72 protein-coding genes and 2 other annotated features (1 of these 74 cut by a window edge) are annotated in these 56,071 nt (G+C 39.8%); of the genes, 2 read left to right on the forward strand and 70 right to left on the reverse strand.

The features are described from left to right. Positions 1–11: 11 nt before the first annotated feature. Complete coding sequence (locus BKO01S_RS19750; RefSeq protein WP_066058462.1) at positions 12–632, reverse strand: KinB-signaling pathway activation protein; 621 nt, start codon at positions 630–632, stop codon at positions 12–14. A gap of 143 nt (positions 633–775) precedes the next feature. Between BKO01S_RS19750 and gerD the strand changes: the two genes are divergently transcribed. Then, complete coding sequence (gerD, locus tag BKO01S_RS19755; RefSeq protein ID WP_066058465.1) at positions 776–1,369, forward strand: spore germination lipoprotein GerD; 594 nt, start codon at positions 776–778, stop codon at positions 1,367–1,369. A gap of 56 nt (positions 1,370–1,425) precedes the next feature. On the opposite strand, the gene salA is transcribed toward gerD, so the two are convergent. From salA to BKO01S_RS19770, 3 genes are all read right to left on the reverse strand, one after another. Beyond that, positions 1,426–2,478, reverse strand: coding sequence for an iron-sulfur carrier protein/transcriptional regulator SalA (gene salA, locus BKO01S_RS19760; protein ID WP_066058468.1), 1,053 nt, complete (start codon positions 2,476–2,478; stop codon positions 1,426–1,428). Positions 2,479–2,597: 119 nt separating this feature from the next. Further along, a complete protein-coding gene (gene cwlD / locus BKO01S_RS19765) occupies positions 2,598–3,320 on the reverse strand; it encodes an N-acetylmuramoyl-L-alanine amidase CwlD (RefSeq protein WP_066058471.1) in 723 nt (240 codons plus the stop codon). Positions 3,321–3,397: 77 nt separating this feature from the next. Beyond that, on the reverse strand, positions 3,398–3,841 hold the full coding sequence (locus tag BKO01S_RS19770; protein WP_066058474.1) for a YbaK family protein: 444 nt from the start codon (positions 3,839–3,841) through the stop codon (positions 3,398–3,400). A gap of 219 nt (positions 3,842–4,060) precedes the next feature. Here BKO01S_RS19770 and BKO01S_RS19775 point away from each other — a divergent pair, with 219 nt between their 5' ends. Continuing rightward, entirely contained in the window at positions 4,061–5,446 is a 1,386-nt protein-coding gene (locus BKO01S_RS19775; RefSeq protein WP_066058477.1) for a PAS domain S-box protein, read from the forward strand. Between the two features lie 88 nt (positions 5,447–5,534). On the opposite strand, the gene rpsI is transcribed toward BKO01S_RS19775, so the two are convergent. The 66 genes from rpsI to radA form a co-directional block, all read right to left on the reverse strand. Then, the gene (gene rpsI, locus BKO01S_RS19780; protein ID WP_066058480.1) at positions 5,535–5,927 is read right to left on the reverse strand and encodes a 30S ribosomal protein S9; all 393 of its coding nucleotides are present in this window, start codon (positions 5,925–5,927) and stop codon (positions 5,535–5,537) included. 19 nt (positions 5,928–5,946) lie between these two features. Next, a complete protein-coding gene (gene rplM, locus BKO01S_RS19785; protein WP_066058483.1) occupies positions 5,947–6,384 on the reverse strand; it encodes a 50S ribosomal protein L13 in 438 nt (145 codons plus the stop codon). Positions 6,385–6,627: 243 nt separating this feature from the next. Further along, positions 6,628–7,368, reverse strand: coding sequence for a tRNA pseudouridine(38-40) synthase TruA (gene truA, locus BKO01S_RS19790; protein WP_066058486.1), 741 nt, complete (start codon positions 7,366–7,368; stop codon positions 6,628–6,630). Between the two features lie 13 nt (positions 7,369–7,381). Then, on the reverse strand, positions 7,382–8,176 hold the full coding sequence (locus tag BKO01S_RS19795) for an energy-coupling factor transporter transmembrane component T family protein (RefSeq protein WP_066058489.1): 795 nt from the start codon (positions 8,174–8,176) through the stop codon (positions 7,382–7,384). Next, complete coding sequence (locus BKO01S_RS19800) at positions 8,177–9,043, reverse strand: energy-coupling factor ABC transporter ATP-binding protein (protein WP_066058492.1); 867 nt, start codon at positions 9,041–9,043, stop codon at positions 8,177–8,179. It lies immediately after the preceding gene. After that, positions 9,019–9,858, reverse strand: coding sequence for an energy-coupling factor ABC transporter ATP-binding protein (locus tag BKO01S_RS19805; protein ID WP_066058669.1), 840 nt, complete (start codon positions 9,856–9,858; stop codon positions 9,019–9,021). The genes BKO01S_RS19800 and BKO01S_RS19805 overlap by 25 nt, the downstream gene beginning before the upstream one ends. 390 nt (positions 9,859–10,248) lie before the next feature. Then, the gene (gene rplQ / locus BKO01S_RS19810; protein ID WP_066058495.1) at positions 10,249–10,611 is read right to left on the reverse strand and encodes a 50S ribosomal protein L17; all 363 of its coding nucleotides are present in this window, start codon (positions 10,609–10,611) and stop codon (positions 10,249–10,251) included. 78 nt (positions 10,612–10,689) lie between these two features. Further along, the gene (locus BKO01S_RS19815) at positions 10,690–11,634 is read right to left on the reverse strand and encodes a DNA-directed RNA polymerase subunit alpha (protein ID WP_066058497.1); all 945 of its coding nucleotides are present in this window, start codon (positions 11,632–11,634) and stop codon (positions 10,690–10,692) included. A gap of 173 nt (positions 11,635–11,807) precedes the next feature. After that, positions 11,808–12,197, reverse strand: coding sequence for a 30S ribosomal protein S11 (gene rpsK, locus BKO01S_RS19820; RefSeq protein WP_066058500.1), 390 nt, complete (start codon positions 12,195–12,197; stop codon positions 11,808–11,810). Positions 12,198–12,218: 21 nt separating this feature from the next. Beyond that, positions 12,219–12,584, reverse strand: a complete 366-nt coding sequence (gene rpsM, locus BKO01S_RS19825; RefSeq protein WP_066058502.1) for a 30S ribosomal protein S13 — start codon at positions 12,582–12,584, stop codon at positions 12,219–12,221. 23 nt (positions 12,585–12,607) lie between these two features. After that, positions 12,608–12,721: a 50S ribosomal protein L36 gene (rpmJ, locus tag BKO01S_RS19830; protein ID WP_000868344.1), complete on the reverse strand. Its 114-nt coding sequence runs from the start codon at positions 12,719–12,721 to the stop codon at positions 12,608–12,610. 36 nt (positions 12,722–12,757) lie between these two features. Then, the gene (infA, locus tag BKO01S_RS19835; RefSeq protein WP_019157108.1) at positions 12,758–12,976 is read right to left on the reverse strand and encodes a translation initiation factor IF-1; all 219 of its coding nucleotides are present in this window, start codon (positions 12,974–12,976) and stop codon (positions 12,758–12,760) included. 204 nt (positions 12,977–13,180) lie between these two features. Further along, a complete protein-coding gene (gene map / locus BKO01S_RS19840) occupies positions 13,181–13,927 on the reverse strand; it encodes a type I methionyl aminopeptidase (protein WP_066058504.1) in 747 nt (248 codons plus the stop codon). After that, a complete protein-coding gene (locus BKO01S_RS19845; protein WP_066058507.1) occupies positions 13,928–14,578 on the reverse strand; it encodes an adenylate kinase in 651 nt (216 codons plus the stop codon). Positions 14,579–14,637: 59 nt separating this feature from the next. Then, positions 14,638–15,930 (reverse strand): preprotein translocase subunit SecY, encoded by a 1,293-nt coding sequence (gene secY / locus BKO01S_RS19850; RefSeq protein ID WP_066058508.1) that lies wholly within the window; start codon positions 15,928–15,930, stop codon positions 14,638–14,640. Then, entirely contained in the window at positions 15,930–16,370 is a 441-nt protein-coding gene (gene rplO, locus BKO01S_RS19855) for a 50S ribosomal protein L15 (protein WP_066058511.1), read from the reverse strand. The genes secY and rplO overlap by 1 nt, the downstream gene beginning before the upstream one ends. Positions 16,371–16,403: 33 nt before the next feature. Beyond that, the gene (rpmD, locus tag BKO01S_RS19860; protein WP_066058514.1) at positions 16,404–16,586 is read right to left on the reverse strand and encodes a 50S ribosomal protein L30; all 183 of its coding nucleotides are present in this window, start codon (positions 16,584–16,586) and stop codon (positions 16,404–16,406) included. A gap of 13 nt (positions 16,587–16,599) precedes the next feature. Further along, positions 16,600–17,100: a 30S ribosomal protein S5 gene (gene rpsE, locus BKO01S_RS19865; RefSeq protein ID WP_066058517.1), complete on the reverse strand. Its 501-nt coding sequence runs from the start codon at positions 17,098–17,100 to the stop codon at positions 16,600–16,602. 24 nt (positions 17,101–17,124) lie between these two features. Further along, positions 17,125–17,487 (reverse strand): 50S ribosomal protein L18, encoded by a 363-nt coding sequence (gene rplR / locus BKO01S_RS19870; RefSeq protein ID WP_066058521.1) that lies wholly within the window; start codon positions 17,485–17,487, stop codon positions 17,125–17,127. A gap of 33 nt (positions 17,488–17,520) precedes the next feature. Further along, on the reverse strand, positions 17,521–18,057 hold the full coding sequence (rplF, locus tag BKO01S_RS19875; RefSeq protein ID WP_066058524.1) for a 50S ribosomal protein L6: 537 nt from the start codon (positions 18,055–18,057) through the stop codon (positions 17,521–17,523). Positions 18,058–18,088: 31 nt separating this feature from the next. After that, positions 18,089–18,487, reverse strand: a complete 399-nt coding sequence (gene rpsH, locus BKO01S_RS19880; RefSeq protein WP_066058527.1) for a 30S ribosomal protein S8 — start codon at positions 18,485–18,487, stop codon at positions 18,089–18,091. Between the two features lie 30 nt (positions 18,488–18,517). After that, complete coding sequence (gene rpsN / locus BKO01S_RS19885; protein ID WP_001085700.1) at positions 18,518–18,703, reverse strand: 30S ribosomal protein S14; 186 nt, start codon at positions 18,701–18,703, stop codon at positions 18,518–18,520. Between the two features lie 25 nt (positions 18,704–18,728). Then, entirely contained in the window at positions 18,729–19,268 is a 540-nt protein-coding gene (gene rplE, locus BKO01S_RS19890) for a 50S ribosomal protein L5 (RefSeq protein ID WP_066058530.1), read from the reverse strand. Positions 19,269–19,292: 24 nt separating this feature from the next. After that, on the reverse strand, positions 19,293–19,604 hold the full coding sequence (gene rplX, locus BKO01S_RS19895; protein ID WP_066058536.1) for a 50S ribosomal protein L24: 312 nt from the start codon (positions 19,602–19,604) through the stop codon (positions 19,293–19,295). Positions 19,605–19,639: 35 nt separating this feature from the next. After that, positions 19,640–20,008, reverse strand: coding sequence for a 50S ribosomal protein L14 (gene rplN / locus BKO01S_RS19900; RefSeq protein ID WP_066058539.1), 369 nt, complete (start codon positions 20,006–20,008; stop codon positions 19,640–19,642). Between the two features lie 42 nt (positions 20,009–20,050). Further along, entirely contained in the window at positions 20,051–20,314 is a 264-nt protein-coding gene (gene rpsQ / locus BKO01S_RS19905) for a 30S ribosomal protein S17 (protein ID WP_066058542.1), read from the reverse strand. Positions 20,315–20,334: 20 nt separating this feature from the next. Beyond that, entirely contained in the window at positions 20,335–20,538 is a 204-nt protein-coding gene (gene rpmC, locus BKO01S_RS19910; protein WP_066058546.1) for a 50S ribosomal protein L29, read from the reverse strand. Beyond that, on the reverse strand, positions 20,528–20,962 hold the full coding sequence (gene rplP / locus BKO01S_RS19915; protein ID WP_066058549.1) for a 50S ribosomal protein L16: 435 nt from the start codon (positions 20,960–20,962) through the stop codon (positions 20,528–20,530). Before rplP ends, rpmC begins: the two co-directional genes overlap by 11 nt. A 1-nt stretch (position 20,963) precedes the next feature. Further along, a complete protein-coding gene (gene rpsC / locus BKO01S_RS19920; protein ID WP_066058552.1) occupies positions 20,964–21,620 on the reverse strand; it encodes a 30S ribosomal protein S3 in 657 nt (218 codons plus the stop codon). Positions 21,621–21,622: 2 nt separating this feature from the next. After that, entirely contained in the window at positions 21,623–21,964 is a 342-nt protein-coding gene (rplV, locus tag BKO01S_RS19925) for a 50S ribosomal protein L22 (RefSeq protein WP_066058554.1), read from the reverse strand. Between the two features lie 18 nt (positions 21,965–21,982). Beyond that, on the reverse strand, positions 21,983–22,261 hold the full coding sequence (rpsS, locus tag BKO01S_RS19930) for a 30S ribosomal protein S19 (protein ID WP_066058557.1): 279 nt from the start codon (positions 22,259–22,261) through the stop codon (positions 21,983–21,985). A gap of 60 nt (positions 22,262–22,321) precedes the next feature. Beyond that, a complete protein-coding gene (rplB, locus tag BKO01S_RS19935) occupies positions 22,322–23,152 on the reverse strand; it encodes a 50S ribosomal protein L2 (protein ID WP_066058560.1) in 831 nt (276 codons plus the stop codon). A 31-nt stretch (positions 23,153–23,183) separates the two neighbouring features. Continuing rightward, positions 23,184–23,468 carry a 50S ribosomal protein L23 gene (gene rplW / locus BKO01S_RS19940; RefSeq protein ID WP_066058561.1) on the reverse strand — a complete coding sequence of 95 codons (285 nt, stop codon included), beginning with the start codon at positions 23,466–23,468 and terminating at the stop codon, positions 23,184–23,186. Beyond that, the gene (gene rplD / locus BKO01S_RS19945; protein WP_066058564.1) at positions 23,468–24,091 is read right to left on the reverse strand and encodes a 50S ribosomal protein L4; all 624 of its coding nucleotides are present in this window, start codon (positions 24,089–24,091) and stop codon (positions 23,468–23,470) included. Before rplD ends, rplW begins: the two co-directional genes overlap by 1 nt. A gap of 29 nt (positions 24,092–24,120) precedes the next feature. Further along, a complete protein-coding gene (rplC, locus tag BKO01S_RS19950; RefSeq protein WP_066058566.1) occupies positions 24,121–24,747 on the reverse strand; it encodes a 50S ribosomal protein L3 in 627 nt (208 codons plus the stop codon). A 38-nt stretch (positions 24,748–24,785) separates the two neighbouring features. Next, positions 24,786–25,094, reverse strand: a complete 309-nt coding sequence (rpsJ, locus tag BKO01S_RS19955; RefSeq protein ID WP_009336571.1) for a 30S ribosomal protein S10 — start codon at positions 25,092–25,094, stop codon at positions 24,786–24,788. Between the two features lie 377 nt (positions 25,095–25,471). After that, positions 25,472–26,071 (reverse strand): adenylyl-sulfate kinase, encoded by a 600-nt coding sequence (cysC, locus tag BKO01S_RS19960; protein WP_066058570.1) that lies wholly within the window; start codon positions 26,069–26,071, stop codon positions 25,472–25,474. A 14-nt stretch (positions 26,072–26,085) separates the two neighbouring features. Then, on the reverse strand, positions 26,086–27,234 hold the full coding sequence (sat, locus tag BKO01S_RS19965) for a sulfate adenylyltransferase (protein ID WP_066058576.1): 1,149 nt from the start codon (positions 27,232–27,234) through the stop codon (positions 26,086–26,088). A 2-nt stretch (positions 27,235–27,236) separates the two neighbouring features. Beyond that, a complete protein-coding gene (gene cysP, locus BKO01S_RS19970; protein ID WP_269748559.1) occupies positions 27,237–28,316 on the reverse strand; it encodes a sulfate permease in 1,080 nt (359 codons plus the stop codon). A gap of 13 nt (positions 28,317–28,329) precedes the next feature. After that, positions 28,330–29,049, reverse strand: a complete 720-nt coding sequence (locus tag BKO01S_RS19975; RefSeq protein WP_066058577.1) for a phosphoadenylyl-sulfate reductase — start codon at positions 29,047–29,049, stop codon at positions 28,330–28,332. Between the two features lie 232 nt (positions 29,050–29,281). Next, the gene (tuf, locus tag BKO01S_RS19980; protein WP_066058580.1) at positions 29,282–30,469 is read right to left on the reverse strand and encodes an elongation factor Tu; all 1,188 of its coding nucleotides are present in this window, start codon (positions 30,467–30,469) and stop codon (positions 29,282–29,284) included. A gap of 131 nt (positions 30,470–30,600) precedes the next feature. Then, positions 30,601–32,679, reverse strand: coding sequence for an elongation factor G (gene fusA, locus BKO01S_RS19985; protein WP_066058583.1), 2,079 nt, complete (start codon positions 32,677–32,679; stop codon positions 30,601–30,603). Between the two features lie 63 nt (positions 32,680–32,742). Next, positions 32,743–33,213: a 30S ribosomal protein S7 gene (gene rpsG, locus BKO01S_RS19990; protein ID WP_066058586.1), complete on the reverse strand. Its 471-nt coding sequence runs from the start codon at positions 33,211–33,213 to the stop codon at positions 32,743–32,745. Between the two features lie 56 nt (positions 33,214–33,269). Further along, positions 33,270–33,692, reverse strand: coding sequence for a 30S ribosomal protein S12 (gene rpsL, locus BKO01S_RS19995; protein ID WP_066058589.1), 423 nt, complete (start codon positions 33,690–33,692; stop codon positions 33,270–33,272). Between the two features lie 106 nt (positions 33,693–33,798). Next, positions 33,799–34,047 carry a 50S ribosomal protein L7ae-like protein gene (locus tag BKO01S_RS20000; protein ID WP_066058592.1) on the reverse strand — a complete coding sequence of 83 codons (249 nt, stop codon included), beginning with the start codon at positions 34,045–34,047 and terminating at the stop codon, positions 33,799–33,801. A 141-nt stretch (positions 34,048–34,188) separates the two neighbouring features. Then, positions 34,189–37,785 carry a DNA-directed RNA polymerase subunit beta' gene (rpoC, locus tag BKO01S_RS20005; protein WP_066058594.1) on the reverse strand — a complete coding sequence of 1,199 codons (3,597 nt, stop codon included), beginning with the start codon at positions 37,783–37,785 and terminating at the stop codon, positions 34,189–34,191. Positions 37,786–37,950: 165 nt separating this feature from the next. Next, a complete protein-coding gene (gene rpoB / locus BKO01S_RS20010) occupies positions 37,951–41,511 on the reverse strand; it encodes a DNA-directed RNA polymerase subunit beta (protein ID WP_066058598.1) in 3,561 nt (1,186 codons plus the stop codon). Positions 41,512–41,838: 327 nt separating this feature from the next. Continuing rightward, a complete protein-coding gene (locus BKO01S_RS20015) occupies positions 41,839–42,441 on the reverse strand; it encodes a class I SAM-dependent methyltransferase (RefSeq protein ID WP_066058601.1) in 603 nt (200 codons plus the stop codon). 112 nt (positions 42,442–42,553) lie between these two features. Next, positions 42,554–42,916 (reverse strand): 50S ribosomal protein L7/L12, encoded by a 363-nt coding sequence (rplL, locus tag BKO01S_RS20020; protein WP_066058604.1) that lies wholly within the window; start codon positions 42,914–42,916, stop codon positions 42,554–42,556. Between the two features lie 61 nt (positions 42,917–42,977). Next, positions 42,978–43,478 (reverse strand): 50S ribosomal protein L10, encoded by a 501-nt coding sequence (rplJ, locus tag BKO01S_RS20025; protein WP_066058607.1) that lies wholly within the window; start codon positions 43,476–43,478, stop codon positions 42,978–42,980. A 32-nt stretch (positions 43,479–43,510) separates the two neighbouring features. Beyond that, positions 43,511–43,657: a sequence feature (ribosomal protein L10 leader region), on the reverse strand. Positions 43,658–43,714: 57 nt separating this feature from the next. Further along, positions 43,715–44,413 (reverse strand): 50S ribosomal protein L1, encoded by a 699-nt coding sequence (rplA, locus tag BKO01S_RS20030; RefSeq protein WP_066058610.1) that lies wholly within the window; start codon positions 44,411–44,413, stop codon positions 43,715–43,717. Between the two features lie 165 nt (positions 44,414–44,578). After that, complete coding sequence (gene rplK / locus BKO01S_RS20035; RefSeq protein WP_066058614.1) at positions 44,579–45,004, reverse strand: 50S ribosomal protein L11; 426 nt, start codon at positions 45,002–45,004, stop codon at positions 44,579–44,581. Between the two features lie 173 nt (positions 45,005–45,177). Further along, positions 45,178–45,711, reverse strand: a complete 534-nt coding sequence (gene nusG / locus BKO01S_RS20040; protein ID WP_066058618.1) for a transcription termination/antitermination protein NusG — start codon at positions 45,709–45,711, stop codon at positions 45,178–45,180. Between the two features lie 168 nt (positions 45,712–45,879). After that, a complete protein-coding gene (gene secE / locus BKO01S_RS20045; protein WP_066058623.1) occupies positions 45,880–46,059 on the reverse strand; it encodes a preprotein translocase subunit SecE in 180 nt (59 codons plus the stop codon). A 49-nt stretch (positions 46,060–46,108) separates the two neighbouring features. Further along, entirely contained in the window at positions 46,109–46,252 is a 144-nt protein-coding gene (gene rpmG, locus BKO01S_RS24060; RefSeq protein ID WP_084362158.1) for a 50S ribosomal protein L33, read from the reverse strand. A gap of 94 nt (positions 46,253–46,346) precedes the next feature. After that, positions 46,347–47,009 carry an RNA polymerase sporulation sigma factor SigH gene (gene sigH / locus BKO01S_RS20050; protein ID WP_157077428.1) on the reverse strand — a complete coding sequence of 221 codons (663 nt, stop codon included), beginning with the start codon at positions 47,007–47,009 and terminating at the stop codon, positions 46,347–46,349. Positions 47,010–47,080: 71 nt separating this feature from the next. Then, complete coding sequence (locus BKO01S_RS20055; RefSeq protein WP_066058631.1) at positions 47,081–47,590, reverse strand: NYN domain-containing protein; 510 nt, start codon at positions 47,588–47,590, stop codon at positions 47,081–47,083. A 1-nt stretch (position 47,591) separates the two neighbouring features. After that, positions 47,592–48,335, reverse strand: a complete 744-nt coding sequence (gene rlmB, locus BKO01S_RS20060) for a 23S rRNA (guanosine(2251)-2'-O)-methyltransferase RlmB (RefSeq protein WP_066058634.1) — start codon at positions 48,333–48,335, stop codon at positions 47,592–47,594. A gap of 17 nt (positions 48,336–48,352) precedes the next feature. Continuing rightward, positions 48,353–48,757, reverse strand: a complete 405-nt coding sequence (locus BKO01S_RS20065; RefSeq protein WP_066058637.1) for a Mini-ribonuclease 3 — start codon at positions 48,755–48,757, stop codon at positions 48,353–48,355. A gap of 3 nt (positions 48,758–48,760) precedes the next feature. Then, a complete protein-coding gene (cysS, locus tag BKO01S_RS20070; protein WP_066058639.1) occupies positions 48,761–50,158 on the reverse strand; it encodes a cysteine--tRNA ligase in 1,398 nt (465 codons plus the stop codon). Continuing rightward, entirely contained in the window at positions 50,139–50,807 is a 669-nt protein-coding gene (cysE, locus tag BKO01S_RS20075; protein ID WP_066058642.1) for a serine O-acetyltransferase, read from the reverse strand. The genes cysS and cysE overlap by 20 nt, the downstream gene beginning before the upstream one ends. Before the next feature lie 62 nt (positions 50,808–50,869). Next, positions 50,870–51,101 (reverse strand) — a binding site (T-box leader). A 43-nt stretch (positions 51,102–51,144) separates the two neighbouring features. Beyond that, positions 51,145–52,605, reverse strand: coding sequence for a glutamate--tRNA ligase (gene gltX, locus BKO01S_RS20080; protein WP_066058644.1), 1,461 nt, complete (start codon positions 52,603–52,605; stop codon positions 51,145–51,147). A 68-nt stretch (positions 52,606–52,673) separates the two neighbouring features. Beyond that, entirely contained in the window at positions 52,674–53,156 is a 483-nt protein-coding gene (ispF, locus tag BKO01S_RS20085; protein WP_066058646.1) for a 2-C-methyl-D-erythritol 2,4-cyclodiphosphate synthase, read from the reverse strand. Between the two features lie 5 nt (positions 53,157–53,161). Beyond that, on the reverse strand, positions 53,162–53,860 hold the full coding sequence (gene ispD, locus BKO01S_RS20090; RefSeq protein ID WP_066058648.1) for a 2-C-methyl-D-erythritol 4-phosphate cytidylyltransferase: 699 nt from the start codon (positions 53,858–53,860) through the stop codon (positions 53,162–53,164). Between the two features lie 20 nt (positions 53,861–53,880). Beyond that, positions 53,881–54,972: a PIN/TRAM domain-containing protein gene (locus BKO01S_RS20095; RefSeq protein WP_066058650.1), complete on the reverse strand. Its 1,092-nt coding sequence runs from the start codon at positions 54,970–54,972 to the stop codon at positions 53,881–53,883. A gap of 196 nt (positions 54,973–55,168) precedes the next feature. Then, positions 55,169–56,071, reverse strand: the 3' portion of a protein-coding gene (radA, locus tag BKO01S_RS20100; protein ID WP_066058653.1) for a DNA repair protein RadA. 474 nt of this gene lie beyond the right edge of the window; 903 of the gene's 1,377 nt are visible here — the last part of the coding sequence; the start codon falls outside the window, past its right edge; the stop codon is at positions 55,169–55,171.

Here is a 56,071-nt window from a genome sequence, read left to right on the forward strand (position 1 = left end):
GCCGTCTTATTTCAGACGGCTTTTTTACTCTTTTCACTATTTGCTATGAATTTAGGTAAAGCTAATAATTGATAAGAATTACAAATTAGCAAAGGAATAATCATTAAGTATAACCAACTCTCTTCATTCACCCGAAGAATAGGCACCCATTCTAAGACAGTAACAACAATCATAAAAAAGAGGGCAGGTATAAATGCTTCTTTATTTGTTTGTCTAGCTTTGTAATAGGCGGCTATTACCCCACAAATAGCGATAAAAGAAGCTAGTCCCAAATACGGAACAAGACTATCCCCTTTTTCCGAAAATGCATTAAATCGTAAATAAACTAAATCAAAAAGGACAAAGATAATGAGTATAACCTGGACACTATTCCAAAGCTTCACAGATTTAAAAATACCTAATCCAAAACGATGAACCGTTAAATAGGCAAAGAAGCCCATTTGGCTTATTAGACTAAATATCAGTCCTACTCCAACTAACCAAGCTAGTATAGATAATATTTCAACGATCTGAAAATCTGAAAAAAATGGCTCAAATTCATTCCATCGAACAACAAAGCCAACGATTCCTGTTGTCATTCCCCCGAGTATAAGCGTCGAGAAAAACAACCTCACCAAGTTCCGGCTATTCACGTAATTTCCCCCATTTATGTATTCATTCCTTATTGATTGTACCAACCAAATTATGAAAAATCTAGGTTCGCGTAGGAAACGTATAATTTTTGTCATTTATCTTCATCATATACTATAGTTACTCTTCGAAAGGAGCGTTAATCATGCTTAATAAGTCTTTCGTGCTCCCTCTTTTACTAAGCGGGTTACTTCTTACTGGTTGTGCTGAAGCGGACCCAAGCAGCCAAATGGATTACGAAGCAACAAAGAAAATGGTTGTAGATATTTTAAAAACAGATGATGGAAAGAAAGCCATACAAGAAGTGATGAAGGACGACAAAATGAAAGAAACATTAATCATGGATCAAGCAGTTGTTTCAGATACAGTTGAAAAAGCACTTACATCTGATAAAGGGACAGAATTCTGGATAAAATCCTTTGAAGATCCAAAGTTTGCTGAGAGTGTTGCAAAGAGTATGGAGACACAGAACGAAGCACTTTTAAAGGACTTAATGAAAGACCCAGAATATAGAGCAATGATGATTGGAGTACTAAAAGATCCCGAACTAGAAAAAGAAGTGACGACCATTTTAAAAAGTAATGAATACAGAAAACACGTTCAAGCAGTTATAACAGAAACATTCGAAAGTCCATTATTTAAGGCAAAGATACAAGAGAGCATTTTAAAAGCTGTTGAAGAAGTAGCCGAGCAAAGCGGTAGCAAGGAAGAAGCAAAAGAAGAAGGAACAGGTGCATAGAAAAGCGGAAGCGCCCGCAAATAAGAAAACCCCTCCAAACGGAGAGGTTTTTCTTATTAATTCAGTGACTCAATAATAGTACCAGCAATTTCTTTGTATATTTGTCCTAATTTATGATCTTCGTGATAAACAGACGGAGCAAAGTCCTCTTCATTCCAGTCAGGTTGACCAAGAGGTAATTTTCCAAGCACTTTCGTTTGAAGCTCTTCTGCGAGTTTTTCTCCTCCACCCTGGCCAAATACATATTCCTTTTCCCCTGTAAGCTTACTTTCAAAGTAAGACATATTTTCAATAACACCTAAAATCTCATGATCCGTTTTAAGGGCCATGGCACCCGCTCTCGCTGCCACAAATGCGGCAGTTGGATGTGGTGTAGTGACAATAACCTCTTTACAAGTAGGAAGCATACTGTGTACATCTAGAGCTACGTCACCTGTCCCAGGTGGTAAGTCTAGTAGTAAATAATCTAAATCTCCCCACTCTACTTCATTAAAGAAGCTGTTTAGCATTTTCCCAAGCATCGGACCTCTCCAAATGATCGGAGAATTATCTTCAACAAAAAATCCCATTGAGATGACTTTTACACCAAAGCGTTCGACTGGAATGATTTTTTCCCCACGTACAGCCGGACGTTTCGTGATCCCCATCATATCAGGTACACTGAATCCATAAATATCGGCATCAACAAGCCCCACTCTTTTCCCTAATCTCGCTAAAGATACAGCAAGGTTAACAGACACCGTTGATTTACCTACCCCACCTTTTCCACTAGCAATAGCGATAAAGGTTGTCTTACTTCCTGGCGATAAAAGACCTTGTGATCCTTCCTCACCCGTAGAACGGAACTTCTCAATCGTCTCGTGTGGCAATTCAAAAAAACGAATTCCCACTGACTCAGCACCCGCTTCTTTTAATAAGTTAACCACTTTCATCTGTAACTGCAACTGCTCAGCTGTACCTGTTTTAGTAATCCCTATTTTAACACTTACATGTTTTTTCTCTTCTTTTATTTTTACTTCTTCAATGGCATTTAGTTCTTCTAATGTCTTATGTAAAAATGGCTCTTCGATACTCTGTAGAAGTTCAATGACTTTTGCTTCTGTTAACAACTTTTACACCGCCTTTTTGAATTCGTTTGCAGTTCCTATTATAACATAATCCCCTGAATTTACAGTTAACTGCATCACACCCCTATATAAGAAAAAGAAGGTGCCTTTCTTTCACCTTCTTACTCCATTTCAACTATTTCATTTTCGTTCGAGTAATAGCGTAGCATCCCTTTATAGATAGAAGCTGCTACCTTATCTTGATACTCCTCTGTCTTTAACAATTCCTTTTCCGTTGGATTAGATAAAAAACCAACCTCTACTAATACCCCTGGTTTCTTTGCATTTTTTAAAATATAGACAGAACTTAACGATTTTGCCTTCCGATCGGTATTTTCAAGATTAATTTTGAACTCATCTTGGATGAACTTTGCAGCCTTAGCATTTTCCTTTAACTGCGGTCCATAAAATGTTTGTGCACCACTCCACTTTTGTGAAGGAATCGCATTTAAATGGAGACTAATAAAAAAGTTTGCTTCAGATTCATTAATCATGGCTAAACGCTTTTTTAAATCCTCTACTTTCCTCCTGCTATATCCTTTTGTTCCATCTGCTGCTAAGTCGGTATCTTCCTCTCTTGTCATAATGACAAGGGCACCCTGCTCTTGAAGATAGTCTCTCAATTTTTTCGAAATACTAAGAGCTATGTCCTTCTCTAGTGCATCCTTTGTTCCCGCTCCGCCATCAGGTCCACCGTGACCGGGGTCAAGTAAAATGATCTGGCCTGATAGCGGAAGACTCCAAGAACTCCATGATTCTTTGGCTTTAAAATAATCGTACTGAAGAATGAAAAATAAAATAACTAATCCAGCAGTAAAAGCAATAATTTTTACTCTTTTGCTCATTTCTATGCGTCAGTCCTTCCCATCCGTCCGATATTCAATTTAATATATGGGACAAGATGGGATAATAGAACCTAGAGTTAGTGAAGCCTTAATTTATGCCTTCTTTCTCCGTTACGAAAGCCTTCATGCCACCAGCTTTCTACATATTGTTCGCATAGGTAAAATAAGGACTCACTATATATACCTTCTGTACCCTTTCCCCAATAAAGGAGAAAATTATACAGTGTATCGATTAGATGCTTTTCTTCTTTATGACATCTTTCCTTAATAGTCTCAACGGACTCTCCATAAAACCCGAATTTACTAAAATGCGCACCTAGAAGATACGCTTCAATCGCAACATCATAACATGCCTCTTCAATCCCTGATTGCGTAAGTAAATTGGCTGTCATACGGGAGGAGCCAAAATATTGTTTTACTCGTTCCTTTAACACTTTAAGCGAGATTTCTCTTAAGACTGACTTTTCATATTTCAACTGCTTTTCACGTTTTTTTTCTTTAAAGGTTGTAATTACATTCACTGCATTGTCACCCCTTTCGGTTATTCTTTAACGACGAAAAGCGAGACATACAAAATTGGCAGTGAATTCACCTTCCAATTTTTTTGATTAATTTTCCTACATCTTAACTACCTATTTACAATGATTTAAAATACATGAAACAAATGCGAGGCAGGAATATGATACAAAATCTAGAATTGATTACCATGTAGAAAAAAATGAAGTTAGGCAGGTACTAGTATGAACCAACTTGAAATTGATACGCTCGAGATATTGGATAGAATTACTGACGGTTTCTTTTCGGTTGATACTAACTGGAATTTCACTTATATAAACTCCAAGGCGTCCCAGTTATTATTTCGTAATCGAGAAGATCTTTTTGGCAAGAATATATGGAGTGAATTCCCTGAGGCAGTCGACTTACCGTTTTATGAACAATACACAAAAGCAGTAACTGAACAAGTATCCGTTCAATTTGATTCATTTTTCCCTCCCCTAGATACCTGGTTTGATGTGAGAGCCTATCCATCTGCAAATGGTCTCTCCGTTTACTTTTTAGATGTTACAATCAAAAAGAAAGCTGTTTCTGAACAGCAACAACATTATAAATCACTCTTTGAACAAAATCCTGATGCAGTCTTTTCATTTGATTTACAAGGTAACTACCTTAGCGTCAATTCAGCTATGGAACAGCTGCTAGGATATACAGAAGCAGAATTCCTTCAAATATCCTATCTCCCCCTTGTTGAAGAAGCAGAGTTACAAAGGACAAGAAACCATTATGAATTAGCAGCAGCTGGTTACACTCAACATTATGAAACAAAAGCATTACATAAAGATGGGCGAGTTATTCATGTGAGTGTTACAAACATCCCAATTATAGTTGATAAAGAAGTGGTTGGTGTATATGGCATCGCAAAGGATATTACTGACCATAAGGCGACAGAACAACAACTTATTAAGTCTGAGAAGCTTTCGGCCATTGGACAACTCTCAGCTTCCATCGCACACGAAATACGTAACCCTCTTACTGCTCTCAAGGGATTCCTACAAATTATGAGGTCATCTGCCCCAAGCAAAGAAATATGCTATTACGAGATAATGGCTGACGAAATTGCACGCATTGAACAGATTACTGGTGAGCTATTAATGGTAGCCAAACCACAAGTTCATCATTTCCATTATGAGAACCTGAAAGAGATTTTCCATGATGTAAACACACTACTTAGTTCACAAGCACTTATGAATAAAGTAAACATTAAGGTCCATTCTGAAGAGATTCCCCTTGTATACTGTGTGGGCCACCAGTTAAAACAGGTACTGATTAACTTAATAAAAAACGCGATTGAATCGATGCCATCTGGCGGAAATATACATGTGTTCATAGACAAAACAAATAACGATGAGGTCATTATAATAATTCAAGACCAGGGCTGCGGCATCCCGGAAGATTTACTAGATAATATCGGCATTCCCTTTTATACGACCAAGCAAAAAGGAACAGGGTTAGGAATGATGACCAGCTTTAAAATTATTGAGTCACATGCAGGTTCAATGGAGATAACTAGTAAAGAAGGCGAAGGAACGGTAGTAAAGATCCTTTTACCCGTTCATTTTGTAGAGTAATCACTCATACAATAGAGAGGAGGTGTTTTTACTTTTACAAAAATAAAAGACCCCCAACCACGGTTGAGAGTCTTTGATAAGCGTAAAATTAACGCTTTGAGAACTGAGGTGCACGACGAGCGCCTTTAAGACCGTATTTCTTACGTTCTTTCATACGAGCGTCACGAGTTAATAATCCAGCACGCTTAAGTGTTGGACGGTATTCTGGGTCAACATTTAGTAACGCACGAGCGATACCGTGGCGGATTGCGCCAGCTTGACCAGTGTAACCTCCACCATTAACGTTAACAAGAATATCATAGCTACCTAGAGTTTCTGTTGCGTTTAATGGTTGCTTTACTACTTCACGTAGTGCTTCGAATGGAATGTAATCAGTGATGTCACGATCGTTGATTGTGATTTTACCGCTGCCTGGAACTAGACGAACACGTGCAACGGAGCTTTTACGACGACCAGTACCAATGTATTGAACCTGTGCCAATATAATACCCTCCCTTTAATTATCCACGAAGTTCGTAAACTTCAGGTTGTTGTGCTTGGTGCGGATGCTCGCTACCAGCGTATACGTGTAACTTTCTGAACATTTGACGACCTAAAGAATTTTTAGGAAGCATGCCTTTGATAGCAAGCTCTAACATTCTTTCAGCGTAGTTTGTACGCATTTCAAGAGCCGTTCTAGTTTTTAAACCACCTGGGTGCATTGTGTGGCGGTAGTAGATCTTGTCAGTTAATTTCTTACCAGTTAACTCGATCTTTGAAGCATTGATTAGAATTACGTTATCACCAGTATCAACATGTGGTGTGAAAGTTGGTTTATGTTTTCCACGTAGAATTGATGCAACTTCTGAAGCAAGACGTCCAAGAGTTTTGCCTTCTGCATCAATCACGTACCATTTACGTTCAATATTGTTTGAATTAGCCATAAACGTTGTACGCATTGAAGATTCCCTCCTAAATTTTCATTCATAAAATTTTGTTCTAGCATGCTTCCCACACGTGTTCCGACATGTGTTCTGTCATGGTTTACGTATATCTCGACATAATAAGTTAACGGGGCTTATCATGGGATTAAAATACATACATCTGATATCATATACTGCATTAGCCCTGATGTCAAGGAAATGTTACACCAGGATTAGTTGTCATAGAAATTTTTTAATCAATTCTTCTATTAATCATCATTACTTATAAAATACTTCCCAAAGGTATAACCCTTGTGGGGGAGCTGTTTTTCCAGCAAATGTTCGGTCTCGCTTCTCTAGGATACCAGGGATCGAGTCAGCCATTATAGCACCGGTTCCTACCTGTAAAAGGGTCCCAACAATGATACGAACCATATTATACAGAAAACCATTTCCTCGAAAGCGAAGTACCAGCTGTTCACCTTCAGAAGATATATCTAGATCATATATTGTTCTTACTCGGTCCACTACTTCTGTTTTTGCTGAACAAAAGCTAGTAAAATCGTATTCACCAATAAAATGAACACATGCCTCTTTCATAGCCTCTAGGTTCAATTGATAAGGGAAATGATACGAATAATTTCTATGAAACGGATCGCGTATTTTCTGATTATCAATAAAATACCGATATTCTTTACCAGTTGCGTGAAAGCGTGCATGAAACTCTTTATCGACTTCCTCAATCGACAAGATGACAATCTCACTCGATAAGGTTGCATTCAGCGCTAGCTGCCACTTAGCTAAGGGAATGTTTAGATCCGAATCGAAATGAATCACCTGCCCCCTCGCATGTACGCCTGCATCTGTACGCCCAGAAGCAGTCACCTTTACTTCTTTGCCTTTATGGAGCTTAGAAAGGGCTGCCTCAAGCTCTGATTGAACCGTACGCTTATTAGGCTGTACCTGATAGCCGTGAAAAGCCGTACCGTCGTAAGATACTTCACACTTATATCTCTTCATGAGAACCACACCTCTATGCTCGTAAAATCGCAAGTAAAGCGGTAACTAGGCCTAATGCAAGGAGCATCGAAGTATCTCTAATACCCCAGTTCAATTGTCGGTACTTTGTTCTTCCCTCGCCACCACGGTACCCCCTTGCCTCCATCGCAATGGCAAGCTCCTCTGCCCGTTTAAAAGAAGAAATAAACAAAGGAATAAGCAATGGAATAATAGCCTTTACACGGTCCTTTACAGGTCCTCCAGTAAAGTCTACTCCACGAGCAGACTGTGCCTTCATAATCTTGTCCGTTTCTTGCATAAGAGTAGGAATGAAACGTAAAGATATCGACATCATTAACGCTAACTCATGAACCGGAAATTTTACTTTCTTTAATGGTCCAAGAAGCTCCTCAAGTCCATCTGTTATTTCAATAGGTGTCGTTGTTAATGTTAGGAGAGAAGTCATAAGAATCAATAAAAAGAATCGTAATGAGATAAAAAGACCTTGCTTTACCCCTTCTTCATATACCTCTATCCACCCCAACTGGAATAAAAGAGTCCCTTCCTTAGTTAAAAAAAGATGGAGAAATAATGTAAAGACGACTAACCATAATACCGGCTTCAAGCCAGACATAATAAACCGTATTGATATCTTTGATAAAGAAAGCATTATTATGGTATAAACAAGCAAAGTGCCATATGTTAGAGAATTATTTGCTAAAAAAACTACACAAACAAATAAAAAGATCAGAACAAGTTTTGAACGAGGATCCATACGATGTAACACAGAGTCTGCAGGAATATAACGACCAAATATCATTTTATCCATCTATTTAGACCCTCCCTGCAAGTGCTTCATAATTGTTTCAGATAACTCGTTAATCGTTAAACAGGTTTTCCCCAATGATTGGCCAAATTCTGCTTCAAACATCCTTTGAAATCGAACAACCTCTGGTACATCAAGTCCTAAATGAAATAGTTCATCTGGTTCACTAAAAATCTCTATTGGATTTCCTTTTCTAAAGACACGTCCTTGGTGCATAATTGCAATTTGGTCAGCATATAGGGCTGCATCCTCCATACTATGAGTAACAAGAATCGTAGAAAGATTTCGTTCTTTATGCAACGAATAAAACATATCCATGATTTCTTTTCTTCCACGTGGGTCTAATCCTGCAGTTGGCTCATCTAGGACAATTACATCCGGTTGCATCGCAAGTACTCCGGCAATGGCAACCCTTCTCATCTGTCCACCTGATAAATCAAAGGGTGACTTCTGAAGTATTGCCTCCTGTAAGCCTACTTGACGTATCGCAATCTTCGCTCGTTCTTTTGCTTCTGCCTCAGACACACCGAAATTCATAGGTCCAAAGCATATGTCCTTTTCAACAGTTTCCTCAAACAACTGATGCTCTGGGAACTGAAAAACGATTCCGACCTTTTTTCTAACTTCTTTTAGATGTTTTTGTTTTTTATCACTTGTTATTACTCGGTCGCCAATGACAACCTTGCCATTCGTCGGTTTTAATAATGCATTTAAATGCTGAATAACCGTGGATTTTCCAGAACCAGTATGCCCAATGATTGCTAAAAAAGTTCCTGCTTTTATTTCAATAGAGACATCTACTAAAGCAAGGCGTTCAAAGGGTGTATTCGCTTGATATTTGTATTCTACTTCTTGTAGTGAGATGTCCATAATTGTTTCACCAACTCTTCTTCAGATAGAAAATGTTTATCTAAGGTGAGGCCCAATTCTTTAAACCTCTTGCTTAACTTTATAGAAAAAGGAATATCTAATCCTAGGGAGATTAATTCCTCATCCAAATGAAAAATCTCATTAGGCGTTCCCTCTTTATACACCTGTCCCCTATTCATAACAATCATGCGGTCAGCCTTGGCGGCTTCCTCCAAATCATGTGTAATAGACACAACTGTTAAATCATTATCTTTCTTAAGCTCCCGTATCGTTTCTAGTACCTGCTCTCGTCCTTTTGGGTCAAGCATAGAAGTTGCCTCATCTAACACAATAATAGATGGTTTTAAAGCCAATACAGATGCTATAGCAACTCTCTGCTTTTGTCCACCTGACAGATGATGAGGCTCTTGTAATATAAAAGAACTCATTTTCACTTGTTCTAATGCTTCCTGTACACGATTAATCATTTCTTCACGAGGGATTCCATGATTCTCCAAGCCAAATGCTACATCATCCTGGACAGTAGTACCAACGAATTGATTATCCGGGTTTTGAAACACCATTCCGACGAATTTCCTCGTATCCCAAACGGTTTCTTCAGACAACTTGATTCCACCAATGGTAATCGTTCCTTTTTCAGCAAACTGAAGCCCATTTAACAGTTTCGCAAGGGTTGATTTACCCGAACCATTATGACCTACAATCGCAAGCCACTCACCTTTATTTATGTTAAGGGAGACATCATTTAATGCGTACTCCTCTTGAAGATCATATTTAAATGAGACATTTTCAATCTCAACTATGGGTGCTATCATCATACTCATCTCCCCTCAGGCTACCAATTCTTATCTATAGAAAAAACTCATAATTATAAAGAAAACTCGCCAATCTTGGCGAGCTTTGAAAGTGAAGACACGGACCATTCACCGTAAAATATAAAATAATATGTATAATGGCATAAATGAATGAATGTCTCATTGACTTCTTATTCCAATGCTCTTTTTCTAAATAAAGCCTGCGCCTCCTCTTCCTTCCAAATAAGAGTGAGGCGCATGAGCTAGACGAGAAGTGAAAACATATAACTACACCCTCATCGTAACACTCGTTGGGCTTAATGCTTTAGTAGTTAACATCTTTTACAGCAAAAGGGCAGAGAACAAGTTCCTGTGTAAACTGTCCTTCACCCTTGTTGTCTGTACTAGCTATTAAACTAATTCGATAATAACCATTGGAGCTCCGTCTCCACGACGTGGTCCAAGCTTCATGATTCTAGTGTAACCACCTTGACGTTCTTCGTAACGACCAGCGATGTCACTGAATAATTTTTGAACAGCATCTTGGTTTGTTTCAGCATTAGCTACTTCGTGACGTACGTAAGCAGATGCTTGACGACGAGCATGAAGGTCTCCACGCTTACCAAGAGTAATCATTTTCTCAACTACTGAACGAAGTTCTTTAGCACGAGCTTCAGTTGTTTCAATACGCTCATTAATGATTAAGTCTGTTGTTAAATCACGTAACATAGCTTTACGTTGAGCGCTAGTGCGGCCTAACTTTCTGTATCCCATGAAAGTTTCCCTCCTTTGTTGAAGTCATTTATCTCTAGTTGCTTAAGACTTGGTACAGTAAGGTCATTGACCATAAGATCAATCGTCTTTACGTAATCCTAATCCAAGCTCTTCAAGTTTATGCTTTACTTCCTCAAGAGACTTACGCCCTAAGTTACGTACCTTCATCATATCCTCTTCAGTCTTGTTAGCAAGCTCTTGAACAGTGTTGATGCCAGCACGCTTTAAGCAGTTATATGAACGAACGGAAAGATCCAATTCTTCAATCGTCATCTCAAGTACTTTTTCTTTTTGATCTTCTTCTTTTTCAACCATGATCTCAGCATTTTGTGCTTCATCAGTTAAACCAACGAAGATGTTTAAATGCTCAGTTAAGATTTTCGCTCCAAGTGCAACAGCATCTTGAGGACCAGTGCTTCCATCAGTCCATACATCGAAAGTTAACTTATCATAGTTCGTCATTTGACCGACACGAGTGTTCTCTACTTGGTAGACAACACGTGAAACTGGAGTGTAGATGGAGTCGATTGGAATAACACCGATTGGTTGATCCTCTCTCTTGTTCTGATCAGCAGGTGTATACCCTCTTCCACGCTTAGCAGTTAAGCGCATGCGAAGATTGCCGTTCGAACCAAGGGTCGCAATGTGTAGATCCGGGTTTAATATCTCGACATCACTGTCATGAGTTACGTCAGCCGCAGTCACTACTCCCTCACCTTGCACATCAATTTCAAGCGTCTTCTCTTCATCAGAGTAGATTTTCAGTGCCAGTTTCTTAATATTTAAAATAATAGAAGTAACATCTTCTACGACGCCTTCAATTGTTGAGAATTCATGAAGCACCCCATCGACCTGAATCGATGTGACCGCCGCACCTGGGAGTGACGACAATAGGATACGACGTAAGGAGTTACCCAAAGTAGTACCATATCCACGTTCTAGTGGTTCTACGACGAACTTCCCGTACTTGGCATCATCGCTGATCTCAACCGTTTCGATTTTTGGTTTTTCTATTTCGATCATCAAATATACCCTCCTTCAAAACGTCGAAACCTCGGTTAGTTTTTGTTTAACCGAAATTCCCCCTGTATACGTTCCCGCTTGTGCACAACAACTGGAAAAATGATCCTGTATAAACGTATAAAGTTCTTATCATATCCCATTATAGACAGGGATTTTTTTTCTATACAGAAAAATTATACACGACGACGTTTTGGTGGACGACATCCATTATGAGGAACTGGAGTAACGTCTCTAATAGCAGTAACCTCTAGACCTGCAGCTTGAAGAGCACGGATAGCAGCTTCACGTCCTGCACCAGGTCCTTTAACTGTTACTTCTAAAGTTTTCATTCCATGTTCCATAGATGTTTTAGCTGCTGTTTCAGCTGCCATTTGCGCTGCAAAAGGAGTAGATTTACGAGAACCTTTGAATCCTAAAGAACCTGCGCTTGACCATGAAAGAGCATTTCCATGAACATCAGTGATTGTTACGATCGTGTTATTAAATGTAGAACGGATATGAGCAATCCCTTGTTCAATATTCTTTTTTACACGACGCTTACGAGTATTAGTTTTACGAGCCATTTAAAGTACCTCCTTTACCGATTATTTCTTCTTGTTAGCTACAGTCTTACGTGGACCTTTACGAGTACGTGCATTGTTCTTCGTGTTTTGACCGCGAACTGGTAAGCCACGACGATGACGAAGACCACGGTATGAACCGATTTCCATTAAACGCTTGATGTTTAATGAAATTTCACGACGAAGGTCACCTTCAACTTTTAATTTATCAACGATATCACGAATCTTGTTAAGTTCGTCTTCTGTTAGATCACGCACACGAGTTTCTTCAGAAACGCCAGCCTCTGATAATACTTTTTGTGCAGTATTTTTACCAATACCATAGATGTAAGTTAATGAGATTACTACACGCTTTTCACGTGGAATATCAACACCTGCAATACGTGCCATTTACTAGAGCACCTCCCTCTTTTTTAGCCTTGTTTTTGTTTATGCTTAGGGTTTTCACAAATAACCATAACTTTGCCGCGTCTACGGATAACTTTACACTTTTCGCAGATCGGCTTAACAGATGGTCTCACTTTCATTATCCTAACCTCCTTGATATTACGGAGTGCAACAGATTATTTAAAGCGGTAAGTAATTCTTCCGCGTGTTAAGTCATATGGGGATAGCTCAACAGTTACTTTGTCACCAGGTAAAATTCGGATGAAGTGCATACGAATTTTTCCGGAAACATGAGCTAGTACTGTATGACCATTTTCTAATTCTACCTTAAACATAGCGTTAGGCAAAGTTTCAAGAACCGTACCTTCAATTTCAATTACATCATCTTTCGCCATAGAACTAGTCTCCCTTCTACTCATCAGTTACATGATCCATTAAATACTTACTGAAAGAAATCGTAGCTTTCCAATGCAACACGACCGGTCAATACACTACAATTTTCTAGCAACCTTATAATTATAGCATATTAAATAGGATTTGCCCAATTTTAATAATTAAAATATTACTAAACACTTGACAGTTCCTTTAGTCTTAACAAGTTAAGCTTTTGTAAGAACTTCAAAGCCCGTTTCAGTGATAGCAATTGTATGCTCAAAGTGTGCACACATACTCCCATCTACTGTTACAACGGTCCAATCGTCAGCTAATGTCTTAACATAACGACTTCCTGCATTCACCATTGGCTCAACCGCTAGTACCATTCCAGGTTTTAAACGTGGGCCCTTATTAGGTGGACCATAATGGGGAATTTGAGGATCCTCATGTAAGTCTTGCCCTATTCCATGGCCTACATACTCGCGTACAACTGAAAACCCGTTTGCTTCCACATAAGCTTGAATCGCGTGGGAGATGTTCGACAGGCGGTCACCTGGCTTAGCCTCATTGAGTCCCTTGTATAAGGATTCCTCCGTAACATCTAAAAGACGCTGTGTCTCCTCATCAATGGAACCAACAGCATAAGTCCAAGCTGAATCACCATGATAGCCATTATACTCAGCACCGATATCAATACTGATAATATCACCGTTGTTTAACATACGGTTTCCAGGAATCCCATGCACTAATTCTTCATTAACAGAAGCACAAATGCTGCCTGTAAAGCCGTTATAACCTTTAAAGGAAGGAATTGCATCATGCTTTCTTATAAAAGCTTCAGCGATTTTATCCAATTCCATTGTGGTTATACCGGGAACGATATGCTTTTTTAACTCCTGGTGCGTAAGTGCAACGATGCGACCAGCTTCACGCATTATTTCAATCTCACGCGGAGTCTTGCAAATAATCATTTACGCAAGCTCCCGAAGAAGGCTGTCAATATCATTGAAAACATCATTAATATCTTGTTGACCATTAATATTTTTCAAGTAACCTTTTGTCTCATAAAAATGAAGTAAAGGTTCAGATTGTTGAATATTAACTTCTAAACGGTTATGAACTGTTTCTTCGTTATCATCTGCACGTTGATAAAGCTCTCCACCACAACGGTCACATGTATCATCCTTTGCAGGAGGATTGAAAACCAAGTGATAAGTAGCTCCACAATCTTTACAAATACGACGACCAGTTAAACGTTCCATCAGAATACTTTGGTCCACATCAATATTTAAACAGTAATCAATTTTCTTATTTAATCCAGTAAGCATATTCTCTAGCGCTTCTGCTTGAGCAACAGTTCTAGGAAAACCATCAAGTAAGAATCCCTTTTGACAGTCATCTTTACTTAATCTTTCACGAACAATACCAATTGTTACTTCATCCGGAACAAGTGCACCTTGATCCATGAAAGATTTTGCTTTTAAACCTAGTTCTGTTCCTTCCTTCATTGCAGCACGGAACATATCTCCTGTCGAGATATGAGGGATAGAATATTTTTCAACGATTTTTTCAGCTTGAGTGCCTTTTCCCGCACCTGGTAGCCCCATCAAAACTAAATTCACTCTGGCTCCCCCTCAGTCTCTAAAACGGCGTTTGGGAACGGGTGTCCCCAAAATCCGATTTATTTTATAAAACCTTTATAGTGACGCTTAACAAGCTGAGCTTCAAGCTGTTTCATTGTTTCGAGGGCAACCCCGATCACGATAAGCAAGCTCGTTCCACCAATTTGAGCAGATTCCGGAAGACCCGCAAACTTCACAAAAAAGACTGGAAGAATGGCAATAGCTGATAAGAACAGCGCACCAACGAAAGTTAAGCGGTATAATACGCGCGTTAAATATTCTTGAGTGTTCTTACCTGGACGAATTCCTGGAATATATCCACCTTGCTTCTTCAAGTTTTCAGCCACTTGTTCTGGATTCACTTGAATGAAAGCATAGAAATAGGTAAATGCGATAATAAGCGCACAGTATATCACCATACCTACTGGATGTGTATAATCAAAAATTCGCTCAATCCAAATGGTTACGCTATTTTGCTCAAAGAACTGTGCAATCGTTCTTGGAGTAATAATAAACGAAACCGCAAAGATAACAGGGATAACACCAGCAGCATTTACCTTTAAAGGCAAGTGAGTGGATTGTCCTGCAGGCGAAGAGCCAGCTGTCATTTTCTTTGCATATTGAATTGGGATTTTACGCAAAGCTTGTTGAATAAAGATAGTACCAACAATAATCGCAATTACTGCTAATATAATCAACAATACTGTTACGATATTTAAGAAAAGCTGATCACCGGCATCCTGAAACTGCTGTGCATAGATTTGGTTTGCGATATTCGGAATGCTAGCAACGATACCAGCAAAGATGATAATCGAGATACCATTTCCGACCCCATTGGAAGTGATTTGTTCACCTAACCATAAAAGGAACGCAGTACCGCCTGTTAACACGGTTGCAATTAAAAGATAAGTTCCAATGCCAGGCTTTTCAATTAATAATCCACCAGCAAGGTTATTAAATCCATACGACATTCCGAACGCTTGGATAAATCCAAGAACGATCGTAAAATAGCGGGTAAATTGAGCAAGCTTACGACGACCTACATCACCTTGTTTAGACCATTCCGTGAATTTCGGCACCACATCCATCTGTAAAAGTTGAATGATAATTGATGCTGTAATATACGGCATGATTCCCATAGCAAGAATAGAGAAGTTGCTAAGTGCTCCACCGCCAAATGTATTCAAAACTCCAAATACACTAAGTTGATCTTGTGCTTTTAAAATATCGGTATTCACATGTGGAACAGGAATAAATGTCCCGATTCTAAATACAATCAACATTAAAAGGGTGAATATGATTTTTCGTCTTATATCACCCACGCGCATAAAATTGGAGATTGTCTGAAACATTAAATCACCTCTGTTTGACCGCCGGCCGCTTCAATAGCTTCCTTTGCAGCAGAGGAGAATTTATGAGCTTTTACAGTAAGCTTTTTCTCAACATTGCCTTTAGCAAGAATCTTGATTCCTGCTTTTTCACTACTAACTACACCAGTTTCAATAAGAAGTTCTGGAGTAACTTCAGTTCCGTCTTCAAAACGGTTTAGAGCATCAAGGTTTACAATTGCGTATTCCTTGCGGTTAATGTTGGTAAATCCACGCTTAGGTAGACGTTGGAATAAAGGTGTTTGACCACCCTCGAAGCCAGGACGTACACCGCCACCAGAACGAGCATTTTGACCTTTATGACCTTTACCAGCAGTTTTACCTTGCCCAGAACCGATACCGCGTCCAAGACGCTTTCGCTCACGACGAGAACCTTCTGCAGGTTTTAATTCATGAAGTTTCATATTGGCACCTCCTTATTTCAAAGAAAAATCTTTTTATTTCTCTACTACCGTTACAAGGTGGGCAACTTTAGTGATCATACCGCGGATTGCAGCATTGTCTTGTTGCTCAACTGTTTGGTGCATTTTACGTAAACCAAGTGCTTTAACAGTCTCTTTTTGATCTTGTGGACGTCCAATAACACTGCGAGTAAGGGTAATTTCTAATTTATTAGCCATTATGTTTCCCCCCTTAACCTAACAGTTCTTCTACTGATTTACCACGTAATTTAGCTACGTCTTCAGCACGCTTTAATTGTTTCAAACCGTCCAAAGTTGCACGAACCATGTTAATTGGTGTGTTTGTACCTAAAGATTTAGATAAGATATCAGCTACACCAGCTAATTCAAGTACCGCACGAACTGGACCACCAGCGATAACCCCAGTACCTTCAGAAGCAGGCTTTAGAAGGATTTCACCAGCACCGAAGTGTCCGATTACTTGGTGTGGAATCGTAGTACCAACCATAGGTACCTCGATTAAGTTTTTCTTAGCATCTTCAATTGCTTTACGGATTGCATCTGGTACTTCTTGAGCTTTACCAGTACCAAAGCCAACGTGGCCGTTTTTGTCACCTACTACTACTAGAGCAGAGAAACGGAAACGACGTCCACCTTTAACAACTTTCGCAACACGGTTAACCGTAACTACGCGTTCTTCAAGTTCAAGTTTGTTTGGATCAATACGACGCATCTTTTTGTGTCCCTCCTTTGTCTATTAAAATTCTAAGCCGTTTTCACGAGCAGCATCTGCTAGTGCTTTCACGCGTCCATGATATAAGTATCCTCCACGATCGAAAACAACAGCTTTAACGCCTTTTTCTACAGCACGCTTTGCAACTAATTCTCCGACCTTAACCGCTGCATCAACGTTACCAGTAGATTCAAGACCGATTTCTTTATCTAAAGTTGAAGCACTCGCTAAAGTTACTCCACTTACATCGTCAATTAGTTGTGCATAAATGTGCTTGCTTGAACGGAACACATTTAGACGAGGACGAGCTGCAGTACCGCTAAGTTTTGAACGCACACGTGCGTGTCTTTTCTTACGCGTTGCATTTTTGTCAGCCTTCGTAATCATTTTGGTCACTCCTTTCGTTTACCCCTTAGGGCATTACTTACCTGTTTTACCTTCTTTACGACGAACAAATTCGCCTTCATAACGGATTCCTTTACCTTTGTAAGGCTCTGGAGGACGAACGTCACGAATGTTAGCAGCAAGTGCGCCAACGCGCTCCTTGTTTGTACCTTTTACAATTACACGAGTATTTGAAGGTACTTCGACTTCGATTCCTGTTTCAGGCTCGATTTCAACTGGATGAGAGTATCCAACGTTTAATACAAGCTTTGTACCTTGCTTTTGAGCACGGTATCCAACCCCGATTAATTCAAGTGTTCTTTCGAACCCTTTAGATACACCTTCAACCATGTTTGAAAGTAATGCGCGAGTAGTACCGTGCAATGCGCGGTGTTCCTTCGCATCAGATGGACGAGAAACGTTAATTACGTTTTCCTCAACCTTGATTTCAATATCTGGATTAAATGAACGACTAAGTTCACCTTTAGGACCTTTTACTGTTACGTTGTTTCCATCAACTGTTACTGTAACGCCAGATGGAATTTCAACTGGTTTTTTACCTACGCGAGACATTTAGTGCACCTCCATTCTTTAAGAAACTCTATTACCAAACGTATGCTAGTACTTCTCCGCCTACTTGCTTTGCGCGAGCTTCTTTATCAGTAAGAACGCCTTGAGAAGTAGATACTAATGCGATTCCAAGACCGTTAAGTACGCGTGGAACCTCTGTAGCTTTTGCATATACACGAAGACCAGGCTTACTGATACGCTTAAGACCAGTAATAACACGTTCGTTATTCGAACCATATTTTAAGAAAATACGGATGATTCCTTGCTTGTTGTCCTCGATATATTCAACATCACGCACGAAGCCTTCACGCTTTAAGATTTCAGCGATTTCTTTCTTCGTGTTAGAAGCAGGAACTTCTAATTTTTCGTGACGAACCATATTCGCATTACGGATGCGAGTTAGCAAATCTGCAATTGGATCTGTCATGACCATTGTTTTTTACCTCCTTCCCAAACTCTAGTTTTACCAGCTAGCTTTTTTCACACCAGGAATTTGCCCTTTGTATGCTAATTCACGGAAACAAATACGGCAAAGCTTAAATTTACGGTATACAGAATGTGGACGTCCGCAACGTTCGCAACGTGTGTATTCTTGAACCTTGAATTTAGGCGTGCGTTTTTGTTTCGCAATCATTGACTTTTTAGCCACGTTTTCGCCTCCCTCTATTTACCGATTACTTTTGGAATGGCATTCCAAATTGAGTTAACAGTTCACGAGCTTCTTCATCAGTATTAGCTGTAGTAACGATAACAATATCCATACCACGAACTTTACTTACTTTATCGTAATCAATTTCAGGGAAGATTAACTGTTCTTTTACACCTAATGTGTAGTTTCCACGTCCGTCGAAAGACTTTTTAGAAATACCGCGGAAGTCACGTACACGTGGAAGAGATACAGAAACCAACTTGTCGAAGAATTCGTACATACGCTCTCCACGAAGAGTAACCTTCGCACCGATTGGCATACCTTCACGTAGACGGAAACCAGCGATAGATTTCTTTGCACGAGTAACAACTGGCTTTTGACCAGAGATAGCAGCTAGTTCTTCTACCGCGTTATCAAGTGCTTTCGCGTTTTGTACTGCATCACCAACACCCATGTTGATAACGATCTTTTCAAGCTTCGGTACTTGCATAATTGATTTATAGTTAAACTTGCTCACAAGAGCAGGAGTAATTTCTTTAACATATTTTTCTTTTAGGCGGTTCATTTTTGTACCTCCCTTCTTTTAGACTTATTTATCTAGTACTTCACCGGATTTTTTTGCAACACGTACTTTTTTACCGTCAACCTCTTTGAACCCTACACGAGTTGGCGTACCAGTCTTCGGATCGATAGGCATGACGTTTGATACATGAATAGGTGCCTCTCGGTTAATGATTCCACCTTGTGGATTCACTTGGGATGGCTTAGAGTGCTTCTTTACGATGTTTACACCTTCAACTAGCACACGGCTTTGTTTTGGGTAAGCAGCTAAAATAACACCTGTTTTGCCTTTATCCTTACCAGAGATGACCATAACTTTGTCACCTTTTTTCACATGCATCTGTTCGCACCTCCTTAAAGGCATATATTTTAAGATTATAGTACTTCTGGAGCTAGTGATACGATCTTCATGAAGTTGCTGTCGCGAAGTTCACGAGCAACAGGTCCGAAGATACGCGTTCCGCGTGGACTCTTGTCGTCACGGATAATTACACAAGCGTTCTCATCGAAACGAATGTATGTTCCATCTGCACGACGAACGCCGCTTTTAGTTCGAACAACTACCGCTTTTACAACGTCACCCTTTTTAACAACGCCACCTGGTGTTGCTTGTTTCACTGTAACAACGATAATGTCACCAATATTAGCTGTCTTGCGGCCTGAACCACCAAGAACTTTAATTGTAAGTACTTCACGAGCACCTGAATTGTCAGCAACTTTTAAACGTGTTTCTTGTTGAATCATGTGTGTAACCTCCCTTCGGGATGTAGCTATTTCCGATCATAATTAAATAATAACTGCTGTTTCTACTACTTCAACAAGGCGGAAGCGCTTCGTAGCAGAAAGTGGACGTGTTTCCATAATACGAACAACATCGCCGATTTTTGCAACGTTCTGCTCATCATGAGCCTTGAACTTTTTAGAGTACTTAACGCGTTTACCATATAGTGGATGCTTTTTGTATGTTTCAACTAAGACAGTAACGGTTTTATCCATTTTGTCAGAAACAACGCGTCCAGTGTAAACTTTGCGTTGGTTGCGTTCACTCATCTTTCGCAAACCTCCTTCAATTATCGATTGTTAACGCCGATTTCTCTTTCACGAACTACAGTTTTCATGCGAGCAATCGCTTTGCGTACTTCACGAATGCGAGCTGTATTTTCAAGTTGTCCAGTCGCCAATTGAAAGCGAAGGTTGAAAAGCTCTTCTTTTAATGATTTAACTTTTTGTTCTAATTCGGCAGTGGTAAGGTCACGAATTTCATTAGCTTTCATTTGATTCACCACCAATTTCTTCTCGTTTTACAAACTTACATTTTACTGGAAGCTTGTGTGCTGCTAATCGTAATGCTTCACGTGCGATCTCTTCAGATACACCAGCAACTTCGAACATTACTTTCCCAGGCTTAACAACTGCTACCCATCCTTCAGGAGCTCCTTTACCAGAACCCATTCGGACTTCTAGAGGCTTAGCTGTATAAGGCTTATGAGGGAATATTTTAATCCAAACTTTACCGCCACGTTTCATGTAACGTGTCATTGCGATACGAGCAGCTTCAATTTGGCGATTTGTGATCCAAGAAGCTTCAGTTGCTTGTAGGCCGAATTCACCGAAGTTTACCTCAGTACCACCCTTTGCCATTCCGCGCATTTTTCCACGGTGTTGACGGCGATACTTAACGCGTTTTGGGACTAACATATTATTTGCCTCCTTCCTCAGATTTCTTCTTAGTAGGAAGGACCTCTCCACGGTAGATCCATACTTTTACACCTAACTTACCGTAAGTTGTATCTGCTTCTGCTGTAGCGTAATCGATGTCAGCACGAAGAGTATGAAGTGGAACAGTTCCTTCACTGTAAGACTCCGAACGAGCGATGTCTGCACCGCCTAAACGACCAGATACCATTGTTTTGATACCTTTAGCGCCAGAGCGCATTGCACGTTGAATAACTTGTTTTTGAGCACGACGGAAAGATACACGGTTTTCTAATTGACGAGCAATATTTTCCGCTACAAGCTTAGCGTCCATGTCTGCTTTTTTAATTTCAAGAATGTTGATGTGAACACGCTTGCCAGTTAGTGAGTTAAGAGCTTTACGAAGCGCTTCAACCTCAGTACCACCTTTACCAATAACCATACCAGGCTTTGCAGTGTGGATAGTGATGTTAATACGATTAGCTGCACGCTCGATTTCTACTTTAGATACAGAAGCATCACTTAGACGCTTTGTAATGTACTCACGCACTTTAAGGTCTTCGTGTAAAAGATCAGCATAGTCTTTTCCTGCGAACCATTTGGATTCCCAATCACGGATGATACCAATTCGCAAGCCGACTGGATTAACTTTTTGACCCACTATTATCCCTCCTTCTTCTCTGTTAATACGATAGTAATATGGCTAGTACGCTTGTTAATAGCACTTGCACGACCCATTGCACGAGGACGGAAACGTTTTAAAGTTGGCCCTTCGTCAACGAATGCTTGAGTTACTACTAAGCTGTTAACGTCCATTTCATAGTTATGTTCTGCATTAGCAATAGCAGAATTCAATAATTTTTCAATAACTGGTGAAGCAGTTTTTGGTGTGTGCTTTAAAATCGCTACTGCTTCTCCTACTTGCTTACCTCGAATTAAATCTACGACTAAACGAGCTTTACGAGGAGCAATACGTACTGTTCTTAATACAGCTTTAGCTTGCATTAGAATGCCCTCCTCTCATTAACGTCTTGTTTTCTTGTCATCACTTGCATGACCTTTGTAAGTACGAGTTGGAGCGAATTCTCCAAGCTTATGACCTACCATGTCTTCAGTGACATATACAGGAACATGTTTACGACCATCATATACAGCAATCGTGTGTCCGATGAATTGCGGGAAGATCGTAGAACGGCGAGACCAAGTTTTAGTAACTTGCTTGCTTTCAGTTTCATTTAACTTTTCGATCTTTGTGATTAAATGCTCATCAACAAAAGGTCCTTTTTTTAAGCTGCGACCCATGTCTGAACCTCCCTTCGTGACTGCTCTACGGTTCTATGCTGGAACCGTAGTACAATCCCGTTATTTTTTACGACGACGAACGATAAATTTATCAGATTTATTCTTTTTCTTACGTGTCTTGAATCCAAGAGTTGGTTTGCCCCATGGAGTCATTGGAGACTTACGTCCGATTGGTGAGCGTCCTTCTCCACCACCGTGTGGGTGATCGTTAGGGTTCATTACAGAACCACGAACTGTTGGGCGCTTGCCTAACCAGCGAGAACGTCCAGCTTTACCGATGTTGATTAGTTCGTGTTGTTCGTTACCAACTTGACCTACAGTTGCACGACAAGTTGCAAGAATCATACGAACTTCTCCAGAGTTTAGACGTACAAGTACGTACTTACCTTCTTTACCAAGAACCTGTGCAGAAGTACCTGCAGAACGTACTAATTGTCCACCCTTACCAGGTTTTAACTCGATGTTGTGGATAACTGTACCTACTGGGATGTTTGCAAGTGGTAATGCGTTACCTACTTTAATATCCGCTTCAGGACCTGACATGATTTCTGTTCCAACTACTAAGTTCTTAGGAGCTAAGATATAACGCTTTTCTCCATCTACGTAGTTAATTAATGCGATGTTTGCAGAACGGTTTGGATCGTACTCAATTGTAGCAACGCGTCCTGGAATGCCATCTTTGTTACGCTTAAAATCGATAATACGATATTGACGCTTATGGCCGCCACCTTGATGACGTACTGTTAACTTACCTTGGTTGTTGCGTCCACCTTTTCTTTTTAAAGGAGCAAGTAGAGACTTTTCTGGTGTGCTTGTTGTAATTTCAGCAAAATCAGAAACTGTCATACCGCGACGACCGTTAGAGGTAGGTTTATACTTTTTAATCGCCATAATTTTTTCCCTCCTCTTCTTCTATTCTAAATTAAACCTCGAATAATTCGATTTCTTTGCTATCAGCTGTTAATTTAACGATTGCTTTACGACGCTTGTTCGTGTAGCCTCCGAATTTACCCATACGCTTGAATTTACCTTTGTAGTTCTGTACGTTAACTTTATCAACTTTGACACCGAAAATTTCTTCTACAGCGTCTTTAACTTGAGTTTTGTTAGCTCTAACATCAACTTCAAAAGTATATTTCTTTTCAGCCATTAGGTCAGTAGAACGTTCAGTGATAACGGGGCGCTTAATGATATCGCGTGCATCCATTATGCAAGCACCTCCTCTACTTTTTCAACCGCTGCTTTAGTCATGATCAACTTGTCATGATTTAAAACATCCAATACGCTAATTCCGTTAGCAGATACAACAGTAACACCAGGGATGTTACGTGCAGATAATGCTACGTTCTCATCAAGGTCAGCAGTTACGATAAGTGCTTTTGAATTAACAGATAATCCTGCTAATACACCTTTAAAGTCTTTAGTTTTTGGAGTTTCGAAAGCAAGGTTTTCAAGTACTAGAATGTTTTCTTCTAAAACCTTTGTAGATAATGCAGATTTAATCGCTAAGCGACGTACCTTTTTAGGTAATTTATAGCTATAGCTACGTGGAACTGGACCAAATACAGTACCACCTCCGCGCCATTGTGGAGAACGGATAGAACCTTGACGAGCACGACCAGTACCCTTTTGACGCCATGGCTTACGTCCACCGCCAGCTACTTCAGAGCGAATTTTTGTTTTGTGAGTTCCTTGACGTAAAGAAGCTCTTTGCATAATAACCGCTTCAAAAAGAACGTGGTTATTAGGCTCGATACCAAAGATTGAATCGTTAAGTTCGATTTCGCCAACTTGTGATCCAGTTTGGTTTAACAATGCTACTTTCGGCATTCTTATTTCCTCCTTTCTGACTTAAGTATTTATGCTTTTACCGCACTTTTAACTTTTACTAGAGCTTTTCTAGCTCCTGGTACATTACCTTTAATTAATAGTAGGTTGCGTTCTGCATCTACTCTTACGATTTCAAGGTTTTGTACAGTGATTTGCTCTCCACCCATACGTCCAGGTAGTAATTTACCTTTGAATACACGGTTTGGAGCTACAGGACCCATTGAACCTGGGCGACGGTGATAACGTGAACCGTGTGCCATTGGTCCGCGAGATTGTCCGTGGCGTTTGATAACACCTTGGAAACCTTTACCCTTTGAAATTCCTGTTACATCTACGATTTCGCCTTCTGCGAAAATAGTTACTTTGACTTCTTGACCAACTTCATACTCATCAACGTTTACGTCGCGTAATTCACGAACGAAGCGCTTAGGAGCAGTGTTAGCTTTTGCAACGTGTCCTCTTTCAGGTTTGTTAGAAAGCTTTTCACGCTTGTCTTCAAAACCTAATTGTACTGAAGTATATCCATCAGTTTCAGACGTTTTCTTTTGAAGAACAACGTTTGGAGCTGCTTCTACTACAGTTACAGGGATAAGATCACCGTTTGCAGCAAACACTTGAGTCATACCGATTTTTCTTCCTAAGATTCCTTTGGTCATTAAAGTCACACCTCCTGAATATTTATTATTTTATTTCATTAAAGTTTGATTTCGATATCTACACCAGATGGTAAATCTAAACGCATTAATGAATCAACTGTTTGTGGAGTTGGATTCACGATGTCGATTAGACGCTTATGAGTACGCATCTCGAATTGTTCACGAGAATCTTTGTACTTATGAACCGCACGAAGGATTGTGTAGATTGACTTTTCAGTTGGTAATGGAATCGGACCAGATACAGCCGCACCAGAACGCTTTGCAGTTTCTACAATCTTCTCTGCTGATTGATCAAGAATTCTGTGATCATAAGCTTTTAAACGAATACGAATCTTTTGTTTTGCCATTATTTTCCCTCCTTTTCGCCTATATTAAAAATAGACATTCTCCGTGAAAATTTCCCACACACTCGCCATGGCAAAGCGGCCGGGTGTGTCAGCAACCTTTCACTTCATCGCAGTCAAAGACCAACATTGTCTATTATACTGAAACAATAAATCAATTGCAACATAAATTTGTTTTTTTGTTTATGTTTCGCACACTTTTACTATTATAGCTGTTACAATAGCTCTTTTCAACCATAGGGGCGAATAATCTATGTGTGAAATAATTCCACTCTTATAAACTATATATTCTAGAAAATGCAACTTAAAAAGCTGACTCAATCGGTGTCTTCTCCAGATCCGATTGAATCAGCTTGTTCTTTTTCTTCTATATATAATTGTTATTCTTTTATATAACCCTTAGATTTCAAGTGTTTTAGAATCTGTTCAACACTTTCTTCTACAGTATACTTATTTGTCTCTACTACTATCTCTGGCTTTACAGGCTCTTCATAAGGAGAGTCAATTCCTGTGAAATCACGAATAATCCCTTTTCTCGCTTTTTCATACAATCCCTTTGGATCACGTTTTTCACACTCGTCGACTGGACACTTAATGTATACCTCGATAAATTCATCGGATTCTAATAATTCACGGACAAGTTCTCTATCTTTAATAAACGGAGAAATAAACGCAGTTATTACAATTTGTCCACTATCTACAAATAGCTTAGAAACTTCTCCAATTCTACGAATGTTCTCAGTACGGTCTTCTTCAGAGAAACCTAGGTCCTTATTCAGCCCATGTCGAATGTTATCTCCATCCAATACATACGGATTTAACCCTTGATCAAAAAGAGCCTTAGCAGCAGCATTTGCCACTGTAGACTTACCAGAGCCAGATAAGCCAGTGAACCATAGAACAAAGCTATGATGTCCAAATTGTTTTCTTCTACCCTCTTTATTTACTGAAGCTTCATGCCATGTAATATTTGTACTCATAGTCAACCTCCGCTTTACGCCTTCACACTGTGAGATTTTAAACCTTCAATTAATACTTCTACAACTTCCTTGCGGCTAAATTCACTTGGTGGTATTTCCCCATTATGGAGCATTTCTCTTACCTTTGTTCCAGAAAGAATGACGTGATCTTCTTTTGAATGTGGGCAAGTCTTTGTAGATGCCATGTTTCCACACTTCTTACAGTAGAAACTGTGTTCAAAGAATAATAGTGTAAGACCTAATTCCTCTTGTGTGAATTGTTCAAAAATCTTTTGTGCGTCGTAAGTTCCATAGTAGTTACCTACACCTGCGTGATCTCTTCCGACAATAAAGTGAGTACAACCGTAGTTTTTTCGAACCATTGCATGGAATATCGCTTCTCTAGGACCTGCATATCGCATGGCTGCAGGGAATACAGCAAGGTATACACGATCTTCTGGATAGTAGTTCTTTAATAACACTTGATAGCTCTTCATTCTAACATCTGCTGGAATATCATCAGATTTTGTTTCTCCCACTAATGGGTTTAAGAAAAGGCCATCAACAATTTCTAATGCTGACTTTTGAATATACTCATGTGCACGGTGAACTGGATTTCTCGTTTGAAATCCTACAACAGTCTTCCAGCCCTTTTCAGCAAAAATCTTTCTTGTTTCAACTGGGTCTAAATAGTATTCATCAAATCTTTCTCTTTCTAATCGCTTAACTACCTTAATTGGTCCACCAACATAAATATTCTTTCTTTCAAACAACTTGCGTACACCAGGGTGCGCCAATTCATCAGTTTGGTAAACAGCTTTTGCCTCAGCTTCCTTATCTGGAGTGTAGATATCTTGAATTGTGATAACCCCGTATACTTCACCTTCAAAAACAAGCTTTGCTTCTGAACCGATTGTTAAAGTACCTGCTGTTGCTTCATCTACCGGAAGAGTAATCGGAATACTCCATACATGACCATCAGCCAAGCGTAGATTATTTACAACTGATTCATAATCTTTTTTACTAAAGAAGCCTGTAATTGGGCTGTATGCACCATTACCAATCAACTCTAGATCGCTAATTGCTGTCTTATCTAGGTCAATCGAGCGCTCAATATCTTTATAATTGTATTCAGGCTCCCATAGATTAATAAGGTTTCCTCCGTGTGGCGTACTAAGTGTCATAGTTAAATACCTCCGCTATTTTCAAAATATGTTCTGTTCTCTTTCTTTATCGTATTAGCCAGGGATAATGTACCTAAAGTGGCAATACTCACACTAAATAACACAACTACAGTATATAAATCTGTATCAACAAAGATCTTTACAAGCCCATATGATAAGACAAGTGAAAGAATGGGAGATACGACCCACACTTTAATAATCTTGTTGATAATACTTTGTTGAAAGATCAACTTTCCTCTTTGAGCAAAACCAATTCCAATGATTGCAGTACTAGTTACTTGCGTTAACGGTACGGGTAAACCAAATACAGAAGCTAATATAACCAAGAAGGCACCTGTACTTGAGATAGCACCACCTTCAATTAAGGAAAAGCTAGTTATTTTTTTCCCGTTTGTTTGAAGCACTCTTCCCCCAAGGAAAATGGCTCCCAACGAAATAAATAATCCACCAACTATTACTCCAGTTGTAATAGTCACTACCCCTGCACCTACTAGTGGACCAGCAGCATTAGCCACATTGTTCATTCCTGCAGAAAATGCTTCGAAAAACCCTACAATAATAACAAAAATTGTGATCGGTTTATTATACTTCCCATTCTTTAATGAAGGGAATTTCTTTTCAAGTATTTTAATTCCTCTGCCACACAAGAGTGCTATAGTAAATGCAGCGATTGGTACAATAAACCAGAAAGCAACAATGACTAAAATGTTTTTTATAAACAGCGCCTTAAAAGCGACACCCACTCCCACAACAGACCCAACGGTAATCTCGCTCGTTGACAAAGGGATGCCCAATAGGTTGGCAATAAATAAGGAAAGTGCTGCGGAAGATAGAATGATCAAAACTACTTTTTCATCTAGTATGGATGAAGGCACAATATTTGAACCAATTGTTTTTACAACTTCACTACCACCGAGAACAGCACCTAAAAATATCGCCACACCACAAACTAGCAAGGCAACTTTCTGTTTAGGAAGTGCTCCCGAGCCATAAGCGATAGATATAGAGGCAGCAGCTCCACTTGCTCCAATGTTCATTGCTAGGAATAGAGCAACGATAACAGCCATATATGTTATGATCATGGGCGAGGCCCTCCTATTGGTGTAATCCGCATTCTGTTTTTCCGGTTCCTGTCCATCGACCAGATCTCATATCATCCGCGTTAAAAGCTGGAGAGGTACACGGTGCACACCCGATACTAGGATACCCGTTATCATGAAGAACATTATAGGGAAGATCATTCTTATGTGCGTATCTCCAAACATCCTTCCAAGACCAATGAATAAGAGGACATATTTTTATAGATTCAAATTTATTATCTTTATTAAAGTATTCCGTGTTCTTTCTTGTTTCTGATTGCTCTCTTCTTAGTCCACTTATCCATGCTGTTGCACCCGATAAGGCTTCTCTTAGCGGAATGATTTTTCTTATTTCACAGCATCGGTTGGGAGCTGTTTTCCAAAGTTCATCTCCATGTTGCTCTGCTTGCTCCTCTAACGTTAAAGACGGTTTTTTCAATTCGACTTGTAATTGAGGATAACGTTCCTTCACCTTATCGATTAATTCATACGTTTCTTTAAAATGAAGTCCTGTATCTAAGAAAACTACCTTTGCGTCAGGCTTAACCTTCGTAATTAGGTCAATCATGACCATGCCTTCAATCCCAAAACTACATGCGTATACAATTTCATTCTCATCATAATGTTCGTAGCTCCAACGTAAGGTTTCAAGGGCACCTTTTGTTTCATTATCTATATCAAAGCTAGGAAACGAATAATGATCATATTCAGAAAAGGTCAACTTTGTTTGAACCATGTAACTACCACTCCTAACATTTTTAGCTTATTTTTAATATATTTTTTAATTCCAACTTAACAGATAGGTTTAATTAAATTTATCAATTGAATGGTAAATTGTCAATTACTTTATTCGAAAAGATTTACTCCAATTGCCATATTATGTATAAAGCCCTAGTCCTGTTTTAAATTATTACTTTTAGACAGAAAAAAGCAGATGGAAAAATCCATCTGCTTTTGATATTACTTAATTATTCTTGGATTGACGCAACAACGCCAGCACCAACAGTACGTCCACCCTCACGGATAGAGAACTTAGTACCTTCTTCGATCGCAACTGGAGCGATAAGCTCAACAGTCATTTCGATGTTGTCGCCAGGCATAACCATTTCTACGCCTTCTGGAAGATTACAGATACCTGTAATGTCAGAAGTACGGAAATAGAATTGTGGACGGTAGTTAGTGAAGAATGGAGTATGACGTCCACCTTCTTCTTTAGAAAGAACATAAACTTCCGCTTTGAACTTTGTGTGTGGAGTGATTGATTTTGGCTTAGCCAAAACTTGTCCACGCTCGATTTCTTCACGAGATACACCACGAAGTAGTGCACCGATGTTGTCTCCAGCTTCAGCATAGTCAAGAAGCTTACGGAACATTTCTACACCTGTTACAGTAGTAGACTTAGGCTCTTCAGTGAAACCAACGATTTCAATAACGTCCCCAACTTTAACTACTCCACGCTCAACACGTCCAGTAGCAACAGTTCCACGACCAGTGATTGAGAATACATCCTCAACTGGCATCATGAATGGCTTTTCAGTGTCACGAGCTGGTGTTGGAACGTACTCATCAACTGCAGCCATAAGCTCGTTGATTTTCTCTTCCCATTCAGCTTCACCTTCTAAAGCTTTAAGAGCAGAACCTTTAATTACAGGAATGTCATCTCCAGGGAACTCATACTCAGAAAGTAGGTCACGGATTTCCATTTCTACTAATTCAAGAAGCTCTTCGTCGTCTACCATATCACACTTGTTCATGAATACTACAAGGTGAGGTACACCTACCTGACGAGATAGAAGAATGTGCTCACGAGTTTGTGGCATTGGGCCGTCAGTTGCAGATACAACTAGGATTCCGCCGTCCATTTGTGCAGCACCAGTGATCATGTTCTTAACGTAGTCAGCGTGACCTGGGCAGTCAACGTGTGCGTAGTGACGGCTAGCAGTTTCGTACTCAACGTGCGCAGTAGAGATTGTGATTCCACGCTCTCTTTCTTCTGGAGCACCATCGATTTGATCATATGCACGAGCTTCTGCTCCCCCAACCTTTGCAAGTACAGAAGTGATTGCAGCTGTTAAAGTAGTTTTACCATGGTCAACGTGACCAATTGTACCGATGTTAACGTGTGGCTTTGAACGGTCAAATTTAGCTTTTCCCATTTGAAAAATCCTCCTTTAATATATAGAAATATTCTAAGTATAATTATGGACTCGAGGTGTTAGACTTGCCAACACCTACCAAAGCCCAAGCTTACATAAGTAGTTATACTTTAAAAAAGTGCGAAAATCAATTATTCGCCTTTATTTTTTTTGATAATCTCTTCAGAGATTGACTTTGGAACCTCTTCGTAATGGTCAAAATGCATTGAGAATACTCCGCGCCCTTGTGTACTTGAACGAAGGCTTGTAGCATAACCAAACATTTCAGAAAGTGGAACCATTGCACGAACAACTTGAGCGTTTCCGCGTGCTTCCATACCTTCTACACGACCACGACGAGACGTAATGTTACCCATGATATCTCCTAAGTATTCTTCAGGAATGATAACTTCGACTCTCATGATAGGCTCAAGGATAACTGGGTTACACTTAGAAGCAGCAGCTTTAAGTGCCATAGACGCAGCAATCTTAAACGCCATTTCAGATGAGTCAACATCATGGTAAGATCCATCAAACAATCTAGCTTTAATATCTACAACAGGGAATCCAGCAACCATACCTCTGTCAAGTGAGTCTTCAAGACCTGCTTGTACAGCTGGGATGTATTCACGAGGAACAACACCACCAACGATTCCGTTTACGAATTCAAATCCTTTTCCTTCTTCGTTTGGAGAGAATTCAATCCAAACGTGTCCGAATTGTCCACGTCCACCAGATTGGCGAGCAAACTTTCCTTCTACATTAGCAGAAGAACGGATTGTTTCACGGTAAGCAACCTGAGGAGCACCAACATTAGCTTCAACTTTGAATTCACGACGCATACGGTCTACTAGAATATCTAAGTGAAGCTCACCCATACCAGCGATGATAACTTGTCCAGTTTCCTGGTCAGTATGCGCGCGGAATGTAGGATCCTCTTCTTGAAGCTTTTGAAGAGCAGTTGTCATCTTATCTTGGTCAGCTTTAGACTTAGGCTCGATAGATAATTGAATAACTGGCTCTGGGAATTCCATTGACTCTAGGATTACAAGGTTCTTTTCATCACATAGTGTATCACCAGTTGTAGTGTCTTTTAGACCTACAGCAGCAGCGATATCACCTGCGTAAACCATTGAAATCTCTTCACGGCTGTTAGCATGCATTTGTAGGATACGACCTACACGCTCACGCTTGCCTTTAGTAGAGTTTTGAACGTAAGAACCCGAGTTTAATGTACCAGAGTACACACGGAAGAATGTTAATTTACCAACATAAGGGTCAGTCATAACTTTGAACGCTAGAGCTGAGAATGGCTCTTCATCACTTGAATGACGTTCAACTACCTCATCACTATCAGGAAGTGTACCTTTGATTGCAGGTACATCTAATGGAGATGGAAGGTAAGCTATTACTGCGTCAAGCATCTTCTGAACACCTTTGTTTTTGAAGGCTGAACCACAGATTACTGGGTAGAATTCAACGTTAACAGTACCTTTACGAATCGCTGCTTTTAGCTCATCAGTAGTGATTTCTTCACCACCAAGGTATTTTTCCATTAAGTCTTCATCAAACTCAGATACCGCTTCAATTAACTTTTCACGGTATTCTTCTGCTTCTGCACGGTACTCTTCAGGGATTTCACGAACTTCAATGTCAGTTCCAAGATCGTTACCGTAGAATGTTGCGTTCATTTCAACTAGGTCAATGATAGCTGAGAATTGATCTTCAGCTCCAATTGGTAATTGAATTGCAGCGGCATTCGCTTGTAAGCGATCATGAATTGTCTTGATTGAGTACTTGAAATCAGCACCAATTTTGTCCATCTTGTTTACAAATACAACACGTGGTACACCGTAAGTTGTTGCTTGGCGCCAAACTGTTTCAGTTTGAGGCTCAACACCAGACTGTGCATCAAGTACAGCAACTGCACCATCAAGTACACGAAGGGAACGTTCAACTTCTACTGTGAAGTCTACGTGTCCTGGTGTATCAATAATGTTAACTCGGTGGCCTTTCCATTGAGCAGTTGTAGCAGCGGAAGTAATTGTAATTCCGCGCTCCTGTTCCTGCTCCATCCAGTCCATTTGAGATGCGCCTTCATGTGTTTCACCAATCTTATGAATACGACCAGTGTAATAAAGTACACGCTCAGTTGTTGTTGTTTTACCAGCATCAATGTGAGCCATGATACCGATATTTCTTGTATTTGCTAAGGAGAACTCTCTTGCCATTGGTATTTCTCCTTTCTCGTATGAGTGATTTAGTTTATTTTGAGATAAAAGTAAAAGTGAATTCTACCAACGATAGTGAGCAAATGCTTTGTTTGCTTCAGCCATTTTGTGAGTGTCTTCACGCTTCTTAACTGATGCACCAGTGTTGTTAGCTGCATCTAAGATTTCGTTAGCTAAACGCTCTTCCATCGTCTTTTCTCCACGAAGGCGAGAGTAGTTTACTAACCAACGAAGACCTAGAGTTGTACGGCGATCTGGACGCACCTCTACTGGTACTTGATAGTTTGAACCACCTACACGGCGAGCTTTTACTTCAAGAACTGGCATGATGTTTTTAAGAGCTGCATCGAATACTTCGATTGGCTCTTTTCCACTGCGCTCACGAATAATTTCGAATGCAGAGTAAAGAATTGCTTGTGACTTTCCTCTTTTACCGTCGATCATCATTTTGTTGATCAAACGAGTGATTAGCTTAGAGTTATATAATGGATCTGGTAATACGTCTCTTTTTGCTACAGGACCTTTACGAGGCATGTTTGTTCCTCCTTTCACAGAAGTGTGATTTTAGTTTTTTTGTAGTGTAGTAATAATTATTTCTTAGCTGCTTTTGGTCTCTTAGTTCCGTATTTAGAACGACCTTGCATACGGTTGTTTACACCAGCTGTATCTAGTGCACCACGAACGATATGGTAACGTACCCCTGGTAAGTCCTTTACACGTCCACCGCGAATAAGTACTACGCTGTGCTCTTGTAAGTTGTGACCAATTCCAGGAATATATGCTGTTACTTCGATTCCGTTAGTTAAGCGTACACGAGCATATTTACGTAATGCTGAGTTCGGCTTCTTCGGAGTCATTGTACCAACACGCGTACATACCCCACGCTTTTGAGGTGAAGATACGTTCGTTTGTGATTTCTTGAAGCTGTTATAACCTTTGTTTAGTGCAGGTGATTTAGACTTTTCCTCTTTCGAAGAACGTGGCTTACGCACTAATTGATTAATTGTAGGCATTTCTTTTTCCTCCCTTCATCTACTATTTCAAAGCCCACACATCCAGGTGGTTCATTTTGAAACAAAAAACAAAGTCTTTATAGATATCTTTCTATAAAAACAGTTTTTAAAAAGTTATTGCTACAGTAGAAGCTCCCACTTCAATTCCACATGCTTTACCAAGCTTTTTCATAGAATCTACATATGTGATCGGAACACCAACTTCTTGTGCAGTGCTAATTACTTTTGCTGTCACACGAGGCTCAGCATCTTTAGCTATTAACACTTCAGAAATGGATCCGCTTTTTATTGCTTTTACTGTTTGCTTAGTCCCTACGATAAATCTCTTTGCCTGGATTACTTTTTCATAAGACATGATTACATCCTCCAAAGTAACAGGTTTATAGGAGCACCTTTGCTATATTAACACCTATGAAACTCGCTGTCAACACCTAATCAATTTTTTTAAAGCTTTTCATTTAATGTGCGGCACTCAAAGAAGAGTGCCGCATCAATATTATTCTACAATTAATGCTTCTTCTTGTTCATTATTGGCTACTGGTTCAGCTTTACGATATCGTTGCATACCAGTTCCAGCAGGAACAAGTTTCCCAATAATTACGTTTTCCTTCAGACCAAGCAACTCATCGCGCTTACCTTTAATTGCTGCGTCAGTAAGTACTCTTGTTGTTTCTTGGAACGAAGCAGCAGATAAGAAGGAATCTGTTTCAAGTGAAGCCTTTGTAATACCAAGCAAGACAGGACGTCCTGTTGCAGGCATCTTACCAGATAGCAACGCTTTTTCGTTTGCATCTCTGAACTGATGAACATCAAGAAGTGATCCAGGCAATACTTCTGTTTCACCCGCGTCAATGACACGAACTTTACGAAGCATTTGTCTTACCATTACCTCAACGTGCTTATCACCAATTTCTACCCCTTGCATACGGTATACTTTTTGAACTTCACGAAGCAAGTACTCTTGAACAGCTGTTACGTCTCTCACCTTAATTAATTCCTTAGGATCGATAGAACCTTCTGTCAATTCTTCCCCACGTGCAACCTTATCGTTTACACCCACTTTTAGACGTGCTGTGTACGGAGCTGTGTAGGTTCTTGACTCTACTTCACCCTGAACGATAATTTCATGCTGACGGTCACGGCCTTCATTAATACCCACAACAACACCTTCGATTTCAGAGATGACCGCTTGACCTTTCGGGTTACGCGCTTCGAAAATCTCTTGAATACGAGGTAGACCTTGTGTGATATCATCTCCGGCAACCCCACCTGTATGGAATGTACGCATCGTTAACTGTGTTCCTGGTTCACCGATTGATTGAGCAGCGATGATACCAACCGCTTCGCCCACTTCAACCTCTTGGCCAGTTGCTAAGTTACGACCATAACATTTCTTACATACACCGTGGCGAGAATTACATGTAAACGCAGAGCGAATCCATACATCTTCAACACCAGCAGAAACAACTTCAGTTGCTAGGTCTTCTGTAATTAATTCATTTTCACGAACCATTACTTCTTTAGTTTCAGGGTTTCGAATAGCTTTTCTTGCATAACGTCCAATTAAACGTTCTTCAAGAGACTCGATGATTTCTGTACCGTCTCGAAGTGCAGCAATATGCAATCCACGATCTGTACCACAGTCATCATCACGTACAATAACATCCTGTGCTACGTCAACTAGACGACGAGTTAAGTAACCTGAGTCAGCTGTTTTAAGTGCTGTATCGGCAAGACCTTTACGCGCACCATGAGTAGAGATAAAGTACTCTAATACCGTTAAGCCTTCACGGAAACTTGATTTGATTGGTAATTCAATGATACGACCAGCCGGGTTGGCCATTAGTCCACGCATACCAGCAAGCTGCGTAAAGTTAGATGCGTTACCACGGGCACCGGAGTCACTCATCATGAAAATCGGGTTCGTTTTATCTAAGGACTTCATTAGCTTCGCTTGGATAACATCCTTCGCAGCACTCCAGATGGAGATAACACGATCATAGCGCTCGTCTTCTGTGATTAAACCACGTCTAAACTGCTTTTGAACGTTATCAACCTTTGTTTGTGCTTCAGCAATGATTTCTTGTTTTTCACCTAATACAACGATGTCTGCCACACCAACTGTAATACCAGCTTTTGTGGAGTGTTTAAATCCTAGGTCCTTCATTCGGTCAAGCATCTTTGAAGTTTCAGTAATCTTAAACTTCTTAAATACTTCCGCAATGATATTTCCTAAAATCTTCTTCTTGAATGGATCAACAACTTCCATGTCACTGATTGCTTGCTTTACATCCGTCCCTGGCTCTACAAAAAATCTTGCAGGTGTTTCTACTTCAAGATTTGATTTTGTAGGCTCGTTGATGTAAGGGAATGAGCTAGGCAAGATTTCATTAAAGATCAATTTTCCAACAGTCGTTAATAAAAGCTTTCTATTTTGCTCTTCAGTGAATGTTTCGTTATTCAATGAACCGGCATGAACTGCCACACGTGTATGCAAATGTACATAACCATTTTGATAAGCTAGAATCGCTTCACTTGTATCCTTAAACACCATTCCTTCTCCGACTGAACCTGCACGTTCAAGTGTTAGGTAGTAGTTACCTAATACCATATCCTGTGAAGGAGTAACAACCGGCTTTCCATCCTTAGGGTTAAGAATGTTTTGAGCAGCAAGCATTAATAATCTTGCTTCTGCTTGAGCCTCAGAAGAAAGCGGAACGTGAACGGCCATTTGGTCACCGTCAAAGTCAGCATTATATGCCGTACATACTAGCGGGTGAAGACGGATAGCACGACCTTCAACTAATGTTGGTTCGAATGCTTGAATACCAAGTCTATGAAGAGTCGGTGCACGGTTAAGTAGAACTGGATGCTCTCTAATAACCTCTTCAAGTACATCCCAAACTTCCGGCTGAACTCGTTCAATTTTACGCTTAGCAGATTTGATGTTATGCGCTAGGCCTTTTTCAACCAATTCCTTCATAACGAATGGCTTAAATAGCTCTAGTGCCATTTCTTTTGGCAATCCACATTGGTACATCTTTAAGTTAGGTCCTACAACGATAACCGAACGACCAGAATAGTCAACACGCTTACCTAGTAGGTTTTGACGGAAACGACCTTGCTTCCCTTTCAGCATATGTGAAAGTGATTTTAAAGGACGGTTACCTGGTCCTGTTACCGGACGACCACGACGACCATTATCAATAAGAGCATCTACTGCTTCTTGAAGCATACGCTTCTCGTTTTGTACGATAATGCTTGGTGCTCCTAAATCTAATAGACGTTTCAGACGGTTGTTACGGTTGATTACACGACGGTATAGATCGTTTAAGTCTGAAGTAGCAAAACGACCTCCATCTAACTGAACCATTGGACGTAGTTCTGGAGGAATAACAGGTAGAACATCAAGAATCATCCAAGATGGTTCATTACCTGAGTTACGGAAAGCTTCAAGGACTTCAAGGCGCTTAATCGCTCTAGTACGTCGTTGCCCTTGTGCCGTTCTTAGCTCTTCTTTAAGCGTTTCTACATCTTTGTTTAAATCGATGTCAGAAAGAAGCTTTTTAATGGATTCAGCACCCATTGATGCTTGGAACTTATTACCGTATTTGTCACGGTATGCACGATATTCCTTTTCAGATAGAAGTTGCTTCTTTTCTAATGCTGTATCACCAGCATCTGTTACTACATAAGAAGCAAAATAGATAACCTCTTCTAGTGCACGAGGAGACATATCTAACACAAGACCCATACGACTTGGGATCCCTTTGAAGTACCATATATGAGATACTGGCGCAGCTAATTCAATATGGCCCATACGTTCACGGCGTACTTTTGCACGGGTTACTTCTACTCCACATCGGTCGCAGACTACACCCTTATATCTTACACGCTTATACTTACCGCAGTGACATTCCCAGTCCTTTGTCGGCCCGAAAATACGCTCACAGAATAAACCATCTTTTTCTGGTTTTAATGTACGGTAGTTAATTGTTTCTGGCTTCTTTACTTCTCCAAAAGACCATGAACGAATCTTATCTGGTGAAGCAAGACCAATCTTCATAAACTCAAAATTATTGACATCTAGCAAGGGGCCTACCTCCCTTTTGATCTACGGGTTTTACCCTTATATGAAAGGCTTAGAACCATTTATAGGTCTAATTCCAACAATATGTTAGGGAATGATTCCTTGAAAAATCAGCCAATCTCCTGACTTGTTATAAGCCGAGGAGATGGCATTATATATGTGAATAAATTACTCTTTTGTACCAACTTTTTCTGATTCAGATTCTTCAAAATCTGGCATAATCGTCAATGCATCAGCTTGTTGTACTTCTTCATCATCCTCTAAGTCACGCATTTCAATCTCTTGCTCATCGCCAGAAAGGATTTTTACATCCATTCCTAAACTTTGAAGCTCCTTCATTAATACGCGGAATGATTCTGGTACACCTGGCTCTGGTACATTTTCACCCTTCACGATTGCTTCATACGTTTTCACACGTCCCACTACATCATCCGACTTAACCGTCAGGATTTCTTGTAGCGTATAAGCAGCACCGTAAGCTTCCAATGCCCAAACCTCCATCTCACCAAAACGCTGTCCACCAAATTGTGCTTTACCACCAAGTGGTTGTTGCGTTACAAGTGAGTAAGGACCAGTTGAACGAGCATGTAGCTTATCGTCAACCATGTGAGCAAGTTTGATCATGTACATTACTCCAACAGAGACACGATTATCGAACGGTTCACCAGAACGACCATCGTAAAGAACTGTTTTCGCGTCACGAGCCATTCCTGCTTCCTCAATCGTTGACCAAACATCTTCTTCACGCGCTCCATCAAATACCGGAGAAGCAACATGAATACCTAGAGCTCTTGCAGCCATACCTAGGTGAAGCTCAAGTACCTGACCGATGTTCATACGTGAAGGTACACCTAGTGGGTTTAACATGATGTCAACTGGAGTTCCATCTGGTAAGAAAGGCATATCCTCTTCCGGTAATATACGTGAGATAACCCCTTTATTTCCGTGTCGTCCAGCCATCTTATCCCCTTCAGAAATCTTACGCTTCTGAACAATATAAGCACGTACAAGCTGGTTAACACCTGGAGGTAATTCGTCTCCATCTTCACGATTAAAGACTTTTACATCTAGGACGATACCGCCACCACCGTGAGGTACACGCAGAGATGTATCTCTTACTTCACGTGCTTTTTCGCCAAAGATCGCATGTAATAAACGTTCCTCAGCTGTTAGTTCTGTTACACCCTTAGGCGTTACTTTCCCAACTAATAAATCTCCGTCCTTCACTTCTGCTCCGACACGTACGATTCCGCGCTCATCGAGATTTCTAAGAGCATCTTCCCCTACGTTTGGAATATCACGAGTGATTTCCTCAGGTCCAAGCTTTGTATCACGAGACTCAGACTCATATTCTTCAATGTGAATAGAAGTATACACATCATCTTTTACAAGTCTTTCGCTCATGATAATAGCATCTTCATAGTTATAACCATCCCAAGTCATGAAGGCAACTAGAACGTTACGACCAAGAGCAAGTTCTCCAAGCTCCATTGATGGTCCGTCTGCTAGGATTTCTCCTTTTGTTACACGGTTACCTACAGCCACGATTGGTCTTTGATTATAACAAGTACCTTGGTTTGAACGAATGAATTTTTGCATTCTATATTTATCTAGATCGCCCTTTACTTCTTGGCCATCTACTTCAGTAACTTTTCTTACCCACACTTGACGTGCTTCAACATGCTCAACAATTCCATCATGTTTACAGATTACTGCTGCCCCAGAGTCTTTACCGGAAACGTATTCCATTCCAGTCCCTACACGTGGTGCTTCTGGCTGCATCAATGGTACAGCCTGACGTTGCATGTTCGCTCCCATTAGAGCACGGTTAGAGTCATCATTTTCAAGGAACGGAATACATGCTGTCGCAGCAGAAACTACTTGTTTAGGAGAAACGTCCATATAGTCTACACGCTCACGATTAACAACCGTGTTTTCCCCTCGGAAACGAGCAATAATGTCGTTATCTACGAATGAACCATCATCACTTAGTCTCACATTCGCCTGTGCAACTACGTAGTTATCTTCTTCATCTGCTGTTAAGTAATCGATATGGCTTGTTACTTTCCCTGTTTCAGGGTCAACACGACGATATGGCGTTTCGATAAAACCAAATCGGTTAACTTTTGCAAAGGAAGATAGAGAGTTGATTAGTCCAATGTTCGGTCCTTCAGGCGTCTCAATCGGACACATACGACCATAGTGAGAGTAGTGAACGTCACGCACTTCAAATCCAGCACGTTCACGTGTTAAACCACCGGGTCCTAATGCAGATAAACGGCGCTTATGAGTAAGCTCAGCTAATGGATTCGTTTGATCCATGAACTGCGATAACTGAGAACTACCAAAGAACTCTTTAATCGACGCAATAACAGGGCGAATATTAATCAATTGCTGTGGTGTAATCGTATTTGTATCTTGAATAGACATTCTTTCACGAACGACTCTTTCCATTCTTGATAACCCAATACGGAATTGATTTTGAAGTAATTCTCCAACTGAACGTAGACGACGATTTCCTAAGTGGTCAATGTCATCTGTATCTCCTACCGAATGAAGAAGATTAAAGAAGTAGCTAATGGAAGCAATGATATCAGAAGGGTCAATATTCTTAACTGCTTCAGGTACATATGCATTTCCAATAACATTGATCGCTTTCTCGCCATCTTCATTTGGAGCAAAAATCTTAATAGATTGTAAAAGAATATCTTCTTGAACTACTCCTCCAACTGGAGTAAACGTCTTAAAGCCAATATTCTTTTCTAATTGTGGAAGAATACGATCTAACGTACGACGGTCTAAAAGCACACCTTTTTCAGCAATAATTTCTCCTGTTTCAGGATCAACTAGAGTTTCTGCAAGGCGTTGGCCGAATAGACGATTCTTTATATGCAACTTCTTGTTTATTTTGTAACGACCAACATTCGCTAAATCATAGCGTTTAGGGTCGAAAAATCTAGAAACAAGTAAACTCTTTGCATTTTCTACTGTTGGTGGTTCACCCGGACGTAGACGCTCATAAATTTCTAATAGAGCTTTCTCCGTACCTTCTGTATTATCTTTTTCAAGAGTATTACGAATGTACTCATTGTCTCCAATTAGCTCAATGATTTCCTGATCTGAACCAAAACCTAATGCACGCAAAAGAACCGTAACGGGTAATTTCCTCGTACGATCTATTCTAACGTACACAACGTCTTTCGCATCTGTTTCGTATTCTAACCAAGCACCACGGTTCGGGATTACCGTTGCTGTATATCCTCGTTTACCGTTTTTATCAAGTTTTCCACTATAATAAACACTTGGTGAACGCACAAGCTGAGATACGATAACGCGCTCGGCACCATTAATAACGAATGTACCTGTTTCCGTCATTAGCGGGAAGTCACCCATAAATACATCCTGGTCTTTTACTTCCCCAGTTTCTTTATTAACAAGACGCACTTTTACACGAAGTGGAGCAGAGTATGTAACATCTCGTTCCTTAGATTCTTCAACAGAATACTTTGGTTCGCTTAAACTATAATCAATAAATTCTAATGACAAATTACCCGTGAAATCTTCAATCGGTGAAATATCCTGGAACATTTCACGCAATCCTTCATCAAGGAACCATTGATAGGAAGCTGTTTGAATTTCAATTAAGTTAGGTAATTCTAATACTTCACTGATTCGCGCATAACTTCTTCGTTGGCGGTGTCGTCCATACTGAACTAGTTGACCTGACAACAGATTCACCCCTCAAATCAAGCTTTTAGTGATTGCTTCTATTAATTTCTTATAAAAACAAATAGGAAGATATGATGCTTTCATCCAGACAGGAGGATTTTCCTACTTGACCGCTCGATTCAGGCAACAACGCTTACACATATCTATTTTCATAAGACAAAAAGAAAAAGGGTTTTTTCTTAAAAACCACATTCTCCAATTTACATACTATTATTTTATTAGCATCGCCTTGTACTGCCAAATTTATACAACTAGAGTTGAATTTAGCAATTTTACACAATATATCATGTTGGCATTTTATAATATTAACATAGCCAAAATGTCAAGTCAAATCTTTTTGGCTTTCAAAATAAAATACCCTTTTTTCTTTCCAACGGTTTCAACCGATCCAAATAACTCATTTAATTTTTCAACCGCTGAAGGTGCCCCCTGCTTTTTTTGGATAACCACCCACAGCTCTCCATTAGGAGCAAGATGTTCAAAGCTTTGTTCAAAAATATCGTGAACGACTTGCTTACCTGCACGAATAGGGGGATTGGTTAAAATCGCCGCAAACCCATCGCGTGTGACTTGAGTTAACCGATCACTCTCATAAATCGATACATTTGACACTTTATTTAGAGCTGCATTATCCTTTGCTAATTCAATTGCTCGCTCATTAACATCTACCATATGTATCTCTCTGGCTGCTTGTTCCTTTGCTAGAGATATCCCAATCGGACCATAACCACAACCAACATCGAGAATAGGGCCTTCATGATTTGGAAATTCAAACGCCTCAATTAGTAACCTCGAACCAAAATCAACTTCACTTTTAGAAAATACACCATTATCCGTAATAAAAGATAGATTATTATTTCTAAGAGTAAAGCTCCACGTCTTTCGATTACTCTCAACCCTCTGCTCCCGGGAAAAATAATGCTCTGCCATTCATACCACTTCCATGATTTTTAGTAGGGAAAACCAATACGAAAAAATTATAATCGAACCTTTTTTAAAAAGCAAAAGGCTCGCTTATGCAGCGAGCCTTTTCATATCTTTATTACTTAACTTCAACGTTTGCTCCAACTTCTTCAAGCTTAGCTTTGATTTCTTCAGCTTCTTCTTTAGAAGCGCCTTCTTTAACAGCTTTAGGAGTGTTGTCAACAAGTTCTTTTGCTTCTTTAAGTCCAAGACCTGTGATTTCACGTACAACTTTGATAACTTTGATTTTTTGGTCGCCTGCAGAAGCAAGTACAACGTCAAATTCAGTTTTCTCAGCAGCAGCTTCTCCAGCAGCAGCTCCAACTACAGCTACAGGAGCAGCAGCAGTTACACCAAATTCTTCTTCGATAGCTTTTACTAAGTCGTTAAGTTCTAAAACAGTCATGCTTTTAACTGCTTCAATGATTTGTTCTTTAGTCATGATAAAAGTTCCTCCTTAAAATTGTGTTTTAATAGTTTATTACACGAACGATATTTCTAACTTACGCGCCTTGTTCTTCTTTTTGATCTGCAACAGCTTTTGCAGCAAGAGCAAGGTTGCGGATTGGAGCTTGAAGTACGCTGAGTAGCATAGATAGTAAGCCTTCGCGTGATGGTAGTTCAGCAAGAGCCTTAATATCTTCTAAAGATGCAACGTTCCCTTCAATTACACCTGCTTTAATTTCAAGAGCTTCGTGCTTTTTAGCGAAGTCATTTAAAATTTTAGCTGGGGCAACAACATCTTCGTTACTGAATGCGATAGCGTTAGGACCTGTAAGAGCGTCGTTAAGGCCAGCAAGTTCAGAAGCTTCAGCAGCACGACGAGTTAAAGAGTTTTTATAAACCTTGAACTCGATACCAGCTTCACGAAGTTGTTTACGAAGTTCTGTTACTTCAGCAACATTTAAACCACGATAGTCAACAACTACAGTTGTTTTAGCAGCTTTTAACTTATCAGCGATTTCGTCTACGATTACTTTTTTAGTTTCGATAGCGTTGCTCATCCTTACACCTCCTGTAGATTTGCTACATTTATACCGGAAAATATAAACCTCCATGCCTTACAGACATGGAGGAAGTATACAATAGTCGTTTACACGAACTGTCAATCTATCGTATGACCTCGGTAGGAAATTAAGCTTTTTACAGCACCTACTGTCTGCGGTACAAATGTTATTCTATTTTCACAACAAAATCTATTCTAGTAGAATTCCATTCTGTTGTCAATTATATTTTTAAATTACTTTGCACTTACTGATGAAGGGTCTACTTTCACACCAGGTCCCATAGTTGAAGTAACAGTTACGTTCTTCATATATGTTCCTTTAGCAGCAGAAGGCTTCACTTTAAGCATTGTTTCAAAAATCGTTGTGAAGTTTTCAACAAGCTTTTCGTTTTCGAAAGAAGTTTTCCCGATTGGCACGTGGATGTTTCCAGCTTTATCAACGCGGTATTCAACTTTACCAGCTTTGATTTCATTAACAGCTTTTGTTACATCAAATGTAACTGTACCAGTCTTAGGGTTTGGCATTAAACCTTTAGGTCCTAATACACGTCCAAGCTTACCAACTTCACCCATCATGTCAGGTGTAGCAACGATTACGTCAAACTCAAACCAACCTTGGTTGATCTTGTTGATGTAGTCTGCATCTCCTACATAATCAGCGCCAGCAGCTTCTGCTTCTTTCGCCTTTTCACCTTTAGCAAATACAAGTACACGTTGTGTTTTACCAGTTCCGTTTGGAAGTACAACAGCTCCACGGATTTGTTGGTCAGCTTTCTTTGGATCTACTCCAAGACGGAAAGCAACTTCTACTGATGCATCAAACTTTGCAAAGTTTGTCTTTTTAGCAAGTTCAATAGCTTCAGCTACTGGGTATGCTTTTGTACGGTCAACAAGCTTTGAAGCTTCTAAAAACTTCTTACCTTTTTTAGCCATTTTTATTTCCTCCTAGATTGTGGTTTTAGCGGAAAAGTTCTTAACTAACCTCCCACGAATAAAAGCGATGTACAAAAGTGCACAATCGCTAGACATAAGAAAGGTTGCGCGTGAAACCAAATTCAACACCGCAACCCCTTAACTAAAGAAACATTCGAGCATGAATTAGTCTTCGATGACAATACCCATGCTGCGTGCAGTACCTTCAACCATACGCATAGCTGCTTCAACGCTAGCCGCATTTAGATCAGGCATTTTTGTTTCAGCAATCTCGCGCACTTTGTCACGCTTGACTGTTGCTACTTTATTACGGTTCGGTACACCAGAACCAGACTCAATACCAGCCGCCTTCTTAAGAAGAACTGCAGCAGGAGGAGTTTTTGTAATAAATGTAAATGAACGGTCTTCAAAAACCGTAATCTCAACAGGAATGATTAAGCCAGCTTGTTCAGCTGTACGAGCGTTGAACTCTTTACAGAATCCCATGATGTTAACACCGGCTTGACCTAGTGCAGGACCAACTGGTGGCGCTGGATTAGCTTTAGCAGCAGGAATTTGTAACTTAACAATCTTAATTACTTTTTTAGCCACGAGACACACCTCCTTAAGTCCGTGATGTGGTAATAGGGGATTTTCCCCTCCCACTCATATAATAGTCTTTATAAGAATAAAGAACTGTTTCCTTTTGTCCGGTCTCAAAGTTTGAGACATACTGACCTTTGAAATATTAACACTTTTCCAAACCTATTTCAAGTTTTTTCGGGTTATATTTTTTCAATCTGTGTAAATTCTAGTTCTACCGGGGTATCTCGACCGAACATATTTACTAGAACCTTAACTTTTGCCTTATCTTTATCGATCTCTTCAATTGAACCAGTAAAGTTCGCAAACGGACCTTCTTTCACTTGTACCATTTCACCCAGTTCAAAGTTTACATCGATACGTGTTTGCTCAAGCCCCATACGCTTAAGGATGAACTCCACTTCATCTGGCATAAGCGGAGTTGGTTTTGATCCAGATCCAGCTGAGCCTACGAACCCTGTTACACCAGGAGTATTACGTACCACATACCAAGAGTCATCAGTCATTACAATTTCAACTAATACGTATCCTGGGAATACTTTCCTTTTAACTACTTTCTTTTTACCATTCTTAATATCTGTTTCTTCTTCTTCAGGCACTACCACGCGGAAGATCTTGTCTTGCATTGCCATAGACTCTACACGTTTTTCAAGGTTTGCTTTCACCTTGTTCTCATAGCCCGAGTAAGTATGAACTACATACCAATTCTTTTCCATTGTCGAGGACGAATTGTCCTTCCCTCCCTATATGTGAAAATATCCATTATTAAACTAGAAAGCATTGTTAGCTTTTATTTTTTTTACAAATGAAAAAACCCGTTTACCGGGCTTTGCTAAAAGTTTCCTATGTTTGTTACCATTATACCATTATGTTACGGGTGTTATTCAAGGAATTAAACGAATTAATTCTGAAATCCCCAAATCTATTACTGCAAAGAAAAGAGCAAAAAATATAACTGTAGCTAATACCGTAACTGTGTAGTTTGTCAATTCCTTACGCTTTGGCCAACTAACCTTGCGCATTTCACGACTGACATCTTTAAAAAAATTGACTACGCGCTGCATGTGTATACCCCCAACTTCCTTGTCTTACTCTATCTATAGGTGGATCCTACTACTTTGTTTGACGGTGAATGATATGAGCACTGCATGTCCTACAAAACTTCTTCAGCTCTAACCGTTCCGACTCTTTGTTGCTCATCGTTGAATAGTTTCTCGAACCGCAAGTTACACAGGCCAAAACTACCTTTTTTGTCAAAAATGCCACCTCAAAACTAACTATTTTGTCCCTAAAACTGTATCATGGACCCTTGTCAATGTCAACAGAGCTCTACTCCTATATACCTTTAATACTACAGAGTGAGCTCCCTTACCTCAAGATATTTCTCTAGTTTCCTTTTTACACGTTGGAGCGCATTATCAATGGATTTCACATGACGGTTGAGCTCCTCTGATATTTCTTGATAGGACTGACCATCTAGATAGAGAGCAAGTACCTTCCGCTCCAAATCACTTAGAAGCTCAGACATTTTCACCTCAATATGATCAAACTCCTCTTGATTGATAATGAGTTCCTCAGGGTCTAACACTTTAGCTCCAGAAATAACATCCATTAGCGTTCGATCGGATTCTTCATCATAGATCGGCTTATCCAACGACACATAAGAATTTAGCGGAATATGCTTTTGTCTCGTTGCCGTTTTAATTGCTGTAATGATTTGCCTGGTAATACATAATTCTGCAAACGCTTTAAAAGAGGTGAGCTTGTCCTCCCGGAAATCGCGGATAGCTTTATAAAGTCCGATCATCCCTTCCTGAACAATATCCTCTTTATCAGCACCGATTAAGAAATAGGATCTAGCTTTGGCTCTAACGAAATTTCGATACTTATGAATCAAGTAATCTAATGCTTCACTATCACCTTTGTGTACTAAATCAACTATTTCCTCATCCTCTAGCTGCGTTAAATGTAAATAATTTTCGTTGGCTTTTGTTGTCTTGTAGTCAGCATTCACTTCGGATCCCCCCGACCGCACAAGCATAGATAGAAATATTATACAGTAGCCTTTTTTAAAGCGTCAACCGCTCATTGCTTCCCTCTTCGCCATTTTTCAAAAATTTCTGCCACTTCATTACTTAATGGGATTTTTGAAGCAGGGCTATTTTCCTGAATTTTCTGCACCTTCTTTTCTATCTTCTTTTCAATTGAGTCTAACTCAATTAACAGCTCTCGTGCTGATTTCCTTAGTGCGCCTTGTCCAAATATCGCCCACTGCTCCGTAAAGTCAGAAGTTGCTACATGAATTTGAGTTTTTCTATTATTTAAAGCAATCGCAAGCTTTTCAATCCGTTCATCTGCTGTTTCATTATTTCTTGTGAAAATTACTTCTACTTTATAATTTTTATATTTTTTCTCTGTTCCTTTTACAAAATGTGCATCGAATACGACAATAACACGATAGCCAGAGTAAGCTTGGTACTCAGCCATTCTCTCAATTAAACGATCTCGAGCTGCTGCTAAATCCTTGTTTTTCAGCTCACGAAGCTCTGGCCAAGCTCCAATGATATTGTATCCATCCACTAACAGAATGTCCATTTTACCCCTCTAGTGGATGTCGTTTTCGATACACCTCATACATTAAAAGGGCCGCCGCGACAGAAGCATTCAAAGATGTGACATGCCCTTTCATTGGCAGGCTAACCAAAAAGTCACATTTATCACGGATGAGTCTTCCCATCCCTTTCCCTTCACTTCCGATAACAAGTCCTAAAGGCATGGTACCATCTAATGAACGGAAATCCTGTTTTCCCTTCGCATCTGTACCTGCAATCCATAAGCCTCGTTCCTTTAGCTCATCAATTGTTTGGGCCATATTCGTCACTCGGACAACAGGAACGTATTCAATCGCACCTGTTGATGCCTTTGCTACGGTTGCAGTTAGGCCCACCGCACGCCGCTTAGGAATAATAATTCCATGTGCACCGGATGAATCTGCTGTTCTCATGATTGACCCAAGATTATGCGGATCCTCAATTTCATCCAGGAGAAGAAAGAATGGTGTCTCTCCTTTTAATTCTGCAGCCTTAAATAAGTCATCAAGCTCCGCGTATTGATAGGCAGCTACTGCGGCTACCACACCTTGGTGATTCCCTTCTACCATCTGATCAATTTTCTTTTTAGGAACAAATTGTACGATGACATTTTGTGCTTTTGCTAGTCCTATAACCTGTTGCATTTGACCCGATTGGGAACCTTCAGCGATAAATATTTTATTTACGTCACGTTCTGACTTGAGTGCTTCGATAACTGGATTTTTTCCAATGATAAAATCTTCGCTCATCGTAAGAGCTCCTCCTTTCATTCTTCAACTTGAGAGAAGGCGACTTCAATAAGCTCATTCAGTCGCTCCTCTCTGTTCATCAAATATAGATACCCGATTAATGCTTCAAATGCTGTACCGTAACGGTACGTCTGAACATCTGTGTTCTTTGGTACCGTTCCTGATTTCGCATTCCTTCCTCTCCTAACAACAGCCTCTTCTTCCTCACTTAAAAGTTTCAGTTCTAGAAAGTGAAGAATAAATCGACATTGAGCTTTTGCTGATACATACTTGGTCGACTGCTTATGAAGATAATTCGGTCGCACCTTCCCAGATTCAAGTAGATACCTTCGAACATACACCTCAAAGATAGAATCACCTATATAGGCTAAGGCAAGGCTATTCAGTTGTTTTGCGTCTATTGTGTTTTCAAAACGAAGCATATTCTAGCCTCTTTTCCATCTTGTGCCTTGAGGCGTGTCTTCTAAAATAATATTCATCTCTTTTAACTGATCACGAATTTGATCAGACAACTGGAAATTCCGATCTTTTCTAGCCTGGATACGCTGTTCAATTAATGCTTCAATTTCCTCGTCAAGCAGTTGATCTGCTTCAAGCGTTAGCCCTAAAATCCCAAATAATACTTCAAACTCACTCATAAATGCATCAATTACAGTGATAGATGTATTTTTTTCAATCAAGTACGTATTCGCAAGCTTTGATAAGTCAAATAATTTAGTGATTCCGTTTGCTGTATTAAAATCATCATCCATATCCCGGACAAACTCATCGTGAAGGGTCGACACCTTGGTGAGCCATTCTTGATTATTGTCAGTTAAGTTCGTACTAGCCTCGCGACGATGTTTAAGGTTTTGGTAAGAGGTTTTTAATCGATCCAGTCCTGCCTTCGTATTTTCTAACAGCTCATCCGTATAGTTGATTGGATTTCGATAATGCACAGCTAACATGAAGAACCTTAGAACCTGTGGGTCATGCTTTTTAATAATATCGTGTACGAGAACAAAGTTACCTAGCGATTTTGACATTTTTTCATTATCGATATTAATGTACCCATTATGCATCCAGTACCTAGCAAATGCTTTGTCTGTCAATGCTTCTGATTGAGCAATCTCATTCTCATGATGCGGGAAAGCCAAATCCTGTCCCCCTGCATGAATGTCAATGGTATCGCCTAAATACTTCTTCGCCATGGCCGAGCACTCAATATGCCAGCCTGGTCTTCCTTTCCCCCATGGGCTTTCCCAGAAGATTTCACCCGGCTTTGCTGCCTTCCAAAGTACAAAGTCTAAAGAATCCTGCTTTTTCTCACCGATAGCAATTCTCGTACCAAGTCGTAGCTCATCAATTGACTGGTGAGAAAGTTTTCCATACTCCTCGAATTTACGTGTGTGGTAATATACATCGCCCTCAGACTCATACGCATATCCTTTTTCAATCAGAGTAGCGATAAAATCTAAAATAATATCCATACTCTCTGTTACTCGAGGGTGAACGTCCGCTTTTTTGCAACCGAGTGCTGTTACATCTTCAAAGTATGCCTTAATAAATCGGTCAGCAATGGTGGGAACATCTTCTCCCAACTCATTTGCTACACGAATCAGCTTATCATCCACATCTGTAAAATTGGAGATATATTGAACGTCGTATCCTCTATATTCTAAGTATCTCCTTACTGTATCAAATACAATTGGTGGTCTAGCATTACCTATATGAATATAATTATAGACTGTAGGTCCACAAACATACATCTTTACTTTTCCCTCTTCAAGGGGAATAAATGGCTCCTTTGACCGAGTGAGTGTATTATATATTTGAATGCTCATGCTCGTAACTCCTTTCCTTCTCAACCTGTTCTAGTTGTTTTCTTAATATATGAATTTCAGCCTCTAATACTTTGAAACGATCGCCAGTTGGATCTGGTAAATCACAGTGATTTAAATCTTTCTCTACTTTCTTTCCATCCCTTATGACGACTTTTCCAGGAATTCCGACAACGGTAGAGTTTGGCGGCACATCCTTCAGTACAACAGAACCTGCCCCAATCTTCGAGTTCTCACCAACTGTAATAGAACCTAATACCTTTGCACCTGTTGCAATCAAAGCATTGTCTTTAATCGTTGGGTGTCGCTTTCCTTTCTCTTTTCCAGTTCCCCCTAGTGTAACTCCCTGAAACACAGTAACATTGTCTCCAATTTCACATGTTTCACCGATGACGACCCCCATGCCATGATCGATAAAAAATCGCCGTCCGATAGTAGCACCCGGATGAATTTCAATCCCTGTAAAGAAGCGGCTTACCTGTGAAATCACTCTAGCCAGAAAATAAAACTTTCTCTTGAATAAAGCATGTGCCATTCGATGAGCCCAGATGGAATGCAAACCTGAATATGTTAAGATAACTTCTAAATACGTCCTTGCCGCTGGATCTTGTTCAAAAACTACTTCAACATCTTCTTTTAGCATTTTAAACATTATCGTTCCCCCTAAACGTAAATGCTATTTTTTATTAAAATAAAAAGCGTCCCTGTCATAATGACAGAGACGCTTTGTTGCGTGGTTCCACTCTGTTTAAGTAACCTAGAAAAGCTACTTCAACTCAACTCTTGTAACGGAAGACATCCGCCTCAATCTACTACGGGACAAACCCTTTTCGAATCAGGACTCAGAGGGGCACTTCAAAAAACAAGGGGCTTAAACCACTTTCAGCCGATGATGGTTCTCTCTAGAAAGCATTGCTTTTTTACTTTTCCTCTTCAACATTTTTTAAAATATTTGATTATCCTTACTATATTACATTTTTTCCAATCTGTTAACCAATAATGCTCGAAATTCTTTGTAATATTTTTTCTTTTCCAATAAGAGCAATTGCTTTTGGTAGGTCTGGCCCATGTGTTTGACCCGTAGTAGCAACCCGAACAGGCATAAATAGCTTCTTACCCTTTTGTCCTGTTGCTTTTTGAACACTCTTCAAGGTTGCCTGAACATCCTCTGGTTGAATGTTTGGTAGTTTTTCAATCTCATTGGCAAAGGTTGATAAAACCTCTTTCACACCTTCTTCTTCAAGAACCGTCTTTGCTTCTTCTTCAAGCTCTAGCTCTTCCTTGAAGAATAACTCAGAAAGCTCGACAATTTCAGCCCCATAGCTTAGTTGTTCTTGATAAAGAGCCACAAGGTTTTTTGTCCAAAGAACTTCTTCTGGAGTCATCTCTTCACTTACTCTTCCTGCTTTTTGAAGGTGAGGAAGCGCAAGCCCGTATACGACTTCAACATCTTGCTTTTTCATATATTGATTATTCATCCACGTTAGCTTTTGCTTATCAAATAGCGCTGGAGATTTTGAAAGTCTGCTCGCCTCAAAAATCGAAATAAGTTCTTCCTTTGAGAATATCTCTTCTTCCCCAGATGGAGACCAACCTAATAAAGTGATAAAGTTAAATAAAGCTTCCGGAAGATATCCTAATTCCTCATATTGTTCAATGAACTGGATAATCGACTCATCTCGTTTACTCAACTTCTTGCGACTTTCGTTAACAATCAATGTCATATGTCCAAACACTGGTGTTTCCCAACCTAATGCTTCGTATATCATCATTTGCTTTGGTGTATTCGAAATATGATCATCTCCACGTAATACATGTGAGATTTCCATCAAATGATCATCAACTGCTACCGCAAAATTATACGTTGGTGTTCCATCTTTTTTTACAATGACAAAATCTCCACCGATTCCATCTGCTTCAAACGCAACTTCACCTTTAACCATGTCGTTAAAGGAAAATACTTTCCCACTAGGAACTAAAAAGCGAACACTTGGTTGGCGTCCTTCTTTTTCAAACGCTTCCCGTTGCTCATCTGTAAGGTGGCGGCATTTCCCTGAGTAGCCACCCATTTCTCCCTTTTCAGCTTGCTCATTACGTTCTGCCTCTAATTCTTCCTCTGTACAATAACACTTATAAGCTTTGCCCTCTTCTAGAAGTTGCTTATAATACACCTCATATAAATCATTACGTTCAGATTGTCTGTATGGACCATACGAACCACCGACATCCACGCTCTCATCCCAATCTATCCCTAACCATTTTAAGTATTTTAGCTGACTTTCTTCACCGCCTGCAATATTCCGCTTCTTGTCAGTATCTTCAATTCGGATAATAAACTTTCCACCTTGATGACGTGCAAACAAGTAGTTAAATAGGGCAGTACGAGCATTTCCAATATGTAAATGTCCTGTTGGACTAGGTGCATAACGAACACGTACAGTGTTAGACATTCTATTTTTCCTCCTAAAGAGTTCAATCTATTTTTGACATATATTTTATCATTGTGACATGACAATTCCTAGAGGTCTTTCTTTTTTAAGAGCACCACCGCTTGGGAGGCAATTCCTTCTCCTCTTCCAGTAAAGCCAAGCTTCTCTGTTGTTGTTGCTTTTACATTTACTTGTTCAGGTGTCGCTTTCAGTAATTCAGCGATACGGTTCTTCATTTGATCGATGTAAGGCGCCATTTTCGGTCTTTGAGCAATAATGGTACAATCCGCATTGACTAACTCATATCCGCGACCCTCTACTAACTTCCATACATGTTCTAGAAGCTTAGCTGAATCGACATCCTTAAACTCTGGATCAGTATCAGGGAAATGTCTGCCTATATCCCCTTCACCAATAGCACCTAAAACAGCATCTGTTACTGTATGGAGAAGTACATCTGCATCAGAATGGCCTAACAACCCTTTTTCATATGGAATCGTAATACCACCTATAATTAAAGGTCTGCCTTCTGTAAGTTGATGAACGTCAAATCCTTGTCCAATTCTAAACATCGTTTTTAAAGCCCCCTCTTTTGGTAGTCACGTTGCTTAATAATGGCTTCTGCAAAATACAAGTCTTCTGGTGTCGTTAGTTTGATATTATCGTAGTCACCTTCAACAATTTTCACAGGTACATTTAGTCTTTCTACTAAACTTGCCTCATCCGTGCCTAAAAAGTTCTGTTCCAACGCTAATTTGTGAGCTTCTTCTAGCAATGACACGCGAAAAGCTTGTGGGGTTTGAATAGCCCACAAGCTTGAACGCTCAATCGTCTCAACAACTTCAAAATTATTTACCTTCTTAATCGTATCCTTAACAGGGACTGCTACTACGGCGGCACCATCCCGGTCGGCTACAGCTACCAATTCATGGATTACTCTTGTTTCAATAAAGGGCCTAGCTGCATCATGAACGAGTACAATTCCCTCTTTCCTTGCCGCTTGCAGCCCATTATAAACACTGTGCTGTCTTTCTTTTCCACCAACAACGAGAGAGGTAACCTTTTTAATTCGGTACTTTTTTAAGAGGCTGGAGAAATGATCTTCATCTCCGGATGATATGGCTAAAATAATTCCCGTACATGCCTCATCAGACTCAAATACCTTGAGTGTATGAATCAATATGGGAATATCCTTTAGCTGAAGCAACACCTTATTTTTGCCTGCCCGCATTCTTTTCCCTTGTCCTGCTGCAGGGATAATAACTTGGTAAGACATAAGATATCCCCTAACTATTTCTATAATGCTTTTTCTAGTAATTTTGGTTTAGCAAAAATCATTCGACCAGCTGATGTTTGTAGTACGCTTGTTACCAATACATCCAGCTGCTTGCCAATATAATCTCTACCATCTTCAACAACAATCATCGTGCCGTCATCAAGGTAAGCAATGCCTTGGTTATGCTCCTTACCATCTTTTATTACTTGGACATTCATTTCCTCTCCAGGTAATACGACTGGCTTAACAGCATTTGCTAAGTCATTAATATTTAATACTGCAACCTTCTGAAGTTCACATACTTTATTAAGGTTAAAGTCATTCGTTACAACGACACCACTTGTTATCTTGGCAAGCTTAACTAGCTTTGAATCTACCTCTTGTACATCCTCAAAGTCGCCTTCGTAGATTTCTACATTCATGGCCAGTTCTTTTTGAATTCTATTTAAAATATCAAGACCTCTTCTACCGCGATTTCTCTTTAATACATCTGAAGAATCAGCAATATGCTGTAATTCTTCGAGTACAAATTGCGGAATAACAATGGTTCCATCTAAAAAGCCTGTTTGACAAATATCTGCGATACGGCCATCAATAATAACACTCGTATCTAATATTTTTAACTCATTTTTGGCTGTAGTTGACTCTGTGTCTACTTCGTCTTCACCAGTTTTCTTTTTTGGTTTTGTAAAAAGGGAGAGTAACTCATCTCTCTTTTTAAAACCAACTTGGAAACCTAAATAACCAAAAAGTAGTGTTAACAGTACAGGAGCAACCGTATTTAAAATAGGCACTTCAATTCCAGTTAAAGCATATCCAACTAAAAAGGCAATAATTAATCCAAATACTAATCCTACGCTACCAAAAATAATATCTGTTATAGGCACCTTCACAAGGGATTCTTCTACCCATTTAACGAAATTGACGACATAATCGACCGCCCAAAAAGTAATAAGATAAAAAATAATAGCACCTAAAATAGCGGTAACATAATGATTATTTATTAGAGGAATGTCGTCTATTGATATTAGAGTTAATAAATCAGAGATTAAAAAGATCCCTAATGTACCACCTGTAATTAAGAAACAGGCTTGAACAATTCGTTTTAACATTCCTTCACCTCCTTTTATACATTATAAACAAATTCTATAAATTGAAACGTAATATTACATAGAAAATTATTGTTTGTTATTATCCTGTAATCTCTTTGTTATATTAGTATAATTGCGGGTGATTTCTAATGTGGATTATTATTAAGGTTAGCACCTAGCAAATATTGGTGTCAATTATTTACCTTCTATATATTCCCTATTCAAGTGTTGCTTTTAGTGCTTCCGCTACCGTTGAGACTCCAATTAATTGAATCCCTTTTGGTGCTATCCATCCACCAATGTTGTTCGCAGGGATAATCACTCGTTCAAACCCTAGCTTGGCAGCTTCTTGAACACGCTGTTCAATTCTTGATACCCTTCTTATCTCTCCTGTCAAACCTACCTCCCCAATAATACAATCCGTTGGTCTAGTTGGCTTATCACGGAAGCTTGAAGCGATGCTAATAGCGACGGCTAAATCAATGGCTGGTTCGTCCAGCTTTACTCCTCCAGCCACCTTCAAGTAGGCATCCTGGTTTTGGAGCAGCAAACCAACTCTTTTCTCAAGCACTGCCATTAACAATGATACTCGGTTATGGTCAACGCCTGTAGCCATTCTCCTTGGATTCCCGAAACTAGTAGGTGAAATAAGTGCTTGTATCTCTACTAATACCGGTCGAGTTCCTTCCATAGATGCAACTACAGTTGATCCTGCAGCTCCTTGAGAGCGCTCCTCAAGGAAAATCTCAGATGGATTAAGAACTTCTTCCAATCCAAATTCCTTCATTTCAAATATTCCCATTTCATTGGTTGAACCAAAACGGTTTTTTACTGCCCTAACAATACGATACGTATGATGACGCTCCCCTTCAAAATAAAGAACGGTATCGACCATATGTTCGAGAAGTCTAGGACCTGCAATCGAACCTTCTTTTGTTACATGACCAACAATAAAAATAGCAATTCCCTTTGTCTTACCTATTCTCATTAGCTCAGCAGTACATTCTCTCACTTGAGAGACGCTTCCAGGTGCAGAGGTTACTTGAGGATGGAAAATAGTTTGGATGGAGTCTACAATGACAAAACTAGGGTTTTCCTTTTCGATCGTTCGACTGATTTC

The sequence above is a fragment of the Robertmurraya korlensis NBRC 107688 genome (genome assembly GCF_001591645.1).
Lineage (GTDB): Bacteria > Bacillota > Bacilli > Bacillales > Cytobacillaceae > Robertmurraya_A.

What these genes read in the sequence shown, in the direction of transcription:
- gerD (WP_066058465.1), top strand. Translation starts at nt 776, where the DNA reads ATGCTTAATAAGTCTTTCGTGCTCCCTCTTTTACTAAGCGGGTTACTT.
- cwlD (WP_066058471.1), bottom strand. Translation starts at nt 3,320, where the DNA reads ATGAGCAAAAGAGTAAAAATTATTGCTTTTACTGCTGGATTAGTTATT.
- BKO01S_RS19775 (WP_066058477.1), top strand. Translation starts at nt 4,061, where the DNA reads ATGAACCAACTTGAAATTGATACGCTCGAGATATTGGATAGAATTACT.
- rplM (WP_066058483.1), bottom strand. Translation starts at nt 6,384, where the DNA reads ATGCGTACAACGTTTATGGCTAATTCAAACAATATTGAACGTAAATGG.
- truA (WP_066058486.1), bottom strand. Translation starts at nt 7,368, where the DNA reads ATGAAGAGATATAAGTGTGAAGTATCTTACGACGGTACGGCTTTTCAC.
- BKO01S_RS19795 (WP_066058489.1), bottom strand. Translation starts at nt 8,176, where the DNA reads ATGGATAAAATGATATTTGGTCGTTATATTCCTGCAGACTCTGTGTTA.
- BKO01S_RS19800 (WP_066058492.1), bottom strand. Translation starts at nt 9,043, where the DNA reads ATGGACATCTCACTACAAGAAGTAGAATACAAATATCAAGCGAATACA.
- BKO01S_RS19805 (WP_066058669.1), bottom strand. Translation starts at nt 9,858, where the DNA reads ATGATAGCACCCATAGTTGAGATTGAAAATGTCTCATTTAAATATGAT.
- rplQ (WP_066058495.1), bottom strand. Translation starts at nt 10,611, where the DNA reads ATGGGATACAGAAAGTTAGGCCGCACTAGCGCTCAACGTAAAGCTATG.
- BKO01S_RS19815 (WP_066058497.1), bottom strand. Translation starts at nt 11,634, where the DNA reads ATGATCGAAATAGAAAAACCAAAAATCGAAACGGTTGAGATCAGCGAT.
- rpsK (WP_066058500.1), bottom strand. Translation starts at nt 12,197, where the DNA reads ATGGCTCGTAAAACTAATACTCGTAAGCGTCGTGTAAAAAAGAATATT.
- rpsM (WP_066058502.1), bottom strand. Translation starts at nt 12,584, where the DNA reads ATGGCACGTATTGCAGGTGTTGATATTCCACGTGAAAAGCGTGTAGTA.
- rpmJ (WP_000868344.1), bottom strand. Translation starts at nt 12,721, where the DNA reads ATGAAAGTGAGACCATCTGTTAAGCCGATCTGCGAAAAGTGTAAAGTT.
- infA (WP_019157108.1), bottom strand. Translation starts at nt 12,976, where the DNA reads ATGGCGAAAGATGATGTAATTGAAATTGAAGGTACGGTTCTTGAAACT.
- map (WP_066058504.1), bottom strand. Translation starts at nt 13,927, where the DNA reads ATGATTATTTGCAAGACTCCGCGTGAGATTGAAATAATGCGTGAAGCT.
- secY (WP_066058508.1), bottom strand. Translation starts at nt 15,930, where the DNA reads ATGTTTCAGACAATCTCCAATTTTATGCGCGTGGGTGATATAAGACGA.
- rplO (WP_066058511.1), bottom strand. Translation starts at nt 16,370, where the DNA reads ATGAAACTTCATGAATTAAAACCTGCAGAAGGTTCTCGTCGTGAGCGA.
- rpmD (WP_066058514.1), bottom strand. Translation starts at nt 16,586, where the DNA reads ATGGCTAATAAATTAGAAATTACCCTTACTCGCAGTGTTATTGGACGT.
- rpsE (WP_066058517.1), bottom strand. Translation starts at nt 17,100, where the DNA reads ATGCGTCGTATTGATCCAAACAAACTTGAACTTGAAGAACGCGTAGTT.
- rplR (WP_066058521.1), bottom strand. Translation starts at nt 17,487, where the DNA reads ATGATTACGAAGGCTGACAAAAATGCAACGCGTAAGAAAAGACACGCA.
- rplF (WP_066058524.1), bottom strand. Translation starts at nt 18,057, where the DNA reads ATGTCTCGCGTAGGTAAAAAACCAGTTGAAATTCCATCTGGCGTTACA.
- rpsH (WP_066058527.1), bottom strand. Translation starts at nt 18,487, where the DNA reads ATGGTCATGACAGATCCAATTGCAGATTTGCTAACTCGCATCCGTAAT.
- rplE (WP_066058530.1), bottom strand. Translation starts at nt 19,268, where the DNA reads ATGAACCGCCTAAAAGAAAAATATGTTAAAGAAATTACTCCTGCTCTT.
- rplX (WP_066058536.1), bottom strand. Translation starts at nt 19,604, where the DNA reads ATGCATGTGAAAAAAGGTGACAAAGTTATGGTCATCTCTGGTAAGGAT.
- rplN (WP_066058539.1), bottom strand. Translation starts at nt 20,008, where the DNA reads ATGATTCAACAAGAAACACGTTTAAAAGTTGCTGACAATTCAGGTGCT.
- rpsQ (WP_066058542.1), bottom strand. Translation starts at nt 20,314, where the DNA reads ATGAGTGAACGCAACCAACGCAAAGTTTACACTGGACGCGTTGTTTCT.
- rpmC (WP_066058546.1), bottom strand. Translation starts at nt 20,538, where the DNA reads ATGAAAGCTAATGAAATTCGTGACCTTACCACTGCCGAATTAGAACAA.
- rplP (WP_066058549.1), bottom strand. Translation starts at nt 20,962, where the DNA reads ATGTTAGTCCCAAAACGCGTTAAGTATCGCCGTCAACACCGTGGAAAA.
- rplV (WP_066058554.1), bottom strand. Translation starts at nt 21,964, where the DNA reads ATGCAAGCTAAAGCTGTATTAAGAACAGTACGTATTGCTCCTCGTAAA.
- rpsS (WP_066058557.1), bottom strand. Translation starts at nt 22,261, where the DNA reads ATGGGTCGCAGCTTAAAAAAAGGACCTTTTGTTGATGAGCATTTAATC.
- rplB (WP_066058560.1), bottom strand. Translation starts at nt 23,152, where the DNA reads ATGGCGATTAAAAAGTATAAACCTACCTCTAACGGTCGTCGCGGTATG.
- rplW (WP_066058561.1), bottom strand. Translation starts at nt 23,468, where the DNA reads ATGGATGCACGCGATATCATTAAGCGCCCCGTTATCACTGAACGTTCT.
- rplD (WP_066058564.1), bottom strand. Translation starts at nt 24,091, where the DNA reads ATGCCGAAAGTAGCATTGTTAAACCAAACTGGATCACAAGTTGGCGAA.
- rplC (WP_066058566.1), bottom strand. Translation starts at nt 24,747, where the DNA reads ATGACCAAAGGAATCTTAGGAAGAAAAATCGGTATGACTCAAGTGTTT.
- rpsJ (WP_009336571.1), bottom strand. Translation starts at nt 25,094, where the DNA reads ATGGCAAAACAAAAGATTCGTATTCGTTTAAAAGCTTATGATCACAGA.
- cysC (WP_066058570.1), bottom strand. Translation starts at nt 26,071, where the DNA reads ATGAGTACAAATATTACATGGCATGAAGCTTCAGTAAATAAAGAGGGT.
- sat (WP_066058576.1), bottom strand. Translation starts at nt 27,234, where the DNA reads ATGACACTTAGTACGCCACACGGAGGAAACCTTATTAATCTATGGGAG.
- cysP (WP_269748559.1), bottom strand. Translation starts at nt 28,316, where the DNA reads ATGATCATAACATATATGGCTGTTATCGTTGCTCTATTCCTAGCAATG.
- BKO01S_RS19975 (WP_066058577.1), bottom strand. Translation starts at nt 29,049, where the DNA reads ATGGTTCAAACAAAGTTGACCTTTTCTGAATATGATCATTATTCGTTT.
- tuf (WP_066058580.1), bottom strand. Translation starts at nt 30,469, where the DNA reads ATGGGAAAAGCTAAATTTGACCGTTCAAAGCCACACGTTAACATCGGT.
- fusA (WP_066058583.1), bottom strand. Translation starts at nt 32,679, where the DNA reads ATGGCAAGAGAGTTCTCCTTAGCAAATACAAGAAATATCGGTATCATG.
- rpsG (WP_066058586.1), bottom strand. Translation starts at nt 33,213, where the DNA reads ATGCCTCGTAAAGGTCCTGTAGCAAAAAGAGACGTATTACCAGATCCA.
- rpsL (WP_066058589.1), bottom strand. Translation starts at nt 33,692, where the DNA reads ATGCCTACAATTAATCAATTAGTGCGTAAGCCACGTTCTTCGAAAGAG.
- BKO01S_RS20000 (WP_066058592.1), bottom strand. Translation starts at nt 34,047, where the DNA reads ATGTCTTATGAAAAAGTAATCCAGGCAAAGAGATTTATCGTAGGGACT.
- BKO01S_RS20015 (WP_066058601.1), bottom strand. Translation starts at nt 42,441, where the DNA reads ATGGCAGAGCATTATTTTTCCCGGGAGCAGAGGGTTGAGAGTAATCGA.
- rplL (WP_066058604.1), bottom strand. Translation starts at nt 42,916, where the DNA reads ATGACTAAAGAACAAATCATTGAAGCAGTTAAAAGCATGACTGTTTTA.
- rplJ (WP_066058607.1), bottom strand. Translation starts at nt 43,478, where the DNA reads ATGAGCAACGCTATCGAAACTAAAAAAGTAATCGTAGACGAAATCGCT.
- rplA (WP_066058610.1), bottom strand. Translation starts at nt 44,413, where the DNA reads ATGGCTAAAAAAGGTAAGAAGTTTTTAGAAGCTTCAAAGCTTGTTGAC.
- nusG (WP_066058618.1), bottom strand. Translation starts at nt 45,711, where the DNA reads ATGGAAAAGAATTGGTATGTAGTTCATACTTACTCGGGCTATGAGAAC.
- secE (WP_066058623.1), bottom strand. Translation starts at nt 46,059, where the DNA reads ATGCAGCGCGTAGTCAATTTTTTTAAAGATGTCAGTCGTGAAATGCGC.
- BKO01S_RS20055 (WP_066058631.1), bottom strand. Translation starts at nt 47,590, where the DNA reads ATGGACATTCTGTTAGTGGATGGATACAATATCATTGGAGCTTGGCCA.
- rlmB (WP_066058634.1), bottom strand. Translation starts at nt 48,335, where the DNA reads ATGAGCGAAGATTTTATCATTGGAAAAAATCCAGTTATCGAAGCACTC.
- BKO01S_RS20065 (WP_066058637.1), bottom strand. Translation starts at nt 48,757, where the DNA reads ATGCTTCGTTTTGAAAACACAATAGACGCAAAACAACTGAATAGCCTT.
- cysS (WP_066058639.1), bottom strand. Translation starts at nt 50,158, where the DNA reads ATGAGCATTCAAATATATAATACACTCACTCGGTCAAAGGAGCCATTT.
- cysE (WP_066058642.1), bottom strand. Translation starts at nt 50,807, where the DNA reads ATGTTTAAAATGCTAAAAGAAGATGTTGAAGTAGTTTTTGAACAAGAT.
- gltX (WP_066058644.1), bottom strand. Translation starts at nt 52,605, where the DNA reads ATGTCTAACACTGTACGTGTTCGTTATGCACCTAGTCCAACAGGACAT.
- ispF (WP_066058646.1), bottom strand. Translation starts at nt 53,156, where the DNA reads ATGTTTAGAATTGGACAAGGATTTGACGTTCATCAACTTACAGAAGGC.
- ispD (WP_066058648.1), bottom strand. Translation starts at nt 53,860, where the DNA reads ATGTCTTACCAAGTTATTATCCCTGCAGCAGGACAAGGGAAAAGAATG.
- BKO01S_RS20095 (WP_066058650.1), bottom strand. Translation starts at nt 54,972, where the DNA reads ATGTTAAAACGAATTGTTCAAGCCTGTTTCTTAATTACAGGTGGTACA.